The organism is Plantibacter sp. Mn2098, assembly GCF_049319745.1.
Taxonomy (GTDB): Bacteria; Actinomycetota; Actinomycetes; order Actinomycetales; family Microbacteriaceae; genus Plantibacter.
The window spans coordinates 1-57,353 of the sequence record NZ_JBMOUH010000001.1 but is presented as its reverse complement, the minus strand read 5'-3'; the positions used below and the strand labels follow the sequence as shown (position 1 = coordinate 57,353).

General features: G+C 68.4%; 48 protein-coding genes (1 of these 48 running past the window's edge). 17 read left to right on the top strand and 31 right to left on the bottom strand.

Annotation, left to right across the window (positions count from 1 at the left end):
* From ACL9RL_RS00240 to ACL9RL_RS00230, 3 genes are all read left to right on the top strand, one after another.
* A protein-coding gene (locus ACL9RL_RS00240) for an ROK family protein (RefSeq protein WP_422778196.1) crosses the window boundary here: on the top strand, positions 1-894 show its 3' portion. The gene continues 330 nt to the left of window position 1, outside the view; only the last 894 of its 1,224 coding nucleotides appear in the window; its start codon lies beyond the left edge, outside the window; its stop codon occupies positions 892-894.
* A 5-nt stretch (positions 895-899) separates the two neighbouring features.
* On the top strand, positions 900-1,832 hold the full coding sequence (locus tag ACL9RL_RS00235) for a LysR family transcriptional regulator (RefSeq protein ID WP_422778195.1): 933 nt from the start codon (positions 900-902) through the stop codon (positions 1,830-1,832).
* Positions 1,833-2,014: 182 nt separating this feature from the next.
* Entirely contained in the window at positions 2,015-2,926 is a 912-nt protein-coding gene (locus ACL9RL_RS00230; RefSeq protein ID WP_422778194.1) for an SMP-30/gluconolactonase/LRE family protein, read from the top strand.
* Positions 2,927-2,977: 51 nt separating this feature from the next.
* On the opposite strand, the gene ACL9RL_RS00225 is transcribed toward ACL9RL_RS00230, so the two are convergent.
* Positions 2,978-3,763 carry a hypothetical protein gene (locus ACL9RL_RS00225; protein ID WP_422778193.1) on the bottom strand — a complete coding sequence of 262 codons (786 nt, stop codon included), beginning with the start codon at positions 3,761-3,763 and terminating at the stop codon, positions 2,978-2,980.
* Positions 3,760-4,143, bottom strand: coding sequence for a hypothetical protein (locus ACL9RL_RS00220; RefSeq protein WP_422778192.1), 384 nt, complete (start codon positions 4,141-4,143; stop codon positions 3,760-3,762). Before ACL9RL_RS00220 ends, ACL9RL_RS00225 begins: the two co-directional genes overlap by 4 nt.
* Before the next feature lie 386 nt (positions 4,144-4,529).
* On the opposite strand from ACL9RL_RS00220, the gene ACL9RL_RS00215 reads away from it, so the two are divergent.
* Both ACL9RL_RS00215 and ACL9RL_RS00210 read left to right on the top strand, forming a co-directional pair.
* Positions 4,530-5,534, top strand: a complete 1,005-nt coding sequence (locus tag ACL9RL_RS00215) for an aldo/keto reductase (RefSeq protein ID WP_422778191.1) — start codon at positions 4,530-4,532, stop codon at positions 5,532-5,534.
* 79 nt (positions 5,535-5,613) lie between these two features.
* The gene (locus tag ACL9RL_RS00210; protein WP_422778190.1) at positions 5,614-6,471 is read left to right on the top strand and encodes an amidohydrolase family protein; all 858 of its coding nucleotides are present in this window, start codon (positions 5,614-5,616) and stop codon (positions 6,469-6,471) included.
* A 163-nt stretch (positions 6,472-6,634) separates the two neighbouring features.
* Here ACL9RL_RS00210 and ACL9RL_RS00205 read toward each other — a convergent pair whose 3' ends face one another.
* Positions 6,635-8,203 carry an MFS transporter gene (locus tag ACL9RL_RS00205; protein ID WP_422778189.1) on the bottom strand — a complete coding sequence of 523 codons (1,569 nt, stop codon included), beginning with the start codon at positions 8,201-8,203 and terminating at the stop codon, positions 6,635-6,637.
* Between the two features lie 205 nt (positions 8,204-8,408).
* On the opposite strand from ACL9RL_RS00205, the gene ACL9RL_RS00200 reads away from it, so the two are divergent.
* Entirely contained in the window at positions 8,409-9,305 is an 897-nt protein-coding gene (locus ACL9RL_RS00200; RefSeq protein WP_422778188.1) for a glycoside hydrolase family 25 protein, read from the top strand.
* 31 nt (positions 9,306-9,336) lie between these two features.
* Here the strand turns inward: ACL9RL_RS00200 and ACL9RL_RS00195 are convergent, their stop codons facing one another.
* From ACL9RL_RS00195 to ACL9RL_RS00180, 4 genes are all read right to left on the bottom strand, one after another.
* Positions 9,337-9,888, bottom strand: a complete 552-nt coding sequence (locus ACL9RL_RS00195; protein WP_422778187.1) for a GNAT family N-acetyltransferase — start codon at positions 9,886-9,888, stop codon at positions 9,337-9,339.
* A gap of 82 nt (positions 9,889-9,970) precedes the next feature.
* On the bottom strand, positions 9,971-11,371 hold the full coding sequence (locus tag ACL9RL_RS00190) for an MFS transporter (RefSeq protein ID WP_422778186.1): 1,401 nt from the start codon (positions 11,369-11,371) through the stop codon (positions 9,971-9,973).
* Positions 11,368-12,360: a polysaccharide deacetylase family protein gene (locus ACL9RL_RS00185; protein ID WP_422778185.1), complete on the bottom strand. Its 993-nt coding sequence runs from the start codon at positions 12,358-12,360 to the stop codon at positions 11,368-11,370. Before ACL9RL_RS00185 ends, ACL9RL_RS00190 begins: the two co-directional genes overlap by 4 nt.
* Before the next feature lie 43 nt (positions 12,361-12,403).
* Entirely contained in the window at positions 12,404-13,558 is a 1,155-nt protein-coding gene (locus tag ACL9RL_RS00180; RefSeq protein ID WP_422778184.1) for an ROK family protein, read from the bottom strand.
* A gap of 253 nt (positions 13,559-13,811) precedes the next feature.
* Here ACL9RL_RS00180 and ACL9RL_RS00175 point away from each other — a divergent pair, with 253 nt between their 5' ends.
* Entirely contained in the window at positions 13,812-15,257 is a 1,446-nt protein-coding gene (locus ACL9RL_RS00175; RefSeq protein ID WP_422778183.1) for an NAD-dependent succinate-semialdehyde dehydrogenase, read from the top strand.
* Between the two features lie 86 nt (positions 15,258-15,343).
* Here ACL9RL_RS00175 and ACL9RL_RS00170 read toward each other — a convergent pair whose 3' ends face one another.
* The 4 genes from ACL9RL_RS00170 to ACL9RL_RS00155 form a co-directional block, all read right to left on the bottom strand.
* Positions 15,344-16,264: a DUF4433 domain-containing protein gene (locus ACL9RL_RS00170; protein WP_422778182.1), complete on the bottom strand. Its 921-nt coding sequence runs from the start codon at positions 16,262-16,264 to the stop codon at positions 15,344-15,346.
* A 267-nt stretch (positions 16,265-16,531) separates the two neighbouring features.
* On the bottom strand, positions 16,532-17,968 hold the full coding sequence (locus ACL9RL_RS00165) for an APC family permease (RefSeq protein WP_422778181.1): 1,437 nt from the start codon (positions 17,966-17,968) through the stop codon (positions 16,532-16,534).
* A gap of 304 nt (positions 17,969-18,272) precedes the next feature.
* Entirely contained in the window at positions 18,273-19,544 is a 1,272-nt protein-coding gene (locus ACL9RL_RS00160; RefSeq protein WP_422778180.1) for a cystathionine gamma-synthase, read from the bottom strand.
* Between the two features lie 207 nt (positions 19,545-19,751).
* Positions 19,752-21,116 (bottom strand): cystathionine beta-synthase, encoded by a 1,365-nt coding sequence (locus ACL9RL_RS00155; RefSeq protein ID WP_422778179.1) that lies wholly within the window; start codon positions 21,114-21,116, stop codon positions 19,752-19,754.
* 277 nt (positions 21,117-21,393) lie between these two features.
* Here ACL9RL_RS00155 and ACL9RL_RS00150 point away from each other — a divergent pair, with 277 nt between their 5' ends.
* From ACL9RL_RS00150 to ACL9RL_RS00140, 3 genes are all read left to right on the top strand, one after another.
* Entirely contained in the window at positions 21,394-22,095 is a 702-nt protein-coding gene (locus tag ACL9RL_RS00150) for a metal-dependent transcriptional regulator (protein WP_422778178.1), read from the top strand.
* A 100-nt stretch (positions 22,096-22,195) separates the two neighbouring features.
* Positions 22,196-22,870: a GntR family transcriptional regulator gene (locus ACL9RL_RS00145; RefSeq protein ID WP_422778177.1), complete on the top strand. Its 675-nt coding sequence runs from the start codon at positions 22,196-22,198 to the stop codon at positions 22,868-22,870.
* Between the two features lie 390 nt (positions 22,871-23,260).
* On the top strand, positions 23,261-25,471 hold the full coding sequence (locus ACL9RL_RS00140) for an alpha-galactosidase (RefSeq protein WP_422778176.1): 2,211 nt from the start codon (positions 23,261-23,263) through the stop codon (positions 25,469-25,471).
* Positions 25,472-25,542: 71 nt separating this feature from the next.
* Here ACL9RL_RS00140 and ACL9RL_RS00135 read toward each other — a convergent pair whose 3' ends face one another.
* Positions 25,543-26,790, bottom strand: coding sequence for an Nramp family divalent metal transporter (locus ACL9RL_RS00135; RefSeq protein WP_422778175.1), 1,248 nt, complete (start codon positions 26,788-26,790; stop codon positions 25,543-25,545).
* A gap of 196 nt (positions 26,791-26,986) precedes the next feature.
* On the opposite strand from ACL9RL_RS00135, the gene ACL9RL_RS00130 reads away from it, so the two are divergent.
* On the top strand, positions 26,987-27,694 hold the full coding sequence (locus tag ACL9RL_RS00130) for a DUF3105 domain-containing protein (RefSeq protein ID WP_422778174.1): 708 nt from the start codon (positions 26,987-26,989) through the stop codon (positions 27,692-27,694).
* Positions 27,695-27,698: 4 nt separating this feature from the next.
* Positions 27,699-28,523, top strand: a complete 825-nt coding sequence (locus tag ACL9RL_RS00125) for a DUF305 domain-containing protein (protein WP_422778173.1) — start codon at positions 27,699-27,701, stop codon at positions 28,521-28,523.
* 176 nt (positions 28,524-28,699) lie between these two features.
* Here the strand turns inward: ACL9RL_RS00125 and ACL9RL_RS00120 are convergent, their stop codons facing one another.
* The 5 genes from ACL9RL_RS00120 to ACL9RL_RS00100 all read right to left on the bottom strand — a co-directional run bounded on the left by ACL9RL_RS00120 (position 28,700) and on the right by ACL9RL_RS00100 (position 36,174).
* Entirely contained in the window at positions 28,700-29,161 is a 462-nt protein-coding gene (locus tag ACL9RL_RS00120) for a hypothetical protein (protein ID WP_422778172.1), read from the bottom strand.
* Positions 29,162-29,358: 197 nt separating this feature from the next.
* Positions 29,359-30,126 carry an aquaporin Z gene (aqpZ, locus tag ACL9RL_RS00115; RefSeq protein WP_422778171.1) on the bottom strand — a complete coding sequence of 256 codons (768 nt, stop codon included), beginning with the start codon at positions 30,124-30,126 and terminating at the stop codon, positions 29,359-29,361.
* 203 nt (positions 30,127-30,329) lie between these two features.
* Positions 30,330-31,751 (bottom strand): mechanosensitive ion channel domain-containing protein, encoded by a 1,422-nt coding sequence (locus tag ACL9RL_RS00110; RefSeq protein ID WP_422778170.1) that lies wholly within the window; start codon positions 31,749-31,751, stop codon positions 30,330-30,332.
* Positions 31,752-31,824: 73 nt separating this feature from the next.
* A complete protein-coding gene (locus ACL9RL_RS00105) occupies positions 31,825-34,038 on the bottom strand; it encodes an adenylate/guanylate cyclase domain-containing protein (protein WP_422778169.1) in 2,214 nt (737 codons plus the stop codon).
* A gap of 264 nt (positions 34,039-34,302) precedes the next feature.
* Positions 34,303-36,174, bottom strand: a complete 1,872-nt coding sequence (locus tag ACL9RL_RS00100) for an ABC transporter ATP-binding protein (RefSeq protein WP_422778685.1) — start codon at positions 36,172-36,174, stop codon at positions 34,303-34,305.
* A 399-nt stretch (positions 36,175-36,573) separates the two neighbouring features.
* On the opposite strand from ACL9RL_RS00100, the gene ACL9RL_RS00095 reads away from it, so the two are divergent.
* Positions 36,574-37,443, top strand: a complete 870-nt coding sequence (locus ACL9RL_RS00095) for a DUF559 domain-containing protein (protein ID WP_422778168.1) — start codon at positions 36,574-36,576, stop codon at positions 37,441-37,443.
* Positions 37,444-37,721: 278 nt separating this feature from the next.
* Here the strand turns inward: ACL9RL_RS00095 and ACL9RL_RS00090 are convergent, their stop codons facing one another.
* The 3 genes from ACL9RL_RS00090 to ACL9RL_RS00080 form a co-directional block, all read right to left on the bottom strand.
* Positions 37,722-38,696 carry a carbohydrate ABC transporter permease gene (locus ACL9RL_RS00090; RefSeq protein WP_422778167.1) on the bottom strand — a complete coding sequence of 325 codons (975 nt, stop codon included), beginning with the start codon at positions 38,694-38,696 and terminating at the stop codon, positions 37,722-37,724.
* Complete coding sequence (locus ACL9RL_RS00085) at positions 38,693-39,826, bottom strand: carbohydrate ABC transporter permease (RefSeq protein ID WP_422778166.1); 1,134 nt, start codon at positions 39,824-39,826, stop codon at positions 38,693-38,695. Before ACL9RL_RS00085 ends, ACL9RL_RS00090 begins: the two co-directional genes overlap by 4 nt.
* Positions 39,827-39,983: 157 nt before the next feature.
* Complete coding sequence (locus tag ACL9RL_RS00080) at positions 39,984-41,291, bottom strand: ABC transporter substrate-binding protein (RefSeq protein ID WP_422778165.1); 1,308 nt, start codon at positions 41,289-41,291, stop codon at positions 39,984-39,986.
* A 408-nt stretch (positions 41,292-41,699) separates the two neighbouring features.
* Between ACL9RL_RS00080 and ACL9RL_RS00075 the strand changes: the two genes are divergently transcribed.
* A complete protein-coding gene (locus tag ACL9RL_RS00075; protein WP_422778164.1) occupies positions 41,700-42,719 on the top strand; it encodes a LacI family DNA-binding transcriptional regulator in 1,020 nt (339 codons plus the stop codon).
* 263 nt (positions 42,720-42,982) lie between these two features.
* Here ACL9RL_RS00075 and ACL9RL_RS00070 read toward each other — a convergent pair whose 3' ends face one another.
* From ACL9RL_RS00070 to ACL9RL_RS00040, 7 genes are all read right to left on the bottom strand, one after another.
* A complete protein-coding gene (locus ACL9RL_RS00070) occupies positions 42,983-44,215 on the bottom strand; it encodes an MFS transporter (protein ID WP_422778163.1) in 1,233 nt (410 codons plus the stop codon).
* The gene (locus ACL9RL_RS00065; RefSeq protein ID WP_422778162.1) at positions 44,212-44,673 is read right to left on the bottom strand and encodes a MarR family winged helix-turn-helix transcriptional regulator; all 462 of its coding nucleotides are present in this window, start codon (positions 44,671-44,673) and stop codon (positions 44,212-44,214) included. Before ACL9RL_RS00065 ends, ACL9RL_RS00070 begins: the two co-directional genes overlap by 4 nt.
* 102 nt (positions 44,674-44,775) lie before the next feature.
* Positions 44,776-44,934 carry a hypothetical protein gene (locus ACL9RL_RS00060; protein WP_422778161.1) on the bottom strand — a complete coding sequence of 53 codons (159 nt, stop codon included), beginning with the start codon at positions 44,932-44,934 and terminating at the stop codon, positions 44,776-44,778.
* A gap of 333 nt (positions 44,935-45,267) precedes the next feature.
* Entirely contained in the window at positions 45,268-45,651 is a 384-nt protein-coding gene (gene rplL, locus ACL9RL_RS00055; RefSeq protein WP_422778160.1) for a 50S ribosomal protein L7/L12, read from the bottom strand.
* A gap of 77 nt (positions 45,652-45,728) precedes the next feature.
* Complete coding sequence (gene rplJ / locus ACL9RL_RS00050) at positions 45,729-46,247, bottom strand: 50S ribosomal protein L10 (protein WP_422778159.1); 519 nt, start codon at positions 46,245-46,247, stop codon at positions 45,729-45,731.
* Between the two features lie 592 nt (positions 46,248-46,839).
* Entirely contained in the window at positions 46,840-48,570 is a 1,731-nt protein-coding gene (locus ACL9RL_RS00045) for an L-aspartate oxidase (RefSeq protein WP_422778158.1), read from the bottom strand.
* A 77-nt stretch (positions 48,571-48,647) separates the two neighbouring features.
* Positions 48,648-49,079: an SIP domain-containing protein gene (locus ACL9RL_RS00040; RefSeq protein WP_422778157.1), complete on the bottom strand. Its 432-nt coding sequence runs from the start codon at positions 49,077-49,079 to the stop codon at positions 48,648-48,650.
* Between the two features lie 204 nt (positions 49,080-49,283).
* Here ACL9RL_RS00040 and ACL9RL_RS00035 point away from each other — a divergent pair, with 204 nt between their 5' ends.
* A complete protein-coding gene (locus ACL9RL_RS00035; RefSeq protein ID WP_422778156.1) occupies positions 49,284-50,450 on the top strand; it encodes an AAA family ATPase in 1,167 nt (388 codons plus the stop codon).
* A gap of 203 nt (positions 50,451-50,653) precedes the next feature.
* Here ACL9RL_RS00035 and ACL9RL_RS00030 read toward each other — a convergent pair whose 3' ends face one another.
* The 4 genes from ACL9RL_RS00030 to ACL9RL_RS00015 form a co-directional block, all read right to left on the bottom strand.
* Entirely contained in the window at positions 50,654-51,262 is a 609-nt protein-coding gene (locus tag ACL9RL_RS00030; protein ID WP_422778155.1) for a phosphoribosylanthranilate isomerase, read from the bottom strand.
* Between the two features lie 159 nt (positions 51,263-51,421).
* The gene (locus ACL9RL_RS00025; RefSeq protein WP_422778154.1) at positions 51,422-52,906 is read right to left on the bottom strand and encodes a sensor histidine kinase; all 1,485 of its coding nucleotides are present in this window, start codon (positions 52,904-52,906) and stop codon (positions 51,422-51,424) included.
* A gap of 125 nt (positions 52,907-53,031) precedes the next feature.
* Positions 53,032-53,790 carry a response regulator transcription factor gene (locus tag ACL9RL_RS00020; RefSeq protein WP_422778153.1) on the bottom strand — a complete coding sequence of 253 codons (759 nt, stop codon included), beginning with the start codon at positions 53,788-53,790 and terminating at the stop codon, positions 53,032-53,034.
* Between the two features lie 86 nt (positions 53,791-53,876).
* Positions 53,877-54,545, bottom strand: a complete 669-nt coding sequence (locus tag ACL9RL_RS00015) for a pyridoxine/pyridoxamine 5'-phosphate oxidase (RefSeq protein ID WP_422778152.1) — start codon at positions 54,543-54,545, stop codon at positions 53,877-53,879.
* A 252-nt stretch (positions 54,546-54,797) separates the two neighbouring features.
* Between ACL9RL_RS00015 and ACL9RL_RS00010 the strand changes: the two genes are divergently transcribed.
* Positions 54,798-56,324 carry an ABC transporter permease gene (locus ACL9RL_RS00010; protein ID WP_422778151.1) on the top strand — a complete coding sequence of 509 codons (1,527 nt, stop codon included), beginning with the start codon at positions 54,798-54,800 and terminating at the stop codon, positions 56,322-56,324.
* A gap of 58 nt (positions 56,325-56,382) precedes the next feature.
* Entirely contained in the window at positions 56,383-57,063 is a 681-nt protein-coding gene (locus ACL9RL_RS00005) for an ABC transporter ATP-binding protein (protein WP_422778150.1), read from the top strand.
* Positions 57,064-57,353: the final 290 nt, after the last annotated feature.

Here is a 57,353-nt window from a genome sequence, read left to right as displayed (position 1 = left end):
ATCTTCGGCGTCGTCACGACCCTCCGCGCCAACGTCCTCCACTCCGTGCACCGCCAGCTGGCGTCCATCGCCGTCGCCGACGTCATGGAATCCATCGCCGACGTCGTCCAGGAACTGACCGACCAGCTCGGCGCCGACGCGGAACGCATCATCGGCGCCGGCATCGCGTTCTCCGGAGACGTCGACCGGGAGCACGGCGTCGTGCGCGCCTCGGCCAGGCTCAACTGGACGCACGTCCACGTCCGCGAACTCCTCCGGGACCGCTTCGACTTCCCCGTCATCGTCGAGAACGACGTGCGCGCGCTCACGATCGCCGAAGAGTGGTTCGGCATCGGCGTGGACACGAGCTCGTTCGCGATCGTCACGATCGGCGCCGGGATCGGCTGCGGCGTCTACGTGAACGGCGACGTCGTCGGCGGCGCCCACGGCGTCGCTGGCGAACTCGGACACCTGCCACTCGCCGGTGTCGACGCCGTGTGCCCGTGCGGCCGCCGCGGCTGCGTCGAAGCCGTCGCCTCCTCCAGCGCCATCCTGCAGTCCATCCGCGCCGCCAAGCTCGACCCGCTGCTCACGATGCGGGAAGCCGTGGAACTCGCCCGCTCCGGCGACGCGGACGCCGGCTTCGCCTTCGAACGCGCCGGATCGATGATCGGACTCGCGATGGCGACGCTCGCCAACCTGGTCGGACCGAGCGTCATCCTCCTCGCCGGCGAGTCCGTCACCAACTACGACCTGTTCGAGCGGCGCGTCCGGGAGTCCTTCGACGAGCACGCGTTCGGGTCGGCGGCGGAGTGCACCATCGTGACCCGGGCGCACACCTTCGAGGACTGGGCGCGCGGATCCGCGTCGTCGGTCATCCGCTCGATGGTCGACCGGACCCTGACGGAGGGGTGAGCCGCATGTCACTCGAACTCGTCTGGCTGCGCACCTGGGTCGAAGTCGTCGACGCCGGCGGCTTCTCCAAAGCGGCGGAGACCATCCACCTCTCCCAACCGAGGGTCTCCGCCCACATCGCGAACCTCGAACGCGCGCTCGGCTGCACCCTCATCGAACGCCGGGTCAGGCCCCTCGCCCTGACCGAGGACGGCAGAGAATTGCTGCCGAAGGCCCGAGCGGTCCTCGCGGCAGCGGACGAACTGGCCGACCACAAGCACCGCAAGGAACGGCTCACCGGGACGGTCCGCGTCGCCAGCTTCGCGAGCGCGAGCGCATCGTTCCTGCCGTCGGTCATCACCGCGCTCCGGGCGGACAACCCAGAGCTGGAGATCGGTGTGCTCGACGGCGACATCCAGTCGATCGAGTCCGCGCTGAGCGACCGGCGTGTGAGCGTCGCCCTCCGTCCCGTCCGACCGGCGCCGCTCGACCGCAACTTCACCTACCGTTCGCTTTGGCGGGAGCCGTTCGTCGTCCTGTTGCCGACCGGCCACCCACTGACCGAGGAAGATTCGGTCTCCGTCAAGCAGTTGTCGGCGGCCCGGGTCATCACGATCGGCAACCCGCTGCTCGACTCCTACCTCGGGCACGAGGCGGAGGCGGCGCTGCACGCGAGCTACACCGAGCTGCCCATCGGCACGGTGTCGCAGCAGCCGACGACGCTTGCGGCGATGGTCCGCGAGGGACTCGGCATCGGTGTCGTGAACCTCCTCGCCGTCGACATGGTGCGCCAGGACGGCCTTGAGAAGCGGCCGATCAGGGACCTCAACCGCTACCGCGAGGTCGCCGTGTGGTGGCACACCGAGCGACCGCTCAGCCGGGCGTCGCAGGCGTTCATCGAGCAGGTGCGGGCGAGCCCGATCCCGCCGGGGACGACACCGGTTCCGCCGCAGGGCTGAGGGGTGCGGCGGGGCTTGTCCTCGCGCGGTTCGGTCCTGCATCCGCGGTGTGGATGCATCCATCCGAAGCTCGGATAGTGCGCATCCGCAACTCGGCGTTGAGGTCGACGGCCCCGCATGCGGCAATGGAGAGGCAACACGGTTCCTTGAACCGTTCGCCCTCGACAGAGCACGGAGCCCAGATGAGCGTCGACACCGACCCCCTCCCCCAGGCCGTCACGCCCAGCTCGAGCGGCTTCGGATCCGCCCCGGTCTTCGACGCTCGCTGCGGCACGATCGTGTGGGTCGGTGTGGACGGTCAGACGGTGAACGAGGTCGATGCGGCGAGCGCATCGCCCACCGACCGCCCAGCACGCGCGGGCCTGCGTCAGTGGGAGATCCCGCTGTCGGCATCGGCGATCGGCGTGTTCCCGCGACGCAGGGCCGATGGCTACGCCCTCGTGACCCGAGGCGGTTTCGGGTATGTCTCGCAGGGCGAGGTGTTCCTGACCGAGGTGCTGCCGGTGAGCGAGGGACGGCTCGCGGTGGCGCAGGTCGACCCGCGTGGGAGGTTGTGGGCGGTGAGTGAGGGCGGGGTCGGTGGTGCTGATGGTACTGGTTCTGGTTCTGGTTCTGCCGGCGGCCCAGGTTCAGGCCGTCTCCGCCGCTGGGACGGCACGGAGGGCAGCATCGGCGCATCGCGAGGGTTCGTCCGGCCGACGGGTCTCGGCTGGAGCCCCGACGGTTCGACGATGTACCTCCTCGATGCCGGCACCAGGTCCTTGTACGCCGCACGGTTCCTGATGGACGAGGGTGTCGTGGGCGAGTTCGCGCTTGCTGCGGCGCTCGACCTCCCCGGTGATCCGGCAGGGCTCGCCGTCGATGCCGACGGATTCCTGTGGTTCGGCGTCCGTTCGGCGGGTCAGGTGCGCCGCATCGATCCGAGCGGTTCCCTCATCGGCACCGTCGACATCGATGCGTCGTCGCCGTCCGGTCTGGCGTTCGACGCCACCGGCGGCCTGTACGTCACGGCCGATGTCGCGGTCACCGCGGCGGCCGTGCACCGCATCGAGGCGTCGGTCCCCGGCGTCCGCGTCGCGCCGTTCGCCGCCTGAGTGGCGGCTGGCTTCGGCTTCTGCGTCACCCGCGCCTGTGCTGCCTGTCCCTTAGCGAGACTGAATACCGTGCAGGCGGAGAGCGGCCCCGAACGCCGGATCATCCGCTTCGATATCCGAGCCACTGTCGGCCGTCACACCGGTTTCCTGAAGACCTGCATCCGACTGTCTCATCCAGTACGCCCAGCATGTCCCTTCACCATCGCCGAAGCGGCCAAGTTTGGATGAGAACCGAACGCCGAGCGGTTGCGATCCATCGTCGAGCGTGACGGTCTCGCGCAGCCATTCGGCGATGCGGGTCGTGACCCCACGACGCTCCGACTTCACATCCGCGAGCGTGAGGCCGCCACAGACGCCCCACCTCGTTTCAAGTTCTTCCCTCAGTACGCCACTGATCACACGTAGCGTCTCACTGTGGTCGATGTCGACCCAGGGCCCTCGCCCGAATCGCACCTCGTACCGGCGACGACCGCCGCGCCACACCGCTGGCAGCCACCCTGGAGCCATGCTCTCGTTCGCATGCCATTCATCCCAGATGTCAGCCCACAGGTCTTCGATGCTCAGCCCGAAGTGGGCAGCAGTCTTCGACAGCTCCCTGCGCTCGTTCGCGATGTCCTGTCTCGCCCAAGCGAGCGCCTCCGCGTATGCGGTCGACGAATCCGCTGCGGCGTAGATCGTCCTACCTGGGGTGTCAAATCTGGACCACGCGTCTCGGGCATCCTCGTCCGGACGCATCAGCGGTCGCAGCGGCCCGTACGACTCCCGTGCCACCCGATGGGCGACGACGGGTCCGTCGAACAACACGAGACCTGTTGCCGCGCAGGTGCGCTGCGTCATCCGGCGAAGCTGTCGTCGACCATGAACTCCACGGCTGCAGCCGTCTCTTTGAACCGGTCCTCGCGAATCGCATCGATCGGGGTTTCCTCGCCGAGCAACGGGTTGGCGCTGATGAACCACATCCGCGCTACGTGCTCGCTCTCTGCCTGAGCGATCTGCTCCCACTGGCGGTAGGCGAACTGCAATCGACGCACCGTCTCCGGTTTGGGCACCGGACCGTCTACCTTGGCCCAACGGTTGCTGATCGACCTGTCCTTGCTCCCTGCCAAGGCAGCGACGAGTGTCGCGCCGAGCGCTGCGTTCAATCGCCGGGTGATCTCCCGGACGTCGAGACGAGCCGTACGCGCGTGTGCCGCTCCGGCAATATCGATTCCGCTCATGTTGATCTCCTCACCTTCACTCCAGAGTACGCTCGTGATCCCACTTTCGACAGAAAAGTATCAAGGAATCCGCACAGAACACGCACAAAAATTGACTCCTTGCTTCAAGAAACACGCGAGGCGCGCCCTCCAGACGTGGCCATGGCGATCCGGGAGCGTTTCCCGGGCGGCCCCGAGTGGCGGGCTGGGCCGCCGCCCGGGTCGCCGTCCCGTCGCCGTCCGCCAGAATTGAACCGGCGGAATCGCCATCGAGCATCGGCCGGCTGCGCGCATCCACTCCCCGGATGAGCGGTATCCGCGCTTCGGCATTGTCCGAGGCGTTCGGAACTGGCTGAATCGATGCAGGGCCCGAGTGCGCGGGTCCCCATCAACGACGAAGGACAAGCATGCCGCAGACCGCGAACCCCATCGGCAAACACGGACTGGAACTCCCCCGGCTGGGCCTCGGGACGGCGTCGCTCGGGAACTTCCTCGGCACCGTCACCGACGAGCAGGCCGTCGAGACGATCGAGCTCGCGCGCACCTCCGGCATCCGCTACTTCGACACGGCTCCGCTCTACGGGCACGGCCTCGCCGAACGTCGGCTCGCGCAGGGGCTCGCGGGCGCGCCCCGCGACGAGGTCGTGATCTCGACGAAGGTCGGCCGTCTGCTGCGCGCCGGCGCACCGCGCGACGAGAGCCAATACTTCGACGGGCAGCCGTTCTACACCGACGTCCCAGAGCAGGGACCGGTCTGGGACTTCAGTTACGAGGGCGTCCGCACCTCACTCGCGGAGAGCCTCGAACGACTCGGAACCGACCGCGTCGACATCCTCAACCTCCACGACCCCGACAACCACTTCGCCGAGGCCAGCACCACCGCCTACGCGGCCCTCCACGACCTGCGTGAGGAAGGCGTCGTGCGCGGCATCGGCGCCGGCATGAACTCCACCGGCGTCCTCACCGACCTCGTCCGCGAGTGCGACCTCGACGTCGTCCTCCTCGCCGGCCGATACACCCTCCTCGACCAGAGCTCGATGGCCGACCTCCTGCCGGCCTGCACCGACCGGAGCACGATGGTGATCGTCGGCGGCGTGTTCAACAGCGGCATCCTCATCGACCCGAAGCCAGACGCCCGCTTCGACTACGTCCCTGCGGATGAGGCCCGCATCGAGCGCGCCCAGCGGATCCAGGAGGTGTGCCGCTCCTTCGACGTGCCGCTCGCCGCCGCCGCCATCCAGTTCCCGCTCGCCCACCCAGCGGTCGCGAGCCTGCTCATCGGTGCGCGCTCGGCCACAGAGCTCCAGGACGACTTCGACCTGCTCGACGTCCCCATCCCCGGTGCGCTCTGGCGCCGCCTGCAGACCGAGGGACTCCTCGCCGAGGACGTGCTGGTGCCCGCCGGCCGCTAGAACGACGCCGGCCGAGAACCGCCCAAGAAATCGCCCGAGAAACGGCCCGAGAAGTCGCCCGAGAAACCAGGAGCCCAGGATGACCCCGACCCCGCGCATCGACGCCCATCACCATTTCTGGAACCCGGCGTCATTCCACTACCCGTGGATGGAAGGCGCGGCCCTCGACCCCGTCCGGCGGCCGTTCGAGCCGGGCGATCTGCAGCCGGAGCTGATACGGAACCACATCGATGGAACCGTCCTCGTGCAGACGGTGTCCGATGTCGCGGAGACCGCGGCGTTCCTCCGCACGGCACGCGACGTCCCGTTTGTGAAGGGCGTCGTCGGGTGGGTCGATCTGACCTCACCCGCCGTCGGCGATCAGCTCGACGCGCTGACCGACGAGTACGGCCGGCTGCTCGTCGGCATCCGCCACCAGGTGCACGACGAAGCCGATGCCGCGTGGCTGCTCCGGGCGGACGTCCGGCGAGGGCTCCAAGCCATCTCCGACCGCGGACTCCGGTACGACCTCCTCATCCGGGCGCGCGAACTACCGGCGGCCACGGAGACGGTCGGGGCGTTCCCCGAGCTGGGATTCGTGCTCGATCACATCGCCAAGCCGCCCATCGCATCGGGGTGGGATGCGGAGTGGGCGGACAGGATCGGCGCCCTGGCAGCGTTGCCGAACGTCACTGTGAAGCTGTCCGGCATGGTCACGGAAGCGGATTGGACGTCGTGGAGCAGTGAGACGCTGCATCCGTATGTCGAACGAGTGTTGGAACTGTTCGGGCCGTCGCGGGCGATGTTCGGGTCGGACTGGCCGGTGTGCCTGCTCGCCGCCGACGGCTACGGGTCCGTGCTCGACGCGCTGACCGACAACCTGCGGCTGCTGAGCCCGACCGAGCGCGAGGCCGTGCTCGGCGGCACGGCTGCGTCGTTCTACCGCTTGGACGCGTAGAGCCGCACGGGCCCGCCGCACGGCAGAAGGAGAACCGCGCGAGAGAAGGTGCCGATCCGCGGATCAGACCTTCTCTCGCGCGGTTCTCCTTGTCTCAGGCAGGCGTAGCCGAGCGAGCAGGCTGCCGGGTGCACAGCGCATCGACCGCTCGAACCAGCCGTCGCTACACCGCGACCGCCACCGACCCCGTGTCCACCGACGCCGCACCGCGCACCGGCCGCACCGCGACCCGCCGCGCGAGCACCACGGCGGCGATGGCGGCGACGACCGTGATCGCGAAGCATCCCGCGAACGCCAGTCCGCCCTGCAGCACCTCGCCCACGGGAAGCGACACGGCGACCCGATCCACAGCGGTGAACATGATGCCCGTCGCCGCGAGCGCCAGCGCCCCGCCGAGTGCATCGGAGATCGACATCGCCGAGCTGTTGAAGCCCTCGGTCCCCGGGTCGGAGTAGGCGAGCGTCATCACGCTCAGTCGCGGATACATAAGCCCCATACCGGCCCCGCTGATGACCCACGCGCCGATGAGGACGGCGAGCGACAGACCGGCGAGCGCCGTCACGAGCGCGAGGCTCACCGCGACGAGCAGGAGGCTGGAGCCGATCTGCACCGCCGTCGCGTTGGAGAGTCGTGTGTCCATCTTCCCCTGCAGCCACGATCCGCCTGCCCATGCGACGGCACCGCCCGTGAGCGCGAGTCCGGCGACCTCAGGATCGATGCCGTGCTCACGCGTCATGAGGTACGGCAGGTACACCTCCGCGCCGAAGAACGCAGCCGATGCGAGGCCGCGCAGCAGGATCACGCTCGGCAGACCGCGCCTCGACGTGAGCGTGCCGCGCGGGACCAGGGGCCGCAGCGCGAGGATCGCCACGACCGCGCCGACCACGGGTACGGCCCACGCGGTCCAGCCGGAGAACTGGTTCGAGATGTTGATGACGAGCACCGCGACCGCCGCGAGGAGCGCCCAACCGAGCCGCACGAGGTCCCAGCGGGAGCCGGTGGGCTCCGGTGCATCGCCCGCCTGCGCACGCAGCATCCGGAACGCGGGGAGCATCATCGCCCCAGCGATCACGACCAGGCCGACGACGCCGAGGAACACCCAGTGCCAGCTGATCCGCTGCGCGACGACCCCTGCCACGAACGGGCCGACGAGCGATGGGACGACCCACGCGGCCGCGAAGCCGGCGAAGATGCGGGTGTGCAGTGTCGGCGGGTAGATCTTGGCGACGAGCACGTAGAGGGCCACCGTCATCGCCCCGGAGCCGAGGCTCTGCACGAGCCGGCCGAGCACGAGCATCCACATCGTCGTCGCCGTGCCGGCCAGCAGCAGGCCGATGATGAACAACACGATCGATGCGATGAGCGGGGCGACAGGGCCCGACCGGTCCGACCAGGTCCCGGACGCGACCATGCCGATGACGCTCACTGCGAGCGGGCCGGCGAACGCGAGTGCGTAGAGCGACGCGCCGTCGAGTTCCGCGCTCACGACGGGCATGATCGTCGTCACGGCGAGCGACTCGAACGCGCCAAGGAAGATGAGCGAGAGGGCGCCGATCGTGACCCACAGGAACGGGCCCGAGAAGATGCCGTCTGCGGGCGGTGCGGTCTGATCCGTCCGCCCGGTCTGCCCGGCCTGCCCGGCCTGCGCTGCCTGTGCGGTCTGATCCGTCTGGCCGACGGTTCCGTCGCCTCCCGGTGTCTGCTGTTCTGGGGAGGCGGCGTTCGTCGTCATACCCGTCAGGCTATCTTCTCAAGTCAACTTGAGATCAATTCTGCCGTCACGCTCCCGTCCATCCAGCCCGCGAGGGGTCGCATCTGGCTAGTCAGGCAGGGCCGTCACGAGCCATCTGCGACCCCTCGCGGGCTGGTGTATAAGGTGGTTTATAGGAATGCGACGGGGTGTGCCTGCCTCACGCGACGACACGAAGGAGTTGATCATGAGGCAACGAAGAAGGACGACCGCAGCGCTGGTGCTCGGCATGCTGATCGCGAGCCTGGGCGCACAGGCCGCATCGGCGCACGGAGGCGATGCAAGCGACGGGAACGGAGCTGATATCAACGGAACCCGCAGCTCCGAGGCGAGCATGAGCGAGGCGGCCCGCCGCCAGGCCCTCGATCGGGAGTCCAGACAGGACCGTTCGGTCCCTGCGCGCGACGCTGCAGCGTCGCCGAATGCGATTCCGGCCCCTCCAGACGGGACCGTGTTCGGCATCGACATCGCGAGCCCGCAGGCCGGCATCGACCTCGCGATGTTCGCTGACGGAGGCGGCGAGTTCGCGATCATCAAGCAAGGCGGTGGAAATGCGGACGATGCGCCGTACGTCGCGCCGAGATACGCGGAACAGCTCGCCGGAGCGCGAGCGGCAGGACTGCCGGTTGGACACTACTGGTTCAACGGGCAGAAGCTCGGCGTCGAAGCCCAGGCGGAGTTCTTCGTCCGGACGGCCGACATCGAGCCGGGCGACGTCATCGCTCTCGACATCGAAAGCGAACCGGACACGGACACGCGTCCCTTCACTCCCGCAGAGGTCGGCCGCTGGATCGACGTCGTGCGTCAGAGCTACCCCGGTGTGCAGGTGCTCCTGTATATGAATCGCACGCTCATGAACGGGAGCGACTGGTCTGCACTGACCGACAACCCGCTGTGGATCGCGTACTGGGGCGATGACGACGGTGACATCGGCCAGGAACCGGCCATCGCCTGGTGGACGGAGTGGACCGTCTGGCAATTCACGTCCGCAGCGCGCGTACCGGGGTTCGACGGGGACGTCGATGGCGACCTCGCGCGCGCCGACCTCTTCACCCGCTTCGGCTGGCAGCCGCCCGCCACCTGATTCCATCCCGCGAGGGGTCGCAGATGGCTAGTCAGGCAGGGCTGCCACTAGCCATCTGCGACCCCTCGCGGGCCGGGACGGGGAACTTGAAGCCGAGGTGGGACGGCGTGAAGCCGAGACGTTCGTAGAAGCGGTGGGCGTCGGTGCGGACGGCGTCGGAGGTCAGCTGGACGAGGGATGCTTCGAGCCCTGGCGCCGCGACATCGGTCACCCATCGCATCATCGCACCGCCGATGCCCGACGACCGCAGTGCACTGCTCACCCGCACGGCCTCCACGAGCAGCCGAACCGATCCGCGTCTCGCCATCCCGGGGATCCGCGTCAGCTGCAGCGTGCCGACGAGCTCACCGCCAGCATCGACGACCACAAGCAGATCGTTGGACGGATCGGCCGCGATCGCCTCGAGCGCCGCCGCATAGCGGGGGCGATCCTCCGGCGCGAGCACGTCGCCACGCGTCCGACTGACCTCGTCGTCGGCCAGCAGCCGCATGAGCGCATCGAGGTCCGTCGATTGCGCGCGCCGCATCGTCATCGCCCCCGATCGCGTCTCGATGGCCACGGGCAGAGCGAGTTCAGCGAGCATGCTTCATCCTCTCATCCGCCCTGCGCCCGCCTGTCCTCGCGAGCGGCAACCGATTCGCGGCGGGCGCCCGCCGCGCATCGGCTCACGGCGCGGGAGTCGGCGCGGGGGCCGGAGCGGGCGTCGGCGTGAGCGACACCTCGTCCGCTGCCCGAACGTCCCGATCGCGCAGCGGATAGAACCAGAAGCACACCCAGCCGATGGCCGCGGCGATCGCCGGCAGCACACCCATCAGGGTCCGCACACCGGTCGCGACCACCTCGCCCTGATCGGCGCCGAGCGTGGGGTCGTACCCCGTCGACGTGAGCACGGCGGCCACGGCGACGGCCTGCACGATGACCGATCCGCGCACGACGAACCCGTTCACCCCGAAGTACACACCCTCCCGGCGCAGGCCCGTCCGGCGTTCGTCCTCGTCGATGATCTGACTCAGCGCGACCTCGAGCAGCTGCAGCATCCCGGCCACACCCACACCGACGCCGACGCCCACACCGACGGCCCCGAGGATCCCGGTCGGCAGCACGTAGCCGAGCGACGCGATCGCGAAGATCCCCACCGACCACAGCAGCGAGGTCCGCGGCGACGTCCGACGCACCACCCACGACCAGCCGATGATCGCCGGGATGGCCGACACGAAGATCGCCGCGAGCAGCGGGGTCCCGGCGGTCTCCGGCTCGTGGAGCGCGTATCGCACATAGAAGGGAGCGGAGGCGATGATGATGGACGTCGCCGTCTGCACGGCGAGCGACCCGAGGACGTAGGTCACGAAGGCGCGGTTCGCGAAGGTGTACCGCAGTTGTTCCCGCCAGGGCGTCGCGGCCTCCCGCTCGGCGACGACGGCACGTTCGACCGGGCGTTCGATCATCCCGGTGAACGACCACACGAAGAAGCCAAAGCACGCGACACCGAGGCCGATGGCCATGCCCGGCCATCCGATCGTCCCGTACAGCAGCGGCGCACCGGCCGTGCCGAGGATCATCCCGAACAGCCCGAAGAGCTGCCTCGGCACGTTGCCCTTGGCGCGCTCGGCCGTTGTGCGGAAGATCTCCGGGAACAGCGCCGACACGTTGAGCACCACGGCGACGACCGTGAGGTCGTACACCGCGACGATGACGACGAACCAGACGAGCAGACCGATGGGGTCGAGCGCCGGCGGCATCCACACCAACATAAACGCCACGACCATCGGCACGATCCCGAACCCGATCCACGGGATCCGGCGCCCCCACCTCGTCCACATGCGGTCGGACGCCGCGCCGATCAACGGGTTCAGGGCGGCGTTGATGATGCCGTGCACGATCATCGCGCCGGCCACCCATTCGGCGGGGACGTGCAGGTGATCGGCGTAGAAGTAGACGACGAACGCCGAGAACGTCTGCGCCATGAGCTGGATGGGGAACGCCGACGCCCCGAAGGCGATCGTGACCCGGCGGGAGGGAGCACCGACGAGGCGGCGATCGCGCACTCGCGCGACGAGGCCGGTCATCGGGTGGCCGTTTCGGTGCTGTTCGCCTCGGTGCCGGATGCGCCGCCGTCGCGTCCCGCCCGCTGCACCGCGCGGAGGTCGCGCCATCCGACGCGCACGATACCCTCCTCGGCCAGGACCGCTTCGACGTCCGGATCCGCGAGCAGCCGGTATTCGTAGCCACGCTTCGCGGCACCGTAGTCCGCGATGTCGCGCAGCTCGGCGTCATCGATCATCGGGTGCAGATAGAACTCGGTGACGCCGGGACCCACCTGCCGCAGCAGCTCGATGAAGCCCGCCTTGACGTCGTCGTAGCGCTCCTCGTCCGGACCGCCCTCGCCGCGGAGCTCGAACGGATGCGTCCACAAGCGGTCGAGGATCACCACGCCGAGGTCGTCTGCTGCCTGTGTCATCCGGCCCAGCACCGCCTGCACGGACGGATCGAGACCCATGCCCTCGATCGTGCGCGGGAGCCGGAACGGCAGCCCGGCCGATGCCGCAAGCGACAACACCTGCGGCAGGAACGACCGGCCCGTCTCCAGTCCGTAGGCGGAACCCATGTGGTTGTCGAGGTGCGTCACGTCGAGGCCGGCGTCGAGCGCGGCCGTCAGCTGGGCGGCGATCTCGGCAGCGACGTCCTCATCCAACGCCTGGCGTTCGACCGTCGCGACATCCGCCGGGAAGTAGCCGGCGTCATCGGTCAGACTCGTGCCGATGCCGGTGAGCGGACGCCACCGGTACCGCTGCCACTCGCTCGTGAGCACGAGGTGCACACCGACCTGGACGTCGGGGTTCGCCGCCGCGAACGCGAGGGCCTGCGGTGCCCAGGAGCACGGCACCATCACGGTCGCCGAGTCCAGACGACCGCCGCGCAGCAGCTCGCTGATGGCGTGGTTGGCCGAACGGCACATGCCGAAGTCGTCGGCGTTGAGGATGATCGCGCGGGTGTCCGGGCTGTGGCCGAGTCGTTCGATGAGACCGGAGGGCGCGGCGCCGGGGATAGTGGTCATGGTGGGTGAGTTCCTTCGTCGTTGAGGGATCGGGTTGGGTTGTTCACTGGCCGATGGCGGCGGCGAACGCCGTTTCACGGAGGGCGTCTCGGACGAGCTCTGTCGCGCCGGTGATCGTCCCGCGATGTCCGAGGTCGGAGGTGACGAATCGCAGCGGGAGCTGCTGCATCCGTGTGTCGGCGAATGCGGCGACGCGCGGCGCGAGCTGGTCGTGCGCTGCGAGGCCGGTGAGGACGAACGACTCAGGATCGAGGACGAGCGCGATGCCGGCCGCGGCGACCGCGATCCGCCTGGCGACCTCGGTCGCGATGCGCTCGGCGCCGGAACTCCCCTCGCCCGCATCGTGGAGGTGATCGGCGAGCGAGCGGAGCGGATCCAGGCCCTCCGACCGGGCGATCTCGGCGACCGCCCATCGGCCGAGGGCCTCCTCCCCGAGCTGCAGCCCCGGGTACGGCAGGAACGCCACCTCGCCCGCGCCGCCGGCCGAGCCGCGGAAGAGCCGGCCGTTGACGATGAGGCCGGCGCCGAATCCGGACTCGAGGGAGAGGACCACGAAGGTGTCGAGCGCTCTGCCGCGGCCGACGCGCTGCTCGGCGATCGCCGACAGGTTGAGGTCGTTCTCGATCACCACCGGGCAGCCGAGACCGGCGGTCAATGCGTCGTGCAGCGCGGTCCCGCCCACCTCGAATCCGGGCACGGACCGCAGCGTCCGGCGGTCGGGCTGGACGATGCCAGGGACACCGATGACCGCGTGATCGAGCACGGCGGATGCCGCCCCAGGCACACTCGATTCCGCGAGGCAGTCGTGGGCGAGACGGCTGATCTCCTCCGCTCGTGCGCGCGGGTCCGAACCGACACCGAGCGTGCGGGCGGTCGCGCGGACGGCCCCCGCCACATCGACGATCGCCACCGAGACGGCTTCGGCCGAGCAGTGGGCCGCGATGCCGACCGCGGCGTTCGGATCGATGCGATACACGGTCGCCGCCGGTCCCCGCCTCGTGGTGTCGAGGCCGGCAGACACCACGACGCCGCTGTCCACGAGCGCTTGCAGGGTCTGGGCGATCGTGGTCCGGGAGAGCCCTGTCGCCGTGACGATCTCCGGCCGACCGATGGGGTGCTGCGCATCGATCACGTCGAGCACGGCGCGGGCGTTGAGGGAGCGCAGGAGCGCCTGGGGTCCGGCCAAGACGGGTTCCACGGGCTGCCTCCGACGTCGATGTGGATGTGCTGGCACGAGTATGACACAAAGTTGCATACTCGACCAGAGTGGAGCGGGCATCGCGCGAACCTGGACCGCTTGCGATGCCGGCACCGATTCCCCCGGCCTTCCCCGGCCCGAATGCGGCATCGGAAAATCTCCACCTCCAGGGATGGGAATGCGGTTTCCCTGGTACGCTCGAAGAGCTGGTAACCAGCGTCACCGCGTCAATGAAGAGAAGGTCGTCGCCCCCATGTCCACGAGCACCGCACAGTACCCCGCGATCGAATTCCTCGTCGACGGCCGTTGGATCGGCACGGCTGAGCGCGAGAGCGCCCCGGTCGAGAACCCCGCGACGCGCGCCGAGATCGGCGCCGTCCCGCTCGCCGTCGAAGCCGACATCGACGCCGCCCTGGCCGCAGCCGACCGCGAGTTCGTGCCGTGGCGGGACACCTCGCCGCACCGCCGCGTCGCGATCCTCATGCGCGCAGCCGACCTCCTGCGCGAGCGCCGTGCCGACATCGCCACCGCCATGACGCTCGAGAACGGCAAGCCGTACGGCGACTCCCTCGGCGAAGTCGACTACACCGCGGACATCATCGACTCCCTCGCAACCGAGGCGCCCCGCCGCTTCGGTGCTGTGCTGCCCGTCGGCGCCGACGAGGGACGCACGATCGTCGTCTCCGAGGCCATCGGCCCGATCGCGGCGTTCGCCCCGTGGAACTACCCGCTCACCGTCCCCGGCCGGAAGGTCGCTGCGGCGCTTGCTGCCGGTTGCACCGTCATCATCAAGGCCGCGGAGGAGACGCCCGCGAGCGCAGTCGCCCTCGCGCGCGCCCTCACGGACGCAGGACTGCCCGACGGCGTCCTCAGCCTCCTGTTCGGCGACCCGGCGCAGATCTCGGAACGCCTCATCTCCTCCCGCGTCATCCGCAAGGTGTCGTTCACCGGTTCGATCGGGGTCGGCAAGCACCTCGCGACGCTCGCCGGCGCGGTCGCGAAGCCCACCATGCTGGAGCTCGGCGGGCACGCGCCCGTCATCGTGTTCGACGATGTCGACATCGACGCCGTCGCCCGCGAATCGCTCGGCAGCAAGATCCACAACTCCGGCCAGTCCTGCGGCTCCCCCACACGCTTCTACCTGCACGAGAGCATCCACGACGCGTTCGTCGCCCGCTATGCCGAGCTCCTCGAACAGGTCCGCATCGGCGACGGTTTCGACCCGGCCACCGAGATGGGCCCGCTTGCCAACGCCCGCCGCTACGCCGCGATGCAGCCGCTCGTCGACGACGCGATCGCCAGGGGAGCCGGCCTCGCCGCCGGTGGACACGGGGACGACTCGACCGGGTACTTCTACCGTCCGACGCTGCTGACGCGCGTCCCGGACGACGCGCTCACGATGACCGACGAGCCGTTCGGGCCCATCGCATCGACCACGACGTTCACGGATGAGGACGAGGTCGTCGAGCGTGCAAACAGCCTGCCGTACGGCCTCGCAGCGTACGTGTTCACCGCCGATGCGACGCGTGCGCTGCGTCTGCCGCGTCGCCTCGACGTCGGCATGGTGAGCGTCAACCGCTTCGGCGTCGGAGCCCGCGACACCTTCTTCGGCGGTCGCAAGGAGAGCGGTTACGGTTCAGAGGGCGGTCCGGAAGCCGTCGAGGAGTACCTCGTCAAGAAGCTCATCGCTCAGGCCTAGTCGTCGCCGTTCGGCCTTCGCCCGCCTCGGTCCCGCCACTCGGCCTCAGCTCGCGCGCTGAGGCCGGGCGAGGGGCGGACAGTCGTTCAGCCCTCGGCGCCGGGCTGGAACCAGGGCGTGTACGCGGCGACCTTGGTCTTGTGGCCGGCGGCAGCGACCATCCGCTTCACCGTCTCACGCACGTTGACCGTGCCGACGCCGATCACGAGGATCCGCTCGAACGGCACGTTGTCCGGCACGAGCACCTCGCCCTCGATGAGCGCGGTCTGGTCCTCGTCGTTCACGAGCCGCTGCACCATGCGGTGCGCACTGACCTTGTTCGCGGCGATGCGGGTGAGCACGCGCGCAGCATCGCCATCGGTCACGATGATCGAACGTTCGGCCGCATCCGACGCGTCGACCGCGGAGGACACCGCATCGACGGTCGTGACGAGGACGACGAAGTCGTTGATCGCTGAGGCGAGCGCATCGCCGGACAGCCGGTAGTCGGGTTCGCCGGAGCGGATGCGCTCCCACAGGAGTGCGTGCGGCGTCAGCGCGAACGGCACGAACTGGGAAACGGTCCCGTCCGGGACGCCGGCCAGCTCCGTCTTGCGACGGTCCTCGCGATACTGCTCGGCCGTGATGTCGACCGCCGGGTCGCCGCTCCAGCCCATGCTCTCGTCGGCGAAGATCGCACCGTCGGCGAGGATCCCCTCCAGGTTGCGGATGTGGGTCACGTGGTAGAGGCGCTGCTGCCCGGCGTTGAACGGCGGCTGCTTGGAGCCCCCGGCCGGCCGGGTCGCGGGCTGCACGCGCGGGGCGGTCGTCGTTGTGGTGCTGGTAGTCGTGGTGCGGAGGCTCGTGGCGCCAGCGGTCGACACCGGCTCACGGAGCGAGCTGGGGGCGAGGCGGGTCCGACGCTTCGGGGCGGCGGCTGGTGCGGGTGCAACGACCTCGGGGACGGGCTTCGGGAAGCAGCTGGCGCAGAGGCCGTCTTCGAAACCGTGGATGCATTCGTCGCTCAAGGCAACCCTTTCAGGTGTTCGGCTCGACGGGATTTCGACTGCGCAGGCGACGCGGTGACGAGCCGCTCAGACAAGCGTACGCGTGTTGGAGAACGATTTCGTCCGCGTCGCCTGAGCATCCGCTCGCTCGTCCGTTCCTCACTGCTCCCGCGCACCTCCATCCCGCCCCGCACCTGCTCGCGAACTGTCAGTTGTTGCTGGTTCACAGGGCGTCAGAGCAGCCACAACTGACAGTTCGCGGGCTGATTGGGGGCAGGCCGGGGTAGGTCAGGAGCGCTGGACTGGCGAGCGATGCCGCTTCACGGCGGTCACGATGAGGGCCACGACCGCGAACGCGACCGGAACCAGCAGATGCACACCGGCGAGCACGAGCAACCCGACGACGAGCACGGCCGACACGAGCGCCATCCACCACCCCGCGGTCCATCTGGGCAACAACCGCAGCGCGGCGATGACACCGAGCGCGTACACCGACACCATCGAACTCGTGTGGATGAGGACGAACGGCTGCAGACCGCCACCCGTCGCCCACACGGCGGTGAGATACACGAGCGCGAGCACGGCGACGAGCAGCAGACTGCGCCGCGGAACCCCGCCGGTCTCCGCGCCCTTCGCGAACCAGCGCGGCAGGTCGCCATCGCGCCCGAGAGACGCCCCGAGCTTCGCGAACGCCCCCGCGTACGCGTTGAGCACCCCGACCGCGACGATGACGGCCACCACCGTCACCGCCACCCGTCCGGCGCCAGGCAGCGTCGCATCGACGAGGTCGAGCAACGGGACACTCGACGCTCCGGCGCGGTCGCCGAGGACCATGACCGTCACGACCTGCAACGCCAGGTAGGCGAGTCCGACCACGGTGACCGCGATCGCGGTCGCCCACGGGATCGTCCGCTTCGGATTCCGGAACTCCCCCGCGATGTGTGTGACCGCCTCCCACCCGGCGAACGCCCAAACGTACAGGCTGATCGCGAGCCCGACACCGGCCCAACCGTGCGGGAGGAACGGTTGCAACCTGGCCGGATCCGCCGCGGGAGCCGACACCGCGACCACACCGACCACGAGCAGCACGAGCGCGCCCGTGAGCGCGAGCTGCAACGGGCCGGCGAGGCGCAGACCGATCGCGTTCGCCGTGAACGGCACCACAAGGATCGCGAGCGCGACGACGTACACTGCCCACTCTGGCCCAGTGATGCTCGCGACCACGTACTGCGCACCGAGCAACGCGACGACCGGGCTGCCGACGCACACGCCGAAGAAGAACCAGTAGCCGGTCATCCGTGCGGCGGTCGGGCCGAGGGCGATGCGGACGTAGGTCGCGACGCCGCCCGAATCCGGATGCCGCGATGCGAGTGCCGCGAACGTCCCGGCGAGCGGGATCGACAACAGCAGCACCGCGATGACCGCGACGATCGATGCGGGGCCGGCCGCCTGCACAGCGAGCGCCGGCAGGAGGAGGATGCCGGTGCCGAGGACCGCCGCGGTGTAGAGGGCGGAGCCGAGGGTCAGTCCGATCGTGCCGTGCGATGCGTGGTCGGCCGCTGTCGCGTCATCGCTGCTCCCGGTGTACCTGCTGTGCCTGCTGTTCCCGGCGCTGCCGCTGCTCTCGGAGGTCGCGGCGCTCCCGGAGCTCTCGCTGATCCCGGCGCCGCCGCTGCTCTCCCGGCGAGTTCGAGCGGGCGGAACGGTGGGGAGCGGAGCGGTCATCCCCCAAGCCTGCCCATCTCCCACGCCGCCTCCAATGGCAGAAGCGGCACCCTCCCACGATTTCCCGCCATCCGCCTATCGCGCGACGGCTGCTCGCATCGCGCCGCCCACAACCCGCCGCCCACGTCTGTCCGCAATTCCGGAATTTATGTGACAGGAGTGACGAAATCAGCGTTTTTCGGCCGATTTCGCCACATTCGGCGCAGGAATTCCGGAATTGCGAACAGGGTAGGGGTGGGTAGTGAGCCGTGGGCGGGGTCGGTGGATGCTGGGGGCGGGAAGCCCGGTACCGGTCGCCGCCCGCCTACACGGCGGGGGCGTCCAGCTTCGCGAGCGCAGCATCGAGATCCGCGATGAGATCCGCCACGTCCTCGATGCCGACCGACAGCCGCACGACGTTCTCCGGCACCGCCAGCGCCGTGCCCTTGACCGAGGCGTGCGTCATCTCGGACGGGTAGCCGATGAGCGACTCGACACCACCGAGCGACTCAGCGAGGCTGAACAGCTCCGTGCTCTCCACGAACTGCAGTGCTGCTTCCCGCCCGGCCTTGAGCGCGACGGACAGCATCCCGCCGAAGCCCGACATCTGACGCTTCGCGAGCTCGTGGTCCGGGTGTGACGGCAGACCGGGGTAGAAGACCCGCTCGATGGCCGGGTGCTGCTCCAGGTACTCGGCGATCGCCTGCGCGTTCTCGCTGTGCTGACGCATGCGCACCGCGAGCGTCTTGATGCCGCGGGTCGTCAACCACGCGTCGAGCGGCGCGGACACCGGACCGACCGCGAACTGCAGGAAGCCGATCTCCGCCGCGAGGTCCTCGTCGTTCAGGACGAGGGCGCCGCCGAGCACGTCGGAGTGGCCGCCGAGGTACTTCGTCGTCGAGTGGACGACCACGTCGGCGCCGAGCGCGAGCGGGTTCTGCAGGGCCGGCGATGCGAACGTGTTGTCCACAACGACGGTCACGCCGGCCGCGTGGCCGATCTCGGCGAGCGCGGCGATGTCGCTGATCTTCATGAGCGGGTTGCTCGGCGTCTCGACCCACAGGATCTTCGTGCGGCCGGGGATGATCGCGGCGCGCACCGCATCGAGGTCGGACATCTCGACGGTGGTGTTCTCGACGCCCTGCTTGCCATGCACCCGGTTGATGAGTCGGTAGGTGCCGCCGTAGGCGTCGTTGCCGAGGACGATGTGGTCACCCGGCTGCACGATGGCGCGGATGAGCGTGTCCTCCGCTGCGAGACCCGATGCGAACGACAGGCCGTGCGCGCCGCCTTCGAGCGCGGCGAGCTGCGTTTCGAGCGAGGAGCGCGTCGGGTTCGCGGAGCGGCTGTACTCGTAGCCGCCGCGGAGGCCGCCGACGCCGTCCTGGACGAACGTCGACGTCTGGTAGATCGGCGGGATGATCGCACCCGTGCGCGGGTCGAACTCCTGGCCGGCGTGGATGGTCCGCGTCGCGAACCCCGGCGTCGCGGTCGTGCCGTCGTTCGTGCCGTTGGTCGTGCCGTTGGTCGTGCCGTTGGCGTTCGCGTCGTTCGCGTCGTCGGCGTTGCTGCTGTTGCTGCTCTCGTTGCTGCTCATCGTGACGATTCTCTCTTCCACAATTCAGGAACTTTTGGGTAATTCAGGATGTCTTGGGCTCGGATTGCGCATTCTGGTCCTGAATTCCGTCAGAGTTCCTGAATTGTGCAACCGGTGAGCGATGGGGGCGGTGCGTGCGATGGGGGGAACGGGCGACGGCGCGGGCGCACGGATGTGCGAGGGCGCGCCGGGCACCGCCGACCAGGACTAGTGCGACAGGTAGGTCAGCAGGTCGTGACGCGTGATGACGCCGATCGGCTTGCCGTCCTCGGTCACGAGGAGCGCGGGGGCTGCGCCGAGCGCGGCACGAGCCGATGCGACCGGCTCACCCAGCCCGATGAGCGGCAGCGGGTCGCCGACGAACGTGCTCACCGCATCGCTCATCTGCGCCGATCCGCTGAAGACGCTGTCCATCAGGCTCGCCTCGTCGATCGCGCCGACGACCTCGCCCATCACCACGGGCGGCTCGGCACTCAGCACGGGCAGTTGCGAGACGCCGTACTCGGTCATCACGTCGACGACCTCGCGCACGGTGTCCGTCGGGTGCGCGTGCACGAGATCCGGCAGCGCGCCAGTCTTGGCCTTGAGGATGTCACCGACCGTGCGGTCGTCGGACACCTCGCTGAACCCGTACGACCGCAACCAGCCGTCGTTGAAGATCTTGCCCAGGTAGCCGCGGCCACCGTCGGGCAGCAGGACGACGACGACAGCCGATGCCGGCAGGTCACGTGCAGCGACGAGCGCCGCCTGCACCGCCATCCCGCTCGATCCGCCGACGAGGAGCCCTTCTTCGCGAGCGAGGCGGCGGGTGAGCGCGAACGACTCCGCATCGGTCACGGCGATGATGTCGTCGACGACCGAGGGGTCGTACGCGGCGGGCCAGAAGTCCTCGCCGACGCCCTCGACGAGGTACGGCCGCCCGGTGCCGCCTGAGTAGACGGACCCTTCGGGGTCGGCGCCGATGATGCGCACGGCACCGCCCGAGACCTCCTTGAGGTACTTGCCGGTGCCCGAGATCGTGCCGCCGGTGCCGACGCCCGCGACGAAGTGGGTGATCTCACCGTCGGTGTCGCGCCAGATCTCCGGCCCGGTGGACTCGTAGTGGCTGCGCGGGCCGTTCGGGTTGGCGTACTGGTTGGGCTTGAACGCGCCGGGGATCTCGGCCGTGAGGCGGTCGGAGACGCTGTAGTAGGAGTCGGGGTGCTCCGGCGGGACGGAGGTTGGGGTGACGACGACCTCCGCACCGTATGCCGTAAGCACGTTGCGCTTGTCCTCGCCGACCTTGTCCGGCAGCACGAACACGCAGCGGTAGCCGCGCTGCTGGGCGACGAGCGCGAGGCCGACACCGGTGTTGCCCGAGGTGGGTTCGACGATCGTTCCGCCCGGCTTGAGTTCGCCGGAAGCTTCGGCGGCATCGATGATGCGCGTCGCGATGCGGTCCTTGGAGGAGCCGCCAGGGTTGAGGTACTCGACCTTGACCAGCACGGTGGCTGCGATGCCCTCCGTGACCCGGTTGAGCTTGACGAGCGGGGTGTTCCCGATGAGGTCGAGGACGGTGGAAGCGTATTTCATGTCAACTGTTCCTGTTGTTGGCGCCTGGCGCACGCGTCGCGCGCCCGACGCGTTTTTCGCGTGGGGTGAGGCGGATCAGTGGCGACGACAACAACACGAGCAGGAACGCATGGCTCATACCCTACCTGAGCGCGGTCCGCTTGCACACGGTTATGACGTCCGACCCGATTTCCGCCCGCGAGCTGGCAGTTATGGCTGAAATAATCCGGTCAGAACGGCCACAACTAACAGTTCTCGGGCAGAGACGGGCGCGGGGCGGACTGTTTAGGATTGACCCATGTCCGTCTCGCGTCTGTCCACCATCGCGCAGGACTATCTCAAAGCGATCTGGAGCGCGACGGAGTGGTCCGATGAGCCGGCGACGGTCAAGCACCTCGCCGACCGGATGGGCGTCCGCCCAGCCACCGCATCGGACGCCGTGAAGCGCCTGGCCGCGCAAGGGTTCGTCGTCCACGAGCCGTACGGCAGCATCGAGTTGACCGATGACGGTCGAACGCACGCAGTGGCGATGGTACGCCGCCACCGGCTCATCGAGACCTTCCTCGTGGAGATGCTCGGCTACGGCTGGGACGAGGTGCACGACGAGGCCGAGATCCTCGAACACGCGGTGAGCGACACGATGATCGAACGCATCGACCTCGCGCTCGGACACCCATCGCGCGACCCGCACGGCGACCCGATCCCGTCCGCTGACGGCACCCCGCATCGCCCGGACGGTGTGCAGTTGAGTGCGGCGCCGCTCGACACCGATCTGCTCGTCTGCCGGATCTCCGATGCCGATCCCGACACCCTGCGGCACCTGTCGGCGCACGGCTTCGCGCTCGATGTCGCGGTGCGGGTCGATGCCCACCGTCCGTTCGCGGGCGAACTCAGCCTCCACATCGGCAACTCCCCGGCCCCCGTCGTCCTCGGCAGCGTCGCAGCCGAAGCCGTCTGGGTGACCGTCGCCGACGCCCTCCAGGCCGAGCCCGCGAACTGACAGCTCGCGAGCTGTCACTTGTGGCTGGGAAACCGATGGTCAGAACGACCACGACTGTCAGCTCGCGGACCGTACAGAGGACGCCGGGTAGACTACGCCTGTGGGAAACGGCGGGAATGACGCGCAAACGATCGGCGATCGCACGCTCGGATTCGACGCGTACCGACGCATCCTCGCACTCATCATGACGAACGAGATCCCGCCGGACGCTCGCATCAACATCGACCGCCTGGCACAGGAGCTCGACGTCTCGGCGACGCCGGTGCGCGAAGCGCTCACCCGCTTGGAAGACGACGGCCTCGTCGCGAAGACGCATCTGAAGGGCTACCGCACCACCGCGATCCTCACCGCCCAGCAGCTCGACGACCTCTACGGTCTCCGCGTCCTCCTGGAGCCGCCGTCGGCCGGTGCGGCAGCACTGCACGCGACCGATGCCGATCTCGCGGGGATCCGCCGCGAACTGGAGACGTACTCCAAGTCGCCGTTCACCAACGACTTGCTGAGCTACGCCCGCTTCAGCGAGCACGACGCCCGTCTCCACGCGCTCATCGTGCGGGCGGCCGGCAACCCGGCGGTATCGCACGCCCTCGATCGCACGCATTTCCACCTGCACGCGTTCCGTCTGTCGTCCGACCAGCCTGCTGGCGAGACGGCCATCGTCGAGCACGCCCGCATCGTGGAGGCCATCGCCGCCAGGGACCTCGATGAGGCGACCGCCGCCATGCGCGAGCACCTCGAAGCCTCCCGCGCCCGTTTCCTCCCCCGCGCAGTCTGATCCCGTCGGCCCGGCTGCCCCCATCCCGACCCGCCCCGGCTGCCCCTCTCCCAGCCCACCCGGCTGCCCCCATCCCGGCCCGCCCCGGCTGACCCCCTCCCGGCCCACCTTCCCTCGCCCCTAGCCCAGCCCGCGACCTGGCACTTGTGGTGGTTCCGACCCCCGCCGAACCAGCCACAACTGACAGCTCGCGAGCTGGCACTCGTGGCGGGAATGGACGACGTCAAACCAGCCACGAGTGACAGGTCGCGGGCAGGAACGGGGCGGGAGAGGGACAGAAGCAAGACAGAACCGGGGCAGCACCGCGGCAGCACGGCCGAAGGACTTGCGTGCGACAGCAGGGCGTGATTAATTTATGTCGTCAAATAATTGCTCCAACGAAGGATCATCATGCAGCAGACCAGGTCGGCAGTCGCCTACCTCCGCGCCAACGGGGCGTCGCTCGCCATCGACGTGAGCGCACCGGCCCCGCACGTCCTCCACTGGGGCGCCGACCTCGGCCCGCTCGATGCCGCAGGCGCAGAAGCCATCCGTGAGACGTCCGGCAGCGCCGTCCTCAACAACGCACCCGGCCGGCCGCGCGTCTTCACCCTCTGGCCGACCGAGTTCGATGCCTGGTCGGGCACCCCCGCCATCGCCGGCCACCGCAACGGGTTCGACACGACCCCGCGCCCCACACTCGTCGACGCACGCGTCGAGGGCGCAGGCTCGGAGCACGGCGGCCTCATCACCCTCGAACTGCACGATGCGATCAGCCGCCTCGACATCGTCGCCACCTACCGCCTCGGTGCGGACGGGCTCCTCCAGGTCGACTCCACCATCACCGCGAGCGCCGACGCCACCGACGTCTACGACCTCGCAGCCGTCACCACGATGCTGCCGCTCCCCGGCCGCGCCACCGAGATCGTCGACCTCACCGGCAAGTGGTGCCGCGAGCGGTCCCCGCAGCGCCAGCCCGTCCGCGACGGCAGCCACACCCGCACGGTCCGCCGCGGCAAGCCGGGCGTCGACTCCCCGTACGTGCTGATGGTCGGCACACCCGGATTCGGGTTCCGCCACGGCGAGCTGTGGGGCATGCACGTCGCCTTCAGCGGCGATCAGCGCTGGCTCGTCGAGCGTCTGGCGGAGGGCGCGGGCGAGTTCCACGCCGTCCTCGGCGGCGGCGAGTTCCTCCGCCCTGGCGAGATCCGTCTCGCCGCCGGTGAGTCCTACCAGGCGCCGAGCGTCATCTTCGGCTGGTCCGACCGCGGAACCGACGGCCTCGCCGACCGGTTCCACGACCGTCTGCGCGCGCGTCCGCAGCACCCGGCATCGCCGCGCCCGCTGGTCCTCAACACCTGGGAGGCCGTCTACTTCGATCACAACATCGAGCAGCTGACCGCGCTGACCGACCGTGCAGCCGCCGTCGGCGTCGAGCGCGTCGTCCTCGACGACGGCTGGTTCGCCGGTCGCCGCGGGGCCGATGCGGGGCTCGGCGACTGGAGCGTCGACCGCTCCGTCTGGCCGGACGGCCTGCACCCGCTCGTCGAACGCATCCGCGAGCACGGCATGCAGTTCGGGCTGTGGTTCGAGCCGGAGATGGTCAACCTCGATTCCGATGTCGCCAGGAACCACCCGGAGTGGCTGCTCGCGCCGTCGCAGGGGCTGGGGCCCGCATCGCGCAACCAGTACGTGTTGAACATCGCGGCGCCCGAGGCGTGGTCGTACCTGCTGGAGAGCATCAGCTCGCTCGTGTCCGAGTACGCGATCGACTACCTCAAGTGGGACCACAACCGCGACCTCAACGAGGCGGTCCTGCGCGGCGGCGGCGGCGATGGGCAGACCGGCCCGAACGACCGCCCTGGTGTGCACGCGCAGACGCTCGCGCTCTACGCGCTCATGGATGCGCTCAAGGAGCGCCACCCCGGCCTCGAGATCGAGACGTGCTCGGCCGGCGGCGGCCGCATCGACCTGGGGATCCTGGAGCGCACGGACCGCGTGTGGGCGTCGGACTGCAACGACCCGTTGGAGCGTCAGCACATCCAGACGTGGACCGGGCTGCTGCTGCCGCCAGAGCTCATCGGATCGCACGTCGGCGCGCCGGAGTCGCACACGACGCATCGCATCGCCGATGACTCGTTCCGGCTCGCGACCGCGCTGTTCGCGCACTCCGGTATCGAGTGGGACCTCACCAGCTGCACCGATGAGCAGCTCGAACTGTTGCGCGTGTGGGCGGAGCTGTACAAGGAGTTCCGCGGGCTCGTCCACTCGGGCCGGACGGTGCACGGCGACGTCGTCGACCCGTCGACGATGCTGCACGGCAGCGTCTCGCAGGATCGCTCGCACGGCCTGTTCAGCTGGGTGCGTCTGGCGACGTCCGCGACGGCTCAGTCCGGTCGCGTCACGCTGCCTGGGCTCGATGCGGACCGCGCGTACCGCATCCGCGTCCGCTCGGAACTCGGCGCCCCGTCGACCCACCAGGGTGGCGACGGCCCCGCGTGGTACGAGCGCGCCCGCCTCGGTTGGACGGAGGTCCCAGGCTTCGCGCTGACCACCATCGGCGTCCCCCTCCCCAACCTGAACCCCGGCCAGGCCCTCCTCCTGGAGGTCCTGGCCGTCTGACCCAGCCGCCGAGGGGTCGCATATGGCTAGTTCCGGACGTGTCCGACTAGCCATATGCGACCCCTCGCGGGCTAGGACGTGGGGAAGACGGTCAGGTAGATCAAGGCCAGGTTCAGGGCGACGATCAGGACGACGACCGCCCACGCGATCACGCGCGTCACCAGGGCGTCGACGTGCACACCCATCACCGTGCGGGAACCCGTCAAGCGCACGAGCGGGATCAAGGCGAACGGGATCCCGAGGCTCAGGAACACCTGGCTCAGCACGAGCGCGAGCGTCGGGTCGATGCCGAGGCTCAGGATCACGAGCGCGGGGATGAGCGTGATCACGCGCCGTGTCATGAGCGGGATGCGCACCTTCAGCAGGCCTCCCATGATCGCGGCGCCCGCGTAGGAACCGACCGAGGTGGACGCCAGCCCGGAGGCGAGCAGCCCGACCGCGAAGATCCCGCCGATGACCGGCCCGAGCGCCGCGGTGATCGCCGCGTGGGCGCCCTCGATCGAGTCCGTCCCCTGCACCCCGCTGAGTGAGGCGGCGGCGAGCAACAGCATCGCGATGTTCACCGCGCCGGCGATGACGAGCGCGGCCGCGACGTCCCAGCGGGTGGCGACGATGAGCCGCTTCACGACGGACGTCTCGGTCTGCGCACCGTGCCGGTCGCGGCTGAGGGCCGAGTGCAGGTAGATGGCGTGCGGCATCACGGTCGCACCGAGCATGCTGGCCGCGAGCAGGACCGTCTGCGGGCCGTCGAACCGCGGGACGAGGCCGCCGGAGGCGTCGCCCCAGTCGACGGGGCTGACGAAGAGGCCCGCGAGGAACCCGACCGCGATGACGCCGAGCAGCGACAGGATCACGATCTCGAAGGAGCGCTGACCGTGACGCGACTGCACGGCGAGCAGCACCATCGATGCGATGCCGACGATCACGCCGCCGGCGAGGAGCGGCAGCCCGAACAGCAGGTGCAGTGCGACGGCGCCGCCGATGACCTCCGCAAGATCCGTGGCCGCGGCGACGAGCTCCGCCTGCACCCAGTACGCGCGTCGCTTCCCGGTGCTGAGTCGTTCGCCCAGCAGTTCAGGGAGGCTCTTGCCGGTGACGAGACCGAGCTTGGCGGAGAGGTACTGCACCAGGACGGCCATCCCGTTCGCGGCGACGAGCACCCAGACGAGGAGGTATCCGTATTCGGCCCCCGCCGTGAGGTTGGCTGCGACGTTCCCCGGGTCGACGTAGGCGATGGCGGCGACGAACGCCGGGCCGAGCAGGAAGAGCAGGCGGGGCCTGCGGGTCGTTCTCACTGGGGTGTCACTGGTGGTCGTCATCGAGTCCTCTGCGGTGTTCCATGGGCTGGTTCGACGAGATTAGCACTTCCAACGTCCTAAAGTTAGACACGTCGAACATTTGAACCGTCACATTTGCACACCGACTGGGAATCCCCTGGAGAATGGGGTTATCGGACATTCGTCGAGAAATCGATCTGGTTCCATAGATCTGCATACGTTCGTCGAGAGGCCTCACGTGACCCCCGCATCAGACCGCCCGTCGGGCGCCCCCGTCCCCCCTGCCGTCAAGCAGCAGACCGTCAAGGCACAACGCGAAGAGCAGCGCGCCGCGAAGGTCGAGGCGTTCAAGAAGGCTCAAGCGAAGAAGCGTCGCAACAAGTCGATCGGGATCTGGGCAGCCGTCGTCGGCGGCGTGGCGGTCATCGCCGTCCTCGCCACGAGCATCTACCTGACCATCCCGAAGTACGCGAGCTACCCGGGCGGCGGCACGGGCACCGGCAAGGACATCGCCGGCGTCGAGACGTTCAAGAACACCGCTGCGCACGTCGAGGGCAAGGTCGACTACCCGCAGAACCCGCCGGCCGGCGGCCCGCACAACCCGATCTGGTTGAACTGCGGCGTCTACGACCAGCCGGTCCCCAACGAGAACGCCGTGCACGACCTCGAGCACGGCGCCGTCTGGGTCACCTACGACCCCTCGCTCTCCTCTGCTGAACTCGACAAGCTCAAGGAGCTCATCCCGAGCACCTACGTCGTCCTCTCGCCTTACAAGGGACTGCCGTCGCCCATCGTCCTGAGCGGCTGGAACGTGCAGTTGCAGGTCAACAACGCGAGCGACAAGCGCATCCCGGAGTTCTTCACCGAGTTCTGGCGCAGCAACAACGTGCCGGAGCCGACCGCTCCGTGCACCGGCGGCGTCGACGGCCCGGGCAAGGTGAGCTAGCACGGTGCCACGCTCGGACGGGACGGCCGGCGAAGCATCCGGCGGCCGGCTCGCTCCGGACGCCCGCGATGCGGAACTGGTCGACCCCGATCTGCTCGACGACGACGAGCTCGACGCGCACATCGCCGCGCTCGAACACGCCCCGTCGAACCGTTCGCGGATCGTCCTGGCCGTCGTCGCGATCATCGCGGTCGTCGCGGCCGCGGCGATCGGATTCTCCGCCGGTCGTCTGAGCACGCTCGCCGATCCGACACCGACCACCACGAGCGTCGAAGCAGGCTTCTCCCGCGACATGCAGATCCACCACACGCAGGGCGTCGAGCTCGCGATGATCGTGCGGGATCGCACAGACGACCCGGCCGTGCGCACGCTCGCGTACGACATCGCGGCGACCCAGGGGCAGCAGTCCGGCATGCTGTACGACTGGCTGGTCCAGTGGGGTCTGCCGCAGGCGGAGAGCGAACCATCGATGACGTGGATGACGAGGCCGACGCTCGCGGGCGCGCCCGGTCACGACCACGGCGGCAGCACCCCGGGTGCGACCACACCGACGCATGTCGTCGGTGAGCCGATGCCAGGACTCGCGACGCCGGCGCAGGTCGCCCAGTTGCAGGCAGCGTCAGGCGTCGAGGCGGAGCGGGTGTTCCTGACCTTGATGATCGCCCACCACCGGGGTGCGATCGAGATGGCGGAGGCGCTCGAGCCGCGGACGACGAACGGTCCGGCGCTCGCGTTCGCGAAGGCCGTGATCGTCAGTCAGGATTCCGAGATCGACCTCATGACGGGCATGCTCGCGCAGCGCGGTGGCCCCGTCCCTCTGGCGAAGTAGTCCGCGGTCCCCGCCTCGGTCCCTGAGCTTGTCGAAGGGCCCAACCACCCCTCGAACCAGTCGAAACCGGTCCCTGAGCCTGTCGAAGGGCCCCGCCGCGCCCACCCTGACCCTTCGACAAGCTCAGGGACCGGGGCCAAGCTCAGGGACCGGGCCCACCTCAGGGACCCCGACCCTCAGCTCGCCCGACGCTCCTCGTGGCCGCGCAGGCTTCGCAGCGCGAGCTCCACGGCGTCACTCGCCGACAGCTGTTCCTCGCGCATGACCTCGGAGAGCAGTTCAGCCGCCGGCCCGGAGATCGAGACCGTCGCATTGGCGACGACGCCTTCGTCCTCGGAAACGGATCGACGACGACGCTCACGCAGACTCAGGATGGACCCGCGCAGGAAGCCGATGCTCGCCCTGGCGTCGATCTCCCAGTGGCCGTTGCGGCGCACGGCGACGACGTTCCCCCGCCGGATGTTCGTCATGAGCGACGACCGGCTCACATGCAGTCTGGCGGCGAGGTCAGAGGTCCGGATGTCGTCGGGGAGCCCATCGATGAAGTCGGCGACGAGCGCGTCCTGCAGGTTCTCCCAGGCGCGCTCGGGTGTCAGCGGCAGGTCGTATTCCTGGCCGTCGCTGGTCGGATCCCCCACAGCGCCCATCCTTCAACTCGTCTCGTCGGGTCAATCGTCCAACGGAACGTCTCCCCGGCGCGTCCCCCAATGCGGGCCACCCCGGTTTGTGGGTCATCACCGTGGAACGAGGAAACGGCCCCGTCCGCCACTGCACAGGTGCAGCGGTGGACGGGGCCGTTTCGTCAGGCTCGATGCCGGGACGCGCCCGGCGTCGTTCAGGCCTTCTTCGTGCCGTCGAACAGCAGGCGGAAGCTGAATCCGGCGATGAGGGCGCCGATGATCGGGAACACGATGAACACCCACACCTGTGCGAGCCAGTCGCCGCCGCCGTAGATGGCGGTCGCGATGGAGCGGGCCGGGTTGATCGACGCGTTGTCGATCGGGATGGCGATGAGGAGCAGGAGCGTGAGCGTTCCACCGATCGCGATGGGCGCGAAGCCGGCGAGGGCGCGGGCGTGTGTCACACCGAGGATCACGAACAGGAACACCGCCGTGATGATGACCTCGATGACGATCGCCGAGGCGAGACCGAAGCCGCCCGGCGAGTGCTCGCCGAAGCCGTTGGAGACGAAACCGCCGGCGACTGCCGCGTCGAGGAAGCCCTTCGGGCCGCCCGATGCGAGGCCGAAGACGGCCGTGGCGCCGAGGATCGCGCCGACGAGCTGGGCGACGATGTAGCCGATCGCCTCACGCCACTCGAAGCGGCCGGCCGCGGCGAGGCCGAGCGTGACCGCCGGGTTGAAGTGGCCGCCGGAGATCGGACCGAACGCGTACGCGCCGATCGTGACCGTCAGGCCGAGTGCGATCGCGACGCCGAGGAACCCGACACCGAGCGGGTTCGCGGAGTCTCCTCCGGGGAAGACGGCGGAGAACGTCGCCGTGCCGACGAGGCCGAAGACGAGGAGGAAGGTTCCGGCCACCTCTGCGACCAGTTTTGCTGCGGTAGACGGTGACGCCGGCTGGGGCGCATCAGGGTACGACATACGACTCTTCTCGATTCACTGTGATGGGCGACGCGGCCACCTGGGATATTCGCGTCAGTTGGCAGGGTATTGCCTGTGAGCACGCCGTGGGGGCTTGCCGCACCGTGTGACGAACGATTGCAGCAGGAGACATCTGCCGGACACCGCCTCGGCAACGCTGGTCAGCGCCCCTCAGCGTTGCCGCAACACACTCCCAGCGACGCTCAACGCCCGATCGTGCCCCGCACCACTCCGGCCTCGGCGAGCGCCGCGGACGCCTGCCGATGCTTGTTCTCGATCGACTTCCCGATCTCCTGCGCGAGGCGGGGCTTCGTGCGCACGAGCTGGTCGATCGTCGCGAGCGGCATCCGGAGGACGAGGGTCGTCCCGTCAGCGATCGCGCTCGCCACGGCGATCTCCCGGGTGAGTGCCGTCTGACCGATGAAGTCGCCGGAGTCCAGACGCTGGAAGGTGATCAAGCCGTCGTTCGTCGGGACGGCGAGGTGGACGCCGCCCTCCACGAGGAACCGGATGGCGTCCGGGACCACGCCTGCGGCCTGGACCGTCTCACCCGGACCGTACCGTTCGAGGATGCAGCTGGCGAGGATGGCGTCGTAGTCCGTCTCCCTGGCGTGCAGCGTCGGTGCGATCGCGACGACCGCCTTCTTGAGCCGCTCCGGGGTCGCGATGGGGTCGGTGGAGTCGCCGTCCAACGCGAGCCCCCGCCGCCTGGCCGCGTACCAGAGCCACGCGCGGAACAGGGCCGTCGCGTCGCCGGCGGCTGCCGGGCCCGTCACCGGGATCGTGACGGAGTACGCGGCGTTCCCCTCGTACGACGCGGTCGGCGAGTCGCCCTTCTCGAGCATCGGCAGTCCGGATGCGACCTCCCGCAGCAGTCGGAGCACGTCGTCCGGCGGGTCGTCGGTGGAGAACTTCACACCGACGGACGCCGTGAACGCACCAACCGGCTGGCTCAGGTTCGTGAATGAAGAGTCCGCGAGCGAGGCGTTCGGGACGATCTGGATGCCGTTGCCCGTGTCGATGTGCACAGCCCGCCAGTTGACCTCCACGACCCGGCCGCGCACGCTCCCCGTGTCGAGCCAGTCCCCCAGTTTGAACGGCTGCTCGAACAGGAGGAGCAGCCCGGAGATGACCGAGCCGACGGCGTTCTGCAGGGCGAGGCCGATGACGATCGACGTCACCCCGAGCGCGGCGATCAGCCCACCGACATCGGCGCCCCACACCCAGGAGAACAGGATCGCGAGGCCCACGAGGATGAGGGCGAGGCGCGCCAGGTCGACGAAGATCGACGGGATGCGGTCCCGCCACGACCCCTCCTGCGCATTGGCGAACAGGGCGACGTTGAACGCGGACAGCACAAGCAGGATCACGAGGAATCCGAGCAGGGTGCCGACGATGCGCACCCACGTCCACTCGTTCGACTGCCGGGATGCGAACACGAGCAGGGCGAACACCGCCGCGACGGGAATCACATAGTTGCGCAGGAGCCGCACCGGTTTCGCGGCGGCCTTCCGCCGCCTGGTGAGCACACCGAGGAGCTCAGTCAGCACGATGAGCAGCACGGGGACACCGATGGCGATGCCCACCGCCCACGGGAACCATGGCTCCTGCCACACCTGGGTCATGCCGTGCCCCGATCGCTCCAGCTCGCGCTCGACCCGGCGTCGCGTCCGCGCCGGGTCATGCTGTGGCGCCGCGTCATGATTTGGCCTGCACGACTCGCCACACGGGCTGCTGCCCGTCGCGGGTCTCGACGGTCCCCATCGACTCGAAGCTGACGGTGTCCTGCATCCGGTCGAAGACCCGCTGGCTCACGAAGATCCCGGGCTCCCCGGAGACCGTCTGGACCCGGTTCGCGATGCTCACGGCGTCACCCCACATGTCGTAGGCGAGGCTCGTCCGGCCGACGAGCCCGCTCGTGACCGTTCCGGAGTCGACCCCCACCCGCAGTGTCAGGTTCGATTTGTGCTGCGCATTGAAGCGGTCGATGATCGTGCGCATCTCGAGGGCGAAGTCGAGGGTCCGGCGCACGTTGTCCACGCGCGGCACGATGAGCCCGCAGCTCGCGAGATACCCCTCGCGGAGTGTGCGGACCTGCTCGATCCCGAGCCGCTCGGCCGCCTCGTCGAAGCTGCGTACGATGCCGTTGAGCAGTGCCAGTTCCTGCTCGGAATTGAGCCCGCCCGCCAGATCGTCGAACCCGACGAGGTCGGCGAAGACGACCGACACGTCCTGGTGGACCTCGGAGATCGTCTCCTCTCCCTCCTTGTAGCGTTTGGCGACGCTCGCCGGCATCAGCGTGTGCAGGAGCTTCTCGTTCTCGACGCGCTGCTCGTCGATGAGCTCCTGTTTGAGGCGCAGGCTCCGGCTCATGTCGTTGAACGCGTTGCCGAGGTCGCCGAATTCGTCGCGTCTCGCGCCGGGCACTTCGACGGAGTAGTCGCCCCCCGCAACGCGCCTCACCGCCGTCACGAGCACCCGGACGGGTTTCGCGAACACCTGCGCGAGGAGCAGGGACAGGAGGGAGACCACGATGATGATGCCGAGCATCGACAGGATGAGGTTCCGGGTGAAGTCGGTCACCGGTGCGAACGCCTCGGATGCGTCGATGCGGGCGACGATGACCCACTGCAGGCCCGGGATGTCGAGCGGTGCGTAGGCCGTAAGGTTCTCGCCGCCCAGGTAGCCGGCGCCGATGAACGTGCCGGTCTTGCCCTGGAGCGCACGATCGACCGACACGCTCCTCGTGGGTTGGAGCTGGACGGTCCCGTTGACGGCGACGGCCCGCTTGGCGATCTCCGGCGAGGTGCCGGCCGAGATCGACTGCTCCTCGTACGCCTTCGGGTCCTGGATGAGGAGTCGCGATGTCGACCGCATGAGGTGGTCCGGGCCTGCGAGGTACGTTTCCCCCGTCTTCCCGAGGCCGTCCTGCTCCCAGTGCCCAGAGGCGGTCATGATGTCGTTGATCTTGCTGATCGGCACCTGCAACGCCATCACACCCGAGACGACGCCGTCCTGCCCGACGGGCGAGAAGATCCACTGCGTCGGCACGTTGAACGACGGCTGGTACCGCTCGAAGTCCGTCACGCCGACGTAGTCGACGGCGTTCGAACGGAGCGCCTGTGTGTAGCCGCTCTGCAGGACGCCGCCCTGGTACGGGCCGTTCAGGATGTTCGTGCCGAGGTCGACGCCCTTGTAGGCGGAATAGACGACGTTGCCGTCACGGTCGATGAGCAGCGCGTCCTCGTAGGCGAACCGGTTGAGGATCTCACGGAAGTACTCGTGATACTGGCGGTGCGCCGCCGACCAGGCGCTGCCGTCGCCCGCATCGTCGATGGCCAACGACTTGTCGTAGTCGAGGTCCTTCGGCGTGTACGTGGCCTGCAGGTAATGCTCGGCCGGGTTCGTCGGGATGAACGCGGCAGGATCCGTGGTCATGCCAGTGCGCTTCTCGTACTCCGGGATGAAGCTCGTGTCGTAAAAGTCGGCGACGGCTTTCGCCTTCGCCTCGTCGACCGGCTGCGCCTCCAGCTCCTTGAACCCGCTCGTGAAGGCGAGCATCGCATCGTTCACGGATCGCCCGCGGGTGTAGACGACGAGCGAGTCCTCGGTCTGCTCGTAGTAGTTCGTGATCTCGCGGGAGCGCGACTCCCGCAGCTCGATGAGCCGTTCGTACGCCGCCTGCTTGAGCGACTCCGTTCCGGAGTTGTAGCCGACGATGCCCGTGAAGACCGATGCGCCGACGCTCACGAGCAGGAGCATCACGAGCAGTTTCGATTGGATGCTGAAGCCGGGGCGACCGATGCGGCCGCGGCCGAGACCTCGCTTTGGGGTGGAATTCTTCGGATCGGGCGAGCGTGGGGCGCTCGCGGGCGACACGGTGGGTTGCGGAGGTGCGGCTTCAGCGGTCATGAGTCCCTGTCTGAACAGCGTCAACCCGGATGCCCCGCTTCCGGGGGCCGGTTGGCAGCAACTCTAGCCACATGCGTCACACGCACACAACGCTTTGCGTCGTCCCCTGTTCGCAATTCAGGAGCGCTGCGGCGTGTCGCCTCCCCTCGACGAGTTCTGGGCCGACACGCCGAGCCCGCACCTGAACTGCGAACGGCCAGACGTCGAAGTCACGCGTCCGGCGCATTGCACGGACGACGCGTTGCGCCGCCGATGCGCCGGCACTCAGGCGTTGACGGTCTGCTGCTCGTACAGGGTCGCGTACACGCCGCCGACCGCGAGCAGTTCCGCGTGCGTCCCTCGCTCGACGATGCGGCCACGATCGAGGACGAAGATCACGTCGGCCGACACAATGGTCGACAAGCGGTGGGCGATCGACACCGTCGTCCGGCCGCGCGTGGCGTCATCGAGGGCCACCTGCACCACGCGCTCGGAGATCGTGTCGAGCGCGCTCGTCGCCTCATCGAGGATGAGCACCTCAGGGTCCTTGAGCAGCACGCGGGCGATCGCGATGCGCTGCTTCTCGCCACCGGAGAGCCGGTACCCGCGTTCGCCGACGATCGTGTCGTACCCGTCCTCGAACCGCATGATCGCATCGTGGATGTTCGCCGCCCGGCACGCCGCCTCCAGTTCGGCGTCCGTCGCCTCCGGCTTCGCATAACGGAGGTTCTCGGCGATCGTCGCGTGGAACAGGTACGTCTCCTGACTCACGATGCCGATGCGGGACACGAGCGATGCCTGCGTCACAGCCCGCACATCTGCCCCCGCGACGCTCACGGTTCCGCCCGTGACCTCCTGGAAGCGCGGGATCAGGTAGGAGATCGTGGTCTTGCCGGCGCCTGAGGGGCCGACGAACGCCGCGAACTGACCGGGCTCGATCGTGAACGAGATGCCGTCGAGGGTCGGTTCGCTCGTCTCCGGGGCGTCGGCGTACCGGAAGGACACGTCGTCGAAGGTGATCGCCGGCGGTGCGGCCGGGAGGTCGACGGCACCCGGCCGGTCGGCGATCGACGGCTTCAGGTCCAGGTACTCGAAGATGCGGGCGAAGAGCGCACCGGAGGTCTGCAGGTCGAGCGCGACGCGCATCACCCCCATGAGCGGGAAGAGGAGGCGGGCCTGGATGGTGGTGAAGGCGACGATCGCGCCGGCCGTGACATCGGTCGCCCCTCCCGTGATGAGGTACCCGGCGACGAGGTACACGATCGCGGGGATCGACGACAGGAAGATGTTGACCATCGCGAAGAACCACTGCCCGCTCATCGCCTGGCTCACCTGCAGGCGGATCTGCGTGCGGTTCTCCGAGCTGTACCGTTCCACCTCGGTCGCCTGGCGGTTGAAGCTCTTCGCGAGCAGCACGCCGGAGACGCTCAGCGCCTCCTGGGTGATCGCGGTCATCTCGGACAGCGACTCCTGCGTCTTCGTCGCGATGCGCGCACGCACCTGCCCCACCTTCCGTTGCGCGACCACGAGGATCGGCATGAGAATGAGGGCGACGACCGTGAGCTGCCAGTTGAGCAGCAGCATCGCGACGAGCGCCGAGATGACGGTGACCGTGTTGCCGAGGACGCTCGACACGGTGTTGGTGAGGACGTTCGCGACCCCACCGACGTCGTTCTGCAGACGGGACTGGATGATGCCGGTCTTGGTCTTGGTGAAGAAGCTCAGCTCCATCGCCTGCAACTGGCTGAAGAGTTTGATGCGCAGCGCACCCATCACACTGTTGCCGACGGTCGCCGTCAGGTAGGTCTGCCACACGCCGAGGAGCGCGGCGACGACGAACAGCACGACCATGAGCACGACGATCTCGAGCAGTGCCACGAGGTTCGGTTTGCCGCCGCTGGTCGGGAACAGGCCGACATCGAACGCCTGCTTCACGAGCAGCGGTGGGATGACGGCGAGGCCGGCGCCGATGACGACGAGCACCATCGTGACGATGATCTTGCCGCGGAACGGGATGAAGAGGGCGGTGATCCGTTTGCCGAGGTCGGGGATCTTCGGCGCCTCGGCGTTGATCGCCCGTTGGGCCGCAGCGTCGCCTCCGCTCACCCTCGCCCCGCCGCGGGGGCCGCCCCCTCCGCCACCTCCACCGCCGCGCATGCTCATGTCGCCACCCTATCCCCGTGCGGCTGCACGTCCGCCCCGGCGCTCCGCCCCGGCTCCCCCGCTCCCAGCTCCCCGTACCATTCGTCCCGCCCCGTTCGTCCCGTCCCCGTTCCTTCCGCTCCCGTTCGCAATTCAGGAGCACCCCGGCGTGTCGCCTCCCCTCGGCGCGATTCTGGCCGACACGCCGATGCCGCGCCTGAATTGCGAACCGACGGCCGGCGTGAGGACGAATGCAATGCCCCACCGACGCCGTGACAGCACCCGTCGGAGGCCGTGCCGACGCTCGCGGGCAGCCGAGCCGACGTTCCTCCACAGGTCGAGGCGAATGAAGGGTTATCCACAAAACGGGCAAGCGGCCGATCTGGGGCTCACCGCTTCACCGAGGATCGGTCCATGCATCGACTCGAACAATCCGTCCGCGATCTCGGCACCGTCGCCACCCGACGGGAACTCATCGCAGCCGGGTACACGGGTCGCCAGCTCACCTACGCGGTGCACATCGGCATCCTGCTCCGGGTGAGAAAGGGCTGGTATGCGACACCCGATGCCGATCCCGCGCTCCTCACGGCGATCCGCGTCGGCGGGCGCCTCGGATGCATTTCGGCGGCCGAGGTCTATGGGTGGGCAACAGCGGAGCACCACACGGTCCATGTGAGTCTCGCGGAGAATGCCTCGCGGCTCCGCCACTCTCAGAGCAATGCCGTCCACCCGCCGGCCGCGGACATCCCCGGCGTCGTCCTGCACTGGCATTCGCCCGTCCAGCGGCCTCTGCGCCAACGCCTGCTCACGTCGCCGTACGAGACCACGCTGCAGATCGCCGGCTGCCAGTCTCCCGAGTTCGCGGTTGCAGCGTTCGACTCCTTCGTGCATATGGATCCGGTCTCAAGCGCCGACCTCGAGGAATGGCTGAGCGATGTCGCACCCCGGTTCCTCGCCGAACTCCCCCGCCGAGAGGCCGGCTGTCACAGCTTTCTCGAGTCGATCGGCCGCATCCGTCTCGAAGCGTGTGGCATCAGGGGTGAGTATCAGGTCCGGATCGATGGCGTCGGGCGCGTAGATCTGGTCATCGACGGCTGGCTCGTCATCGAATGGGATGGCCGCGAGTTCCATGACGGCGCCGACGCGTTCGAGCAGGACCGCTGGCGAGACGCGATGCTCACTGCGCGCGGATATCGGGTGCTGCGGTTCAGCTATCGGATGGTCATGTTCGATTGGTATGCCGTGATCGACGCCATCCGCTCCGCCCTCGCCACCCGCGCGTAGTCCCCCGCGGACTCCTCCGCAGACTCCTCCGGCAGCCCGTCCGCCCCGCTTGCCGTCCGTCGACGTTCACAACTCAGGAGAGCCCCCGGCGTGTCGCCGCCAAACCCGTCGAGGGGACCCGACACGCCGAGGGCGCTCCTGAATTGCGAACAGACGCGCCCTGGCAAGACGCGCCGGACGGACGAGAAACGCCCCGGACACACGGATGCCCGGGTGCCGAAGCACCCGGGCATCCGCTATCGACCACGCTGTCGATCAGCTCGGCGAAGGGCTTCGGGTCATCCCTTCGTCGAGCCGGCCAGGAGCCCGCGCACGAAGTACCGCTGCAGTGCGAAGAACACCAGGAGCGGCACGAGGATCGAGATGAACGCGCCGGCCGTGAGCAGCTGCCACTCGTTGCCTCTCGTACCCGTGATCTCCGCGAGCAGCTTCGTGATGGGCGCGACCTCGCCGTCGGCGAAGATGAGCGCGACGAGCAGGTCGTTCCACACCCACAGGAACTGGAAGATCGCGAACGACGCGATCGCCGGCATCGTGAGCGGCAGGACGATCCGGAAGAAGATCTGCCCGTGCCCCGCACCGTCGACCCGCGCCGCCTCGATCACATCGCGAGGGATCTCCGCCACGAAGTTGTGCAGCAGGAAGATCGCGAGCGGCAGGGCGAACATCGTGTGCGCGATCCACACCTGCGCGTAGGTCCCGCTCGCGTCGAGCCCGTCGCCCACCTGCAGCCCGAAGATATTGAGGCCCCTGGAGAACGTGGACAGCAACGGCACGAGCGCCATCTGGATGGGGACGACCTGCAACGCGAACACCAGGATGAACATGAAGTTCTTGCCCCGGAAGTCGATCCACGCGAACGCGTACGCCGCGAGGCTCGCGATCACGAGCGGGATGAGCGTCGCCGGGATCGCGATGGCGATCGAGTTGACCCACGACCCGGCGAGGTCGAGCGTCGAGTTGCCGGCCTGCAGCACCTTGACGTAGTTGTCGAGTGTGACCTGGAAGTCCGAGAAGATCGTCCACCAACCCGTGGTCTTGATCTGCTGCTCCGGGCGGAACGAGGACACGAACAGCCCGAACGTCGGGATCGTCCACACCACGGCGATGATGATCGCCGCGATCGTGGCGCCCCGGCTCGTGAGCCGCTTCTTCGTGCGCCTGCTCGATGCTTCGAGTCGGCTCTCGCCGGCCTCCAGCTGTTTCTTGGTCTCCGGATCGATCGGCAGTTCGATCGGCGTGACGGCGCTCATCGGATCTCCCTCTGCTTCTTGATCTGCCTCGCGTTGTAGATGACGATCGGCAGCACGAGGATGAACAGGATGACGGCGAACGCCGCACTCCGCCCGTTCTCGAAGTTCTTGAACTGGGTGTACATCTCGTTCGCGATGACCGAGGTGCCGTTGTTGCCGGCCGTCATGGTGCGGACGATGTCGAACACCTTGAGCGAGGCGATCGAGATCGTCGTGACGACCACGATGAGCGAGGAACGGATGCCGGGGACGATGACGTTGAGGAATCGTTGCCAGGCGGAGGTGCCGTCGAGCTCGGCTGCTTCCAGCTGCTCGGTCGGGACGCCCTTGATGGCGGCCGAGAGAACCACCATCGCGAACCCGGTCTGCACCCAGATGAGCACGACGATGAGGAACAGCGTGTTCCAGGGTTCGTTCTGCAACCACTGCACGGGGGTGCCGCCGAACCAGACGACGATCTGGTTGAGCAGACCGATCTGCTCCTGGCCGGCCTCGCGGTACGCGTACACGAACCGCCAGATGATGGATGCGCCGACGAACGAGATCGCCATCGGCATGAACACGAGGATCTTGTAGTACTTCTCACCGCGCGACTTGTCGATGAACACGGCGTAGGCGAGGCCGAATGCCGTCGACAGCGCCGGCACGAGCAGCACCCAGATGATCGTGTTCACGACCGTGCGGATGGCGCTCGGTTGGGTGAACAGCCAGATGAAGTTGTTGAGTCCGACGAAGTTCTTCCCCGAGGCCGACATAAACGCCGCGATCGTAGTGCTGATGGTCGGCAGGACGAGTCCGATGAGGAGCAGGATGAACGCCGGCGCGAGGAACCCGACGAGTTGGACGAGATACCCGGCGCCCTTCTTGGAGCGGTAGTCGAGGATGAACAGCACGGCTCCGAGGACGGCTGCGACGACGGCGGCCCACAGGAACGACCCGAGGAACAGGACGACGACGACCGGCACGACCACGCAGAACGCGAGGCGGATGATCGTGTACATCGTGCCGGAGCGCGGCGCGATGTCGATCAGGAACAGGAGGAGCGCGACGACCAGGCCGAAAGCGAGGACGACGATCGGGATCTGGAGGAACGGGGAGAGACCGCCCAGCCAGTTGAGGAAGTCTGACATGTGTTGCCTTTCGAGTACGACACTGGACTCAGGGGCTGCGCTTCACCGGGACACGCTCGCGGGCGAGCGGCCGGGCGGGCATGTTCCGGACAAGCGCAGCAACGGATGAGGCGGGAGCGCCGGTCACCCGACGCTCCCGCGGTTCATCCGAGTCGGATCACTCCGACGGCCAGCCGGCTTCGATCTGCTCCAGCACCGAGTCGGTGCTGTCGCCGTTGATCCAGTTGACCATGCCCTTCCAGAAGGTTCCGGCACCGACCGAACCAGGCATGAGGTCGGACGCGTCGAAGCGGAACGTCGTCTTCGGGTCCTGCAGGATCTCGATGGCCTGCGAGAGGATCGGCGTCGAGGCGTTCGCGGGGTCGAGCCCGTTGTTGGCCGAGATGACGCCGCCGAGCTTGACGCGCTTGTTCGCCCATTCCGGGCTCGACAGGTACTCCTGCACCTTCACGGTGGATTCGTTGTCGTTGAACGCGCCGACGATCTCGCCGCCGCCGGTGACCGCCGGTGCACCCTCGTCGATGCCGGGGGTCACGAACGCCCACACGTCGCCGTCTTCAGCGACCTTCGCGCCGGCGTCCTCGAGGAAGCCGGAGTAGAAGGACGCCTGGTGGTGCAGTGCGCAGGTTCCGTCGGCGACCTTCGGGGCGACATCGCCGAACTCGGTCGAGTTGATGCTGGTCACATCGCCGAAGCCCGCGTTGACGTACTGCGGGTTGAGGAGGATCTTGCCGACGGAGTCGAACGCCTCCTTGATCTTCGGGTCGGTGAACTTCACCTTGTTGGCGACCCACTCGTCGTAGACGTCCGGGCCCTGCTGACGGAGGACGAGGTCCTCGACCCAGTCGGTGCCCGGCCAGCCGGACGCGTCACCCGATGCGAAGCCGGCGCACCACGGCGCGGTTCCGGTCTTCTCCTGGATGGTCTTCGTGACGGCGAGCAGCTCATCCCACGTCTTGGGGACTTCGACGCCCCACTCGGCGAACTTCTTGGGCGAGTACCAGACGAAGCCCTTGACGCTCGCCATGAGCGGTGCGCCGTAGAGGGTGTCGTTGACGGTGCCGTATGCGGCCCAGTCCTTCGACCAGTACTTCTCGACGTTGGCCTTGACGCCGGCGGGCGCCGGCTTCAGGTAGTCGCGCTTCGCGAGGTCTGCGAGCAGGCCCGGCTGTGGGAAGATGGCGAGATCCGGCGGGTTGCCGCCCTGGGCGCGGATGCCGATCTGCGACTCGAATTCCTTCGAAGACTCGTACTTGATCTTGATGCCGCTCGACTTCTCGAAGTCGGCCCAGCTCTCTTCGAGCAGCTTCGCCTCGGTGTCGGCGATCGTGCCGTAGACCGTGACGGTGTTGTCGTCCTTCGCGGACGAACCTCCCGGGCCGCCAGAGCAAGCCGTCAACGCGATGCCGGCGATCGCCAGCGTTGCGAGCGGCAGGGCCGCGCGACGGGTTCGAATGAAACTCATCTGTGTCCTCCTCATTGAGTGATGCAGGGTGATTCTGGTGCTGCGGTGCTGCGGTGGTGCAGGTGGTGCAGTGGTGCGGCGTATCTGGCGCCGCTGCTGACGCTGTTCCAGGCGGCGGCACCGATGACGATGCGCAGCTCGGAGCGATCGTGCAGGACGGTGTCCGGGTGCTGCCGTCGGGATTCGGGCCCCGTCGTTGAGGAACCGTTTCCATGCGTCAAAATACGGCAAGACCAGGGTGGATACAAGCACAAGAAGATAACGAATGAGCGAATGAGAGCGCTCTCACGAAAAATCCGCAGAAACACGCGGATGTTGCACACTGGGGGTTCTCCATGGATTTCGCGAACCGGTTCCAGAGTCGTTCCACATTCGCTACTGTGTTCCCTATCCAACGGAGGAGGCACGGTGAACGCAGCCATCAGCGATGTCGCTGCTCTCGCCGGGGTCTCCAAGGCCACCGCGTCCAGGGCGCTGACCGGCCGAGGCTACGTCTCCGCGGAGACCAAGGAACGCGTCGTCCGCGCTGCAGCGGAGATCGGGTACGTGCCCTCCCCCATCGCCGCGAGCCTCGTGACCGGCCGCACCAAGAACATCGGCGTCATCACCCCGTTCGTCGGTCGCTGGTTCTTCGGCGAGATCCTGGAGGGCGTCGAGTCCGCGCTCCTGGATCGCGGCTACGACCTCACGCTCTACAACCTGCATCCCGACTCACCGGATCGCAATCGTGTGTTCGACTACTTCCTCGCCAGGAAGCGCTTCGACGGGATGCTCGCGATCGGTGTCGACACCACGCCGGACGAGGTGGAACGACTCCTGCGGGTGGACCGCCCAGTGGTCGGCATCGGCAGCGTCCAGGGCATCCCGTGCATCTCGATCGACGATCTCACGGTCGCGAGCGATGCGACGGAACATCTCCTCACCCTCGGCCACACCCGCATCGCCCATGTCGGCGGCATCGGTGCGGTGGAGCATCCGCTCACGGTTCACGGTCTGCGATACGCGGGATTCCGGGCGGCGATGTCGCGGGCCGGCCACACGCAGGACGGCACCTTCCTGACCGCGGAACTCTCAGTGCCTGGCGGGTACGAAGCCGCTGCGCAACTCCTCCGGGATGCCAGGACCCGGCCAACGGCCGTGTTCGCGGCGACCGACGAGGTCGCGATCGGCATCATCATCGCCGCCCGCCGGCTCGGGATCGCGGTGCCGGCGGAGCTCTCGGTCATCGGGATCGACGGCCACGAGTACGCGGACATGTTCGCGTTGACGACGTTCGAGCAGCACCCGCAGGCGCAGGGCGTCCGAGCGGTGGAGCTCCTCGTCGATCATCTCGACGACGAGGTGCGGACGCCGCCGCCCGCCGAGGTCTGGCCGACCCGGCTGATCGTGCGTTCCAGCACGACCCGTCCGGATCACGCCGCCCTCTGACCGCCGCGTCGCCCCGGCTCCCCGGCTCCCCGGCTCCCCGGCTCCCCGGCTCCCCGGCTCCCCTATCGCCTCGGCCCGTCAGCCTGCCGCCCACCCCATCGACTCACCCCGTCGCCCCAGCCCCCTCCCCCATCGCCGAGCCATCGAGCACAACTCCTTCAATTCGTACGCCGCCCGATCGAGATCCCCGGATTTCCGGGGGCTCTGGGGATTCGACGTCCAGATCGAAGGAGTTGTGCTCGAAGGAGTTGTGCTCGAAGGGATCAGGCGTCGGCTGCGGTCAGGACCACGGCCTCTTCGAGGTCGGACGGGGCCGGACCGTCGACCCGCGACAGCCACTTCCGCCCGATCACGATGATGAGCAGCGCCACCACGATCGACCCGGCGGCCGCGTAATACGGAGCGGCGGGTGCAATGAGCTTCGCGATCTCAGCGGCGGCAGGCGGCGCGATAGCCCCACCGAGGAACCGGACGGAGGAGTACGCGGAGGACGCCACGTTGCTCGGCAGGTCGGTCGCCTCCATCACGCACTCGGTCAGCACCGTGTTCATCACACCGAGCAGCAGGCCGCCGACGATGATGCAGACGATGAGCCCGACGGTCGAATCGATGAACAACCCGGCCGCGATGAGGTCAACGGCCAACAGCGGCAGCACCGTCTTCAGCACGGTCGTCCTGCGGAACCGGGCGGTCAGCATCGGCGCCACGAACACGCTCGTGATGGCGAGGGCAAGGCCCCAGCCGAAGAACGTGAATCCGAGTCCCATCGCGCTGAGGCCCAATGGGAACGGCGAGTACGCCAGGAGGACGAAGAAGCCGATGTTGTAGAACAGGGCTGCAGCGGCGAGGATGCCGAGTGACGGGATCGCGAGGGCTTTGAAGGGCGCGGACAGTTTGAGCGGCGCCGGCTTCTGCGGTTCGGACTTCAGGAGCACGGCGATCGCGATGAATCCGACGGCCATGAGCGTCGCGGTTCCGAAGAACGGCCACTTCCAGCCGATGCCGCCGAGCACGCCGCCGAGCAGCGGTCCGACGGCGATGCCGATGCCGAGCGCCGCCTCGTACAGGATGATGGCGCTCGCCCGTCCGCCGGACGCAGCACCGACGATCGTCGCGAGGGCCGTCGAGATGAAGAGCGCGTTGCCGAGACCCCAGCCGGCGCGGAAGCCGATGACGGCGCCGACCGTGTCCGAGAGACCGGCGAGCAGCGCGAACACGACGATGAGCGCGAGCCCGATCATGAGCGTGCGCTTCGCACCGATCCGGCTGGAGATCCAACTGGTGAAGAGCATCGCGAACCCGGTGACGAGCAGGTAGCTCGTGAAGAGCATCTCGGTCTGGGTCGGGCTGGCCTGCAGGTCCGCCGCGATGGCGGGGAGGATCGGGTCGACGAGGCCGATGCCCATAAACGCGATGACGCTCGCGAACGCGACAGCCCACACGGCCTTCGGCTGTTTGAGGATGCTGCCGATCCTGGCGGAGGCATGCCCGCTCATGCCGTGGCCTCGACATCGGACTCGACGGCGACCCGCTCCTGCAAGATTGCGACGGTGCGGGCGATGGCTGCGAGATCCGCGGCGCCGAGGTCCTCGAAGGCGGGGACGAGGGCGCCGGTCAGCTCTTGGAGCCAGGCACCGAGTGCGTCCCGGCCTTTGGGGGTGATGGCGATGAGCCACGCGCGGTGGTCGTCGACGTCCGCGATGCGTTTGATCCATTCGCGCTCGTCGAGGTTCTGGACGAGCTTCGTCATGGTGGGCTGCGAGACGCGGCTCTGGCGGGCGAGTTCGCCGACGCGGACGGGGCCGACGCTGCTGAGGACGGAGAGGGTGCGCCAGACGGCTGGGGATTCTGAGGATCCGGTGGCCTGGGCGGCGAGTCGCGTGAGGCGGTGCGATGCCGTGATGAGGTCGCCGAGGATGGAGTGCAATTCAGTGTGCGATGTGTTCTCGGTCATGATCATCCCATTATACATAGCTTGGCTATATGTAATCCCCTACCGGCGCAACGTCGCCCCGCCACTCTCGGGAAGGAGGACGACGGGGCGACGGGAACGAACTCAGCGCAACCAGGTCGTGAACGCCTGGCTGCAGCGGATATCCGGCGGGTGGGCATCGCTCGCCCGCTCGGGTTCGATACAGATGGACACGAGCAGTGCACGCGCCCGGTCGGCGAAGACTCGCCAACGTGAGGTGGTGGTGATGGTGGTGGTAGCCATGATGGATGGATCTCCTGATGCAGGGCACACCGAAACGCACGATGACGGGATGCCTGTTCGAACCGTCGACGAACGTCGTCGACGGGTGCAGGTCCCGTGTCACGTGCAACTCGCCTGGAGCAGGCCCACCGCCTGCATCGCTGCAGGCACGAAAAAGGGCGCCACTCCCGAACGAATCGGGGGCGACGCCCACCGATCACGGAATCACTGCGCGGATGCGTGAAGCATCCGTATTCAGGAATCCGCGATCGTCAGCATCAGAACAGCCCTGGGGCCGTTCATCACCTCTGTAGCAGTTCTCCCAGACGGGAGGATTCCCCCGAAGGGGACCGACTACTTGAGGGTGACGGTGGCGCCGGCAGCCTCGAGGGCTTCCTTCGCCTTGTCAGCGGTTTCCTTGTTGGCGCCTTCGATGACTGCCTTGGGGGCGCCATCGACGACTGCCTTGGCCTCGCCGAGGCCGAGGCTCGTGAGCTCACGGACGACCTTGATGACCTGGATCTTCTTGTCGCCAGCAGCCTCGAGGACGACGTCGAAGGAGTCCTTCTCTTCGACCTCTTCGACTGCAGCAGCAGCGCCACCGGCAGCGGCGACTGCGACGGGAGCAGCAGCGGTGACCTCGAAGGTCTCCTCGAAGACCTTGACGAACTCGCTGAGCTCGATGAGCGTGAGCTCCTTGAACGCGTTGATCAGTTCTTCAGTTGACAGCTTTGCCATGATTTTTCTCCTTGTATCTGCTCCTGCGTCCGGCCGTGCCGGCACGCGGGAAGGGGGTTGTTTGCGTCGCGAACCGATTACTCGGCCGCGGACTCCTGCTTCTCACGCAGCGCGTCGACCGTGCGAACGGCCTTCGACAGCGGTGCGTTGAAGAGGTAGGCAGCACCGAACAGCGAGGCCTTGAAGGCGCCGGCCAGCTTGGCCAGCAGCACCTCACGGGACTCGAGGTCTGCGAGCTTGCGCACCTCGTCAGCGGTCAGCGGGTTACCGTCGAAGTAACCGCCCTTGACCACGAGGAGAGGGTTTGCCTTGGCGAAGTCGCGGAGACCCTTCGCGACGGCGACAGGGTCACCGTGCACGAATGCGATGGCGGACGGACCGGCGAGCTCGTCGTCGAACGACGAGATGCCGGCGTTGTTCGCCGCAATCTTGGTCAGCGTGTTCTTCACCACGGCGTAGGTTGCGTCCGCACTGATGTTCTTGCGCAGCGTCTTGAGCTGAGCAACAGTGAGGCCGCGGTACTCGGTCAGCAGAACGGCGGTCGAGCTCTGGAATTTCTCCGTGAGTTCGGCAACCGAGGCTTCCTTGTTCGCCATGGCCACTCCTTTTCGAATCTTGAACGCACACCGCGGAAGCGGTGTGCAACGAGATCGCCGGTGTGTGAAGCACGTCCCAGAAATGGAAAAAGCTCCGGCGCAAGCGCACGGAGCTGGGGTGACCGTTTGCACGGCCGTTCAGATCTTCATACACCTGCGCAGGTCGACTCTTTCGAGATCCTTCGATCGTTGTGCACTTGCGCGCACAACAATGACCGGCGGTCTTTGGTTTCCTTCAGCATACGTGACCGCGGTACCCGCGTGCAAATCCGGGCCGTCCCCGCTCGCCCGGTCGCTGGGCCGCCCACCGCCCCGGCCACGGTGCACACCGCCCCCCGGTCACTCGGCCCGCCCCGGTCACCGGACCTCCCACCCCCGGTCACTGAGCTTGTCGAAGTGTCCATCGAGCACAACTCCTTCGATTTCGACACGTCCCGATCGGGAGGCCCGGAATTCCGGGCCTCCAAAACGGCGACGGTCAAAATTGAAGGAGTTATGCGCGATGGAACTCGCGGTGGGTGCCGCAGGGAGTGGCTCGAGCGGAGGGAGCGGACCGATCGGAACGAGCGGACCGAGCGGACCGAGCGGACCGCTACTCGACGAGCTTGCCCGCCGTGGAGACGTCGCGCATGAGCGCGGCGATCTCGGCCGGGATCTCGGGGATCGACTCGCGCTCGATGCGGCCGGGCCCGGACCACACGAGGTTGACCTGCAGGGAAGGGTCGAGCTCCGGGTAGTCGCTGCGGTTGTGGCAGCCGCGCGTCTCGCGGCGTTCGACCGCGGCTTCGAGCGTCGCCCGAGCGGCGAGCGCCGCGGACTTCAGATCGAACGCGTGCGCGAGGTCCTGGTACCCGGCGATGTCCGGGTGCACCCCGACATCGGCGATGCGCGCCTCGATCTGATCGAGTTCCGCGAGTCCTGCGAGGAGTCCGGCCTCGTCGCGGACGACGCCGGCGTGCTCCGTCATCGTGTTCCGGATGGCGCGCTGGAGGGCGCGGACGTTCTCCGGGCCGTCCGAGGCGAGGAGGTCGTCGATCTCCGCGCGGGCTTCGGCGAGCACCGCGGCGGAGCGGGGCTGCGCTTCGAGCGCTTCCGAGTAGGCGGCGGCCGCTTCGCCGACGATCCGACCGAACACGAGGAGCTCGATGAGCGAGTTGCCGCCGAGGCGGTTCGCCCCGTGGAGCCCGCTCGACGCCTCGCCGATCGCGTAGAGGCCGTCGACGCCCGTGCTGTGGTCCTCCGGTCGCACCCACACGCCACCCATCGAGTAGTGCGCGGTCGGCGCGATCTCGATCGGCGTCGTCGTGATGTCGAGCATCTGCAGTTCCAGCATCGTCTGGTAGACGCGCGGCAGGCGACGCATGATGGTCTCGCGGGGCAGGTGGGAGACGTCGAGCCACACACCGCCGTTGGGCGTCCCTCGACCCTCCTTGATCTCCGTGTACGCGGCGAGCGCCACCCGGTCGCGCGTGGAGAGTTCCATCCGCTCCGGGTCGTACCTGGCCATAAAGCGTTCACCGGACGCGTTGCGGAGGATGCCGCCCTCGCCGCGCGCCGCTTCGGAGATCAGGGTCCCGGCCGCGTTCTCGGGTTCGATGATGCCGGACGGGTGGAACTGGACGAGCTCCGGGTCGCGGATCTTGCCGCCGGCCTCCACGGCGAGACGGAAGGAGTCGCCCGTGTTCTCATCGCGTCGTGAGGAGGTGCGGCGCCAGATGCGGTTGTGGCCGCCGGCCGCGAGGATCACCGAGTCGGCGTGGATGACGTAGCGGGTGCCGTCCTCGACGTCGAAGCCGTACGCGCCGAAGATCACGTTGTCCTTGACGAGCAGGCGCGTGATGTAGACGGTGTCGAGGATCGGGATCTCCAGCTGCGTCGCCCGGTTCACGAGCGTGCGCTGGATCTCGAGACCCGTGTAGTCGCCGGCGAACGCGGTGCGACGGAAGGTGTGCGCGCCGAAGAACCGCTGGCTGATGCGGCCGTCCTCCTCGCGGGCGAATGGCATCCCGTACCGTTCGAGATCCTCGATGCCGCGGGCAGCGCCCTCGGTGACGATCTGCACCGTCTCCGGGTTGGCCAGCAGGTAGCTCTCCTTGAGCGTGTCCGCCGCGTGCTGCTGCCAGGTGTCCTCCGGATCGATCGTCGCGAGCGCTGCGTTGATGCCGCCGGCGGCGAGCGAGGTGTGCGCATCCGCCTTCGGACGTTTCCCGACGGCGAGCACGTCGACCCCGCGTTCAGCGAGTTCGATCGCTGCCCGAAGGCCCGATCCTCCCGTACCGATGACGAGGACGGAGGTGGCGATCCGTCGTTCGGACGACTGCATGGTGTCTCCCTTGTTCGGTGGTGCTGTCGCAGCACTGGCCGGTCGGCGTCGTCCGAGGTGACGGCGTCAGCGATCGGTCAGGGCGTGTGCCGTTCGTCGGTGACGGTGGTCCGCTCGATCGTGCGGCACAGGCGGTTCACTCGGACGTTCGTGCTGCAGCCGATCCAGAGTGAGAAGTGTTGGCGGGTCGCCTCGTCGACGTGGACCCATTCGTCGAGCCACGCCTCGACGGCGCGAACGAGCGGTTCGCCCTTCGCGGCGCCTGCGCCGACGCGTTCGTCGCTGCGCCGGAGGTCGCGGCACAGCCAGGTGATGTTGACGCGCGGCGGCGCCTGCAGGTGTTCGATCTGGATCGCCCCGAAGACTTCGATGAAGACCTGGCCGAACGCGTCCATCGGCAACCGGCCGAGGATGTCGCGGATGGAGTGCAGATCAGCGGCGTCCCCCGCGATGAGGATCGGCCCGTCCACGTCGTTCCAGTGGCCGTGATCGTCGTCAGCGCGGTGCATGTATCCCACACTAGTTAGGTAACCCTAAGTCGTCCACCCTCGCGTCCGCCCGCTCCCCCTCTTTCCCATCCCTTTCCCAGCCCCACCCCGTTCTCCTCTGTCGAGGGGTCGCAAGGTGCGGGTGTTCGCAACCGCGACCCGCACATTGCGACCCCTCGGCAGAATCGGACGGGAAATGTCAGGGGGATGGGAGAAGGTGGGTGCATGTTGGAGACGCTCGCGATTGCCGGATACCGCTCGATTCGTGACCTCGTTGTGCCGCTGCACGGGCTCGATGTCGTCACCGGGGCGAACGGGAGCGGCAAGTCCAACCTCTACCGGGCGCTCAGGCTGCTCGCGAGCGCCGGGGACGACACCGTCATCGGCGCGCTCGCGGCGGACGGCGGCCTCTCCTCGACGCTGTGGGCCGGCCCCGAGACCATCAGCCGTGCGATGCGCGACGGCCACGTCCCCGTGCAGGGAACCGTGCGCTCCGGTCCGGTCAGCCTCCGGCTGGGATTCGCGACGGACTCGCTCGGCTACCTCATCGACCTCGGACTCCCCAAAGCCGACGGCTCCCTCCGCACACTCTTCGCACGCGATCCCGAGATCAAACGCGAACAGATCTTCGCCGGGTCGCTCGCCAAACCGAGCTCATTGCTCGTCGACAGGCACGGCCCGGCCGTCCGCATCCGTGACGGAGACTGGCGCAACGCGGGGCGGGCGCTCGCCACATATGAGAGCGTGCTCACCGAATTCTCCGATGCCGACACCGCCCCGGAGGTCCTCCGCATCCGTCACCAGGTGCGTGGCTGGCGGTTCTACGACCACTTCCGAACCGACCCGGCCGCACCCGTCCGCAGTCCGCGCATCGGCACGAGGACACCCGTACTGGATCACTCCGGCGACGACCTCGCCGCCGCCCTGCAGACGATCATCGAATCGGGCGGACAGGATCGGCTCGACCGGGCGATCGACGATGCCTTCCCAGGCAGCCGGCTGCGCGTCGAGGGAGGAGACGGACTGTTCCAGATCGAGTTGCGGCAACCGGGGATGCTCCGCCCCCTCGGTGCGGGCGAGCTCTCCGACGGCACCCTGCGCTACCTGCTCCTCGTCGCAGCGCTCCTCACTCCGCGTCCGCCTGAGCTGATGGTGTTGAACGAACCGGAGACCAGCCTCCACGTCGACCTGCTCCCCCAGTTGGCACGACTCATCGTCACCGCCAACGAGGACACGCAGATCCTCGTCGTGTCACACGCCCGCCCGCTCATCGATGCGCTGCAGGACGCGGGCGACGCCCACAACCATCACCTCGTGAAGGAGCTGGGCGAGACGAAGCTCGAGGGTCAAGGGTTGCTGAGCACACCGGCTTGGAATTGGGGGACGCGGTAGGGCGGCCTGAGGTCTGCGGCATGTGCCCTTCGACAAGCTCAGGGACCGGGTTCATCGGTCGAGATCACCCCGGCCGCCCGGTCACTGAGCTTGTCGAAGTGCCCGCCACCCCGGCCGGCCACCGAGCCTGAAGTGCCCGGTCACTGAGCTTGTCGAAGTGCCCGCCACCGCCAGGACCGCCGAGGCACAACGCCAACGGCCCGTCACCTCCCGGACGTCGCCGCCTCGACGAACGCCCGGATCAGATCCACGGACTTCACCCCGGGTGCGGATTCGACGCCGCTCGAGACATCGACACCGGCCGGCCCCAGCTGCGCGATGAGACCCGCCACGTTGTCAGGCCGCAGGCCGCCCGCGAGCACCCAGTCGCGATGCGGCGGGTCCGCGATCAGCGACGAGGCGTCGAACGTCTCCCCGGCCCCCGGCACCGGCGCATCGATGAGCAGGCGGTCCTCCCCGAACTCCAGACGACCCTCGTCTGCGGCGTACCGGGCAGCGCTGGTCGCGCGGATGGTCGAGAATCCGAGGTCGTGCAGGCGGTCGTGGTCGCTCGGCGGTTCGTCGCCGTGCAGCTGCACCCAGCCGACCCCGGCGGCGGTCGCCATCGCGATCACCTCGGCGATCGGCTGATTCCGGAACACGCCGACCGTTTCGACATCGGCAGGAACGTCGGCGATGAGCCCGCGCACGGTGGCCGGGTCGATGGTCCGGGGACTCCGCGGAGCGAACACGAACCCGATGGCGTCGGCGCCGACATCGATCGCCGCGTGAACCGTCTCCGTCGTCCCGAGTCCGCACACCTTCACCCACATGCCGTCCAACCTACCCGCACATCCCATCCCTGCCCGCGAGCTGGCAGTTGTGGCCGGTATGGACGGCTGGGAACCGCCACGACTGACAGTTCGCGAGCTGACAGTTGTGGCCGGTACGGACGGCTGGGAACCGCCACAACCGACAGTTCGCGGGCGGAACTAACAGGGCAGGACGACTCGGAACTCGGTGCGGCCTGGGGCGGACTCGACGGTCACCTCACCGTGATGCGCCAGCACAACGGCGCGCACGATGGCCAGACCGAGGCCCGTGCTGCCCGTCGCGCGGGAGCGGGAGTCGTCGCCGCGCACGAACCGCTCGAACAGCGTCGGCAACAGGTGCTCGTCGATCCCCTGCCCGTCATCCGTCACCGTCAACACGGCGCGTTCCCGACCGGCGACGTTCTCGACCGCCAGCACCGTGCGCACCGTCGTTCCGGGCGGCGTGTGCACCCGCGCGTTCGCCAGCAGATTCACGATGACCTGCTGCAGCCTCGCGGCATCGCCCGTCACCACGACCGGCTCCTCCGGGAACTCGATGTCGTACACGTGGTCGGGCCCGGCGACGTGGGCGTCGCCGACGGCCACGATCGCGAGCTCTGTGAGGTCGACGCTCTTCCGCGCGAGTTCGCGCCCCTCGTCCAACCGCGCGAGCAGCAGGAGGTCCTCGACGATCGTCGTCATACGTGCCGCTTCGGAACGTATCCGTCCGAGCGAGTGCGTGACGTCCTCCGGGAGCGGCTCCGGACTGCGCGTGGCGAGCTCCGAATAGCCGCTGATCGAGGCGAGCGGCGTGCGCAACTCGTGGCTCGCATCGGACACGAACCGCCTGACCTTGTTCTCGCTCTCCTGCCTCGCGGACAGCGCGGACGACACGTGGCCGAGCATCCGATTGAGCGCCGCACCGACCCGACCGACCTCGGTGCGTGGATCCGTGTCCCCCTCAGGCACCCGCACGGCGAGCGCGACCTCACCACGATCCAACGGCATCTCCGCGACCACGGCAGCCGTCGCGACCACTCGATCGAGCGGCCTGAGCGAGATCCGGACGATGATGAACGCCGCAAGCCCCGCGAGCAGCAACACAACGACGCTCACGATGGTGATCATCGTGACGAGCTTCGCGACGGTCGCCTCGATCTCCGTCAACGGCAGTCCGACGACCCGGATGCCGACGCCGCTCGCATCGGGAACGGCGACGACCCGGTACTCGCCGAGGCGCCCGCCCAGGTCGATCGTGGTCGGGCCGACGTTCGCAGCCGCCTGGAGGATGATCGCGTCCTGCGCCTCCGTGGCCGCCGTCGCGCTGCCGTTGGGATCGAGGTACCCGGCGAACAACACCTGATCGCCGACGATGATCGCGCCGAGCGCCCCGGCTCCGAGACCGGGCGCGCCGATGAACGCGGGCGGCTCCCGGTTGACCCCGTACGGATCGACGATTCCGGAACCGGTCATCCCCGAACTGCTGTGGTTGAAGTTGCTCACCCGGTCCGCCGACTTGATCAGCTGACGATCCACGCCCTCGATGAGGAGTCCGCGGACGGATCCGGCGCTCGTGACGCCGACGATGATGCTGCCGAGTGCGAGCAGGCCGACGACGACGAGCAGCAGGCGACGACGGAGCGTCCAGGGGGCACGGCGCTTCATCGGTGCGGAAGCTGCATCGCCGGCACGTGCTGCGCCGCCGGGACCAGTTCCGACGTCTCCGCCGCCACTCCCCGTTCTCGGTCGCGACGCCGTCTGCGGAATGGGTCGCTCCGACGCCGCCCGGCTCACGCCTGGACCGTTGGGATCTTGAGCATGTAGCCGGCGCCGCGGACCGTGTGGATCATCGGCTCGTGTCCGGCATCGATCTTCTTGCGCAGGTAGGAGATGTAGATCTCGACGACGCTCGCGCGCCCGCCGAAGTCGTAGCTCCACACCCGGTCGAGGATCTGCGCCTTGCTCAGCACACGACGCGGGTTGCGCATGAGGAAGCGGAGGAGTTCGAACTCGGTCGCGGTGAGCTCGATCGGCTCCCCGCCACGGCTGACCTCGTGACTGTCCTCGTTCAGGACGAGGTCGCCGACGACGATGTCCGGGCCGGACTCGTCGGCGGAGAGGAGCGTGGACCGACGGATGAGCCCGCGGAGCCTCGCGACGACCTCTTCGAGGCTGAACGGCTTGGTGACGTAGTCGTCGCCACCCGCGGTCAGCCCGGCGATGCGGTCGTCGAGCGAGTCCTTCGCGGTGAGGAACAGGACCGGCACGTCGCTGCCGCCGTTGCGGAGTCGGCCGAGCACCTGCAGGCCGTCGAGGTCCGGCAGCATGATGTCGAGGATGATCGCGTCCGGCCGGAAGTCGCGTGCGACCGTGAGCGCCTCACGGCCGTTGGCCGCGGTGCGGATCTCCCAACCCTCGTAGCGGAGCGCCATCTGGAGGAGATCGGTGAGCGTCGCTTCGTCGTCGACGACGAGGACGCGGACGGCCGACCCGTCTGCGCGCTTGAGAGCTGGGCGGGCGGCTGAGAGTGCGGAGGTCTGCGTGGTCACGAGGACAGTATTCGCCTCGTCTCTATGAACTGTCTATGAACCTTCGGAATGCGGGCTGTGCCCGGGGCCGGAACGGGAGAAAGCGCTCAGGGCCAGAGCATGCCGTGCGTCCAGGCGCCGGTGACGCCACCGGCGTCCCGCCGATATTCGACCCGCACATGCGCCCGATCCCGGGACGCCTGCCAGAACTCCACAACCGTCGGCCGCACGCGGTATACGGTCCAACCCGCGGCGAGCGCCCCCGGCTCCGCCTGCACGAGCTCCCGCGCAGCATCGGCGGCTTCCCGGTACTCCGCCGGCCCGCTGAGCGCCTCACTCTGCTTGCCGACGATGGAGGCGGCGCGCGATGCGACGGGCCTCGCCAGGAAGTCCTCAGCCGACTCTGCCGCCGGCAGCGCCTCGGCGACGCCGAGCACACGGACCTGCCGCCCGCGCGACGGCCAGAAGAAGGTGAGCGCCGTCCGCGGATCAGCGGCGAGCGCCCGCCCCTTCGGGCTCGTCTGATTGGTCGCGAACTGCCAGCCGTCGGCATCGACGTCCTTGAGGATGACGACGCGCGATGTCGGCCCGTCGGGTGTAGAGGTCGCCACCGTCACGGCGTGCGCGGCCGGCACCCCGGCGTCCGCGGCATCGCGCAGCCAGCCGAGGAACAGCTCGACCGGTTGCTCCGGGACCTGCACCGGATCGAAGTCCGGCGCCGGCGTCTCGAACACTGGCAGGGATCGCAACCACTCGCGTGTGTTCTGTGCAGTCATGTCTTCATCCTCGCATCGCATCGGCACCCACGGTCCACCCCGGCAACCTCACCGCGACACCTGGGCCGATTCATAGGAACGGCACTGCACGGCCATAGAGACGCTGCTTACCGTCTCCCCAGGCGCCGGCCAACCGGCCGCGCTGGACGACCCCGCCCCGCCACGGCCACCCGGCCCGGCCGCAACGGCACCGTCCGGCACGACTCCGGCTAGGCACCGCCGACTCGAGACCACGCGACACGAAGGAGCATCATGTTCGGAACCTACCTCAGGCGGGAGTTGTCCGGTCGCCGCAAGCAGACCGTGATCATCGCCATCGGCATGGCGCTCGCCATCGCTCTCGTCATCATCGTCAACTCCGTCGCAGCCGGTGTGCGGACGGCGCAGGCCAGCGTGCTGCAATCCGTCTACGGCGTCGGCACCGACATCACCGTGAGCGTCCCGCCGGCAGCACCGACCGCCGGTTCCGGCGGCGGCCGTCAGAACTTCAACTTCGGCGCAGGCGAGGGTGCATCGTCCGGCGGGACGACGACCGTCAACCAGTCTCGACTCGTCGCGGAACGCGGATCGACGACCTTCGACGCTGCCGCCCTCAAGACGGTCACCGGCATCTCCGACGTCAAGGCCGCAGCAGCAATCCTGAGCCTCAACAACCTGACCTTCAGCGGCGAACTGCCGTCGAGGACGCAGGGCGAGGGCGGAGGCGGCACCGGCGGTGGCACAGGCGGCGGCACCACGGGCGGCGCCGACGGCCGCGGCGGCAGCTCCTTCGGCGTCGACTCGTTCTCCGTCATCGGCCTCGACCCATCAGGCGACGCGGTCGGCCCGCTCTCCTCGGTCAAGCTCTCCGACGGCCGCACCCTCACGGCGGACGACGCCGGCAAGGACAACGCCGTCATCGACGCGAGCTACGCGACCTCCGCCGGCCTCGCGACGGGCGGCACCGTCAGCATCGGCGGAACCACGTTCACGATCGTCGGCACCGTCGCATCGTCCGGCTCAGACTCCGCGACCGCCGCGAACGTCTACATCCCGCTCGATGTCGCCCAGTCGCTCTCCGGCGAAACCGGCAAGATCAGCAGCGTCTACGTGCAGGCGTCCTCCTCCACCGACATCCCGGCCGTGCAGGCCGCCATCAAGAAGGCGCTGCCCGATGCGACCGTGAGCACGCAGGAGGACCTCGCGTCCACGGTCTCCGGATCGCTCGCCTCCGCTTCCACCCTCGTGGAGAGCCTCGGAACGTGGCTGTCGATCATCGTCCTCGCGGCGGCGTTCCTCATCGCGATCCTGTTCACGATCTCCGGCGTCACACGCCGAACCCGTGAGTTCGGCACCCTGAAGGCGATCGGGTGGAGCAACCGCCGCGTCGTCGGGCAGGTCGCAGGCGAATCGGTCGTGCAGTCGCTCATCGGCGGTGTCGTCGGCGTCGCCGTCGGCCTCCTGGGCGTCCTCATCGTCAACGTCATCTCCCCGACGCTCACCGCATCGGCCAGCACACGCGGCGCGGGTCGCGGGTTCAGCGGCGCAGCGGCCGGGGCTGCCAACGCGGCGGGCACAGGCGGTGGAACCGGCGGCGGGTTCGGCGGGGGCGGTGGCGGATTCGGTGCGGCCAGGGCAGCGGCGGAGACGTCGAACATCGTCCTCCAGGCACCCGTCACGGTCTGGGTGATCGTCATCGCTGTCGCGCTCGCGGTCCTCGGCGGACTCCTGGCCGGCGCCATCGGCGGGTGGCGTGCCGCGCGGCTCCGTCCGGCTGAAGCCCTCCGTTCGGTCGGTTGATCCGGCGGCACAACCCACCCGGCCCACCCCAACAGACTTCGACCGACAGGACCACACCATGTACACGATCAGCTCCCTGACCAAGCGGTACGACCAGAAGAAGCGTTCCGTGACCGCCCTCGACAACGTCGACCTCGACATCCCAGACGGCCAACTCGTCGCCATCCAAGGGCCGACGGGCGGCGGCAAGTCGACGCTCCTCCAGATGCTCGGAGCGCTCGACCGCCCGACCTCCGGCAGTATCACCCTCGGCGCCGACGACCTCTCATCACTCAGCGAGACGAAGCTCGGCCACATCCGCGCCAAGCAGATCGGCTTCGTGTTCCAGGGCTTCAACCTCATCCCGACGCTCAACGCACAGGAGAACGTCGAGACGGCGCTCGTCCCCCTCGGGATGCCGGCTGCCGAGCGGGCGACGCGGGCCAGGGCGGCGCTCGCATCGGTCGGGCTCGGGGAACGCGGCAACCACCTCCCGGCCGAACTCTCCGGCGGGCAGCAGCAACGCGTCGCCATCGCCAGGGCGCTCGTCAAAGAACCGGCCGTGCTCCTGGCGGACGAACCGACCGGCAACCTCGATGAGGGCACCCGCGACGAGATCATGGACCTCCTCGAAGGGCTCTGGCGCGAACGCGGGCTCACCCTCGTGATCGTGACGCACGACTCGGCGGTCGCGAAGCGGGCCGAGCGCCGACTCCGCATCAAGGACGGCCACCTCGCCGATGTGACGAACGGGCGATAGCGACCGCAGCAGCACCCAGCACCATCCGGCCCCGTGCCGCCGATCCGTCGGCGGTGCGGGGCCGTTCGCGTGTGTGGGGCTTGGGCTGGGCGACGTGGACCCTTCGACAAGCTCAGGGACCGGCGGGACGGACCCTTCGACAGGCTCAGGGACCGGCGATTCCCCGGCGCCGAATCGCCCGGTCCCTGAGCCTGTCGAAGGGCGATCCCCACTCGCCGAAGCCCGGTCCCTGAGCCTGTCGAAGGGCGATCCCCACCCGCCGAAGCCCGGTCCCTGAGCCTGTCGAAGGG

Excerpts from the sequence above, each read along its gene's own strand:
- ACL9RL_RS00235 (WP_422778195.1), top strand. The coding sequence starts at position 900 with ATGTCACTCGAACTCGTCTGGCTGCGCACCTGGGTCGAAGTCGTCGAC.
- ACL9RL_RS00230 (WP_422778194.1), top strand. The coding sequence starts at position 2,015 with ATGAGCGTCGACACCGACCCCCTCCCCCAGGCCGTCACGCCCAGCTCG.
- ACL9RL_RS00225 (WP_422778193.1), bottom strand. The coding sequence starts at position 3,763 with ATGACGCAGCGCACCTGCGCGGCAACAGGTCTCGTGTTGTTCGACGGA.
- ACL9RL_RS00220 (WP_422778192.1), bottom strand. The coding sequence starts at position 4,143 with ATGAGCGGAATCGATATTGCCGGAGCGGCACACGCGCGTACGGCTCGT.
- ACL9RL_RS00215 (WP_422778191.1), top strand. The coding sequence starts at position 4,530 with ATGCCGCAGACCGCGAACCCCATCGGCAAACACGGACTGGAACTCCCC.
- ACL9RL_RS00210 (WP_422778190.1), top strand. The coding sequence starts at position 5,614 with ATGACCCCGACCCCGCGCATCGACGCCCATCACCATTTCTGGAACCCG.
- ACL9RL_RS00205 (WP_422778189.1), bottom strand. The coding sequence starts at position 8,203 with ATGACGACGAACGCCGCCTCCCCAGAACAGCAGACACCGGGAGGCGAC.
- ACL9RL_RS00200 (WP_422778188.1), top strand. The coding sequence starts at position 8,409 with ATGAGGCAACGAAGAAGGACGACCGCAGCGCTGGTGCTCGGCATGCTG.
- ACL9RL_RS00195 (WP_422778187.1), bottom strand. The coding sequence starts at position 9,888 with ATGCTCGCTGAACTCGCTCTGCCCGTGGCCATCGAGACGCGATCGGGG.
- ACL9RL_RS00190 (WP_422778186.1), bottom strand. The coding sequence starts at position 11,371 with ATGACCGGCCTCGTCGCGCGAGTGCGCGATCGCCGCCTCGTCGGTGCT.
- ACL9RL_RS00185 (WP_422778185.1), bottom strand. The coding sequence starts at position 12,360 with ATGACCACTATCCCCGGCGCCGCGCCCTCCGGTCTCATCGAACGACTC.
- ACL9RL_RS00175 (WP_422778183.1), top strand. The coding sequence starts at position 13,812 with ATGTCCACGAGCACCGCACAGTACCCCGCGATCGAATTCCTCGTCGAC.
- ACL9RL_RS00165 (WP_422778181.1), bottom strand. The coding sequence starts at position 17,968 with ATGACCGCTCCGCTCCCCACCGTTCCGCCCGCTCGAACTCGCCGGGAG.
- ACL9RL_RS00160 (WP_422778180.1), bottom strand. The coding sequence starts at position 19,544 with ATGAGCAGCAACGAGAGCAGCAACAGCAGCAACGCCGACGACGCGAAC.
- ACL9RL_RS00155 (WP_422778179.1), bottom strand. The coding sequence starts at position 21,116 with ATGAAATACGCTTCCACCGTCCTCGACCTCATCGGGAACACCCCGCTC.
- ACL9RL_RS00150 (WP_422778178.1), top strand. The coding sequence starts at position 21,394 with ATGTCCGTCTCGCGTCTGTCCACCATCGCGCAGGACTATCTCAAAGCG.
- ACL9RL_RS00140 (WP_422778176.1), top strand. The coding sequence starts at position 23,261 with ATGCAGCAGACCAGGTCGGCAGTCGCCTACCTCCGCGCCAACGGGGCG.
- ACL9RL_RS00135 (WP_422778175.1), bottom strand. The coding sequence starts at position 26,790 with ATGACGACCACCAGTGACACCCCAGTGAGAACGACCCGCAGGCCCCGC.
- aqpZ (WP_422778171.1), bottom strand. The coding sequence starts at position 30,126 with ATGTCGTACCCTGATGCGCCCCAGCCGGCGTCACCGTCTACCGCAGCA.
- ACL9RL_RS00110 (WP_422778170.1), bottom strand. The coding sequence starts at position 31,751 with ATGACCCAGGTGTGGCAGGAGCCATGGTTCCCGTGGGCGGTGGGCATC.
- ACL9RL_RS00105 (WP_422778169.1), bottom strand. The coding sequence starts at position 34,038 with ATGACCGCTGAAGCCGCACCTCCGCAACCCACCGTGTCGCCCGCGAGC.
- ACL9RL_RS00100 (WP_422778685.1), bottom strand. The coding sequence starts at position 36,174 with ATGCGCGGCGGTGGAGGTGGCGGAGGGGGCGGCCCCCGCGGCGGGGCG.
- ACL9RL_RS00095 (WP_422778168.1), top strand. The coding sequence starts at position 36,574 with ATGCATCGACTCGAACAATCCGTCCGCGATCTCGGCACCGTCGCCACC.
- ACL9RL_RS00090 (WP_422778167.1), bottom strand. The coding sequence starts at position 38,696 with ATGAGCGCCGTCACGCCGATCGAACTGCCGATCGATCCGGAGACCAAG.
- ACL9RL_RS00085 (WP_422778166.1), bottom strand. The coding sequence starts at position 39,826 with ATGTCAGACTTCCTCAACTGGCTGGGCGGTCTCTCCCCGTTCCTCCAG.
- ACL9RL_RS00080 (WP_422778165.1), bottom strand. The coding sequence starts at position 41,291 with ATGAGTTTCATTCGAACCCGTCGCGCGGCCCTGCCGCTCGCAACGCTG.
- ACL9RL_RS00070 (WP_422778163.1), bottom strand. The coding sequence starts at position 44,215 with ATGAGCGGGCATGCCTCCGCCAGGATCGGCAGCATCCTCAAACAGCCG.
- ACL9RL_RS00065 (WP_422778162.1), bottom strand. The coding sequence starts at position 44,673 with ATGACCGAGAACACATCGCACACTGAATTGCACTCCATCCTCGGCGAC.
- ACL9RL_RS00060 (WP_422778161.1), bottom strand. The coding sequence starts at position 44,934 with ATGGCTACCACCACCATCACCACCACCTCACGTTGGCGAGTCTTCGCC.
- rplL (WP_422778160.1), bottom strand. The coding sequence starts at position 45,651 with ATGGCAAAGCTGTCAACTGAAGAACTGATCAACGCGTTCAAGGAGCTC.
- rplJ (WP_422778159.1), bottom strand. The coding sequence starts at position 46,247 with ATGGCGAACAAGGAAGCCTCGGTTGCCGAACTCACGGAGAAATTCCAG.
- ACL9RL_RS00045 (WP_422778158.1), bottom strand. The coding sequence starts at position 48,570 with ATGCAGTCGTCCGAACGACGGATCGCCACCTCCGTCCTCGTCATCGGT.
- ACL9RL_RS00040 (WP_422778157.1), bottom strand. The coding sequence starts at position 49,079 with ATGCACCGCGCTGACGACGATCACGGCCACTGGAACGACGTGGACGGG.
- ACL9RL_RS00035 (WP_422778156.1), top strand. The coding sequence starts at position 49,284 with ATGTTGGAGACGCTCGCGATTGCCGGATACCGCTCGATTCGTGACCTC.
- ACL9RL_RS00030 (WP_422778155.1), bottom strand. The coding sequence starts at position 51,262 with ATGTGGGTGAAGGTGTGCGGACTCGGGACGACGGAGACGGTTCACGCG.
- ACL9RL_RS00025 (WP_422778154.1), bottom strand. The coding sequence starts at position 52,906 with ATGAAGCGCCGTGCCCCCTGGACGCTCCGTCGTCGCCTGCTGCTCGTC.
- ACL9RL_RS00015 (WP_422778152.1), bottom strand. The coding sequence starts at position 54,545 with ATGACTGCACAGAACACACGCGAGTGGTTGCGATCCCTGCCAGTGTTC.
- ACL9RL_RS00010 (WP_422778151.1), top strand. The coding sequence starts at position 54,798 with ATGTTCGGAACCTACCTCAGGCGGGAGTTGTCCGGTCGCCGCAAGCAG.
- ACL9RL_RS00005 (WP_422778150.1), top strand. The coding sequence starts at position 56,383 with ATGTACACGATCAGCTCCCTGACCAAGCGGTACGACCAGAAGAAGCGT.